The following is a 56,247-nucleotide window of genomic DNA, read 5'->3' as shown; positions in this document are numbered from 1 at the left end:
ACGGGTTGAACCGATCAAAGGCATCAAAGCCGCGATGGCCCGGAGCATGGTGGCATCGGCAACCACCATTCCTCACTTTATTTACAGTGAGGAAATTGATATGACCGATCTGCTGAGCCTCCGGGAACAGCTTAAGCCCGAGGCCGAAGCCCGTGGCACGCGGCTGACCCTGATGCCGTTCTTCATGAAGGCCATGGCGCTGGCCGTTCAGGAGTTCCCGGTTCTCAACAGTCGTTTGAACGACGACGTCTCCGAGATCCATTACCTGCCTCACTGCAACATCGGTATGGCTGTGGATGGCAAGGCGGGATTGATGGTGCCGAATGTCAAAGAGGCAGAGAGCCTGACCTTACTTGGCATTGCGGATGAAGTCGCGCGCCTGACCGAGGCGGCCCGCTCTGGCCGTGTCAGCCAGGAGGACCTCAAAGGCGGGACGATCACCATCTCCAACATCGGGGCCCTGGGCGGCACCTACGCCTCGCCTATCATCAATGCCCCGGAGGTCGCCATCGTTGCCCTCGGCAGGACACAGAAACTGCCCCGCTTCGACGCCAATGGTCAGGTGGTTGAACGTGCGATCATGACCGTAAGCTGGGCGGGCGATCACCGGATCATTGATGGTGGCACCATCGCGCGTTTCTGCAATCGCTGGAAAGGTTACCTCGAATCGCCCCAATCCATGCTTTTGCATATGGGCTAACGAGGCATCATGGCGCAGAAGACACAACTGCAGCAGTTCTACATTCCCGAAGAGCAGTCGATCTACCTGCTCAGCCATGACGACGCCAAGAAGCTCAAGGACTGGGTGGCGCTCTGCACCACCCAGCTCCGCCAACTCGGTTACCGGGACATCGAACTGATCGGCAAAGGGGCCTATGGCTTTGTGTTTGCTGGTCGACTTCCGGGCCAATGCAGCAGCGGCCCGGAACACGTTTTCAAGTTCACCCGCATCAACCTGCCCCAACATCTCCAGGATCGTCTGGAAGACGAAGCCTACATACTCGAACAGGTCCGGCACCCCAGGGTGCCCCGCCTGATCTCCTATCAGCGTGCCAACAATCAGCCCATCCTGGTCATGGAGCGCGCCGCGGGCCTGAACCTGGAGGAAGTGTCCCTGCGCGAGGGGCGCCTGAAACCGCGATTGATCATGCGGATTGCCGACCAGATTGCGGACATACTGCGCAACCTCCGGCGCGAGAACGGTCCCGCCGGGCGGCCCATTGTCCACGGCGACATCAAACCATCAAACCTGGTCTTTGACGCCCGCACCGAGAACATCGCCCTGATTGACTGGGGCTCGTCCGTCTTTGCCCAGTTGGACGCGAACCAGCAGTTCATTACCGCCAATGTGATGGAACTGATGTCCGACAACCTGCAGCAGACCAACGCCCGGCTGGGGGATGTCTACTTCATTGGTGAGGAACAGCTGAACGGTGGACTGTCGTCGCCCCGTTTTGATGAGCAAGGGGCCGCTGGAACGCTCTATGCTCTCGCATCCGCCCAGTCGTGCCGGTTTGGCCATCGTGCGATTCCGGCGACGTCATTGGGATTACCGATGGAGTTTGCCCGCATGCTGGACGGTATGCTCGCACCGGACCCCGCCACCCGCAGGAAAGCCGGGGACTACTATCTGCGGGAAATGCCACGCATGGCGCGCACCGTCATGATTGATCTTCCGGAACAACCCGTCGTGGCCCAGGTACCGGTCTGGGTGCGGGAATCCGAGCAGGAAATCGATACGGTGGTTTACAGTTCCCGGAAATCCTTTCTCCGGGAGGAAGGCGCGCCGGAAACCCTCAGTGACGTCAATGACGTGCAACTGGACCGCTACTACAAAAACTTCATGCAAGGCATGGGCGAGACCGAAAAAGCCTTTCTCGCCGCCGTCAGCCGGCTTGGTCGCTACCCGGTCGAGGGTGGCCTTGCCGTACGCTGGGAGACCGATGGCATCTACATCGACACGTCCCTGAACCTTCACGACCCGGCCCTGAAGTCCGCGTTCGTGCAGGCCGTGAACAACATGGTGTATCTGGCCCAGGCGATTTACCGCAAGGGTATCTTCAAGAGCTGCCTTTTTAATGCCCGAAACACCCTGCATATTGATCGCGATGATCCGGATCAGCCTTTCCTGGTGTCACCCGGGATGAAGCTTCATTACGAGGTCAGCGCGGCGCCGGAGGTGGAGGATGAGACTCGGGTTCACTCGTACTTTGAGGACGGCCCGGATCCGGAAGAGTTCCTGGTGCTGCCCCAAACAATCATTCGGGCCCTTGAGACGCTGAATACCATCCATCACACGGGCATGATCATCTTCGAAGCCCTGCCCCGCCACCTCAAGATTCACAGTCATTACCGACTGCTTGACCCGGACCAGGAACAGGCGTTCAGCCGACTCCTGAACGAGATCCTGTCTGCGGTCGAAGAGATCACCGGTCTTGGTGTATCCGGTTTCATGAAAATGCCGTACAAGGACACCCGTTTTTTCCCGCACATCGAGCGCCTGCCCGAGCGTTTTTACCCGCGAAATCCCCGCGCCTGAAAATAGACTACTCTTATATTTTTGCCGACCATCAGTCTGAAACGGGAGGTTTCTCCATGGACCTGAAGCTACAAACCATCATTTGCAGTACCCGCCCTGGCCGGGTCGGACCTCCGGTCGCGGAATGGTTTCATGGATTTGCGAATGAAGACGGGAGCTTCGTGTCTACGCTGATTGATATCGCTGACTTCAACCTGCCAGTGTACGACGAGCCTAACCATCCCCGAATGCAGAAGTACGAGCACGAGCACACCAAAGCCTGGTCGAAAAGCGTCAGTGAGGCCGATGCCTATGTGTTCGTTCTCCCGGAGTATAACTACTGTCCACCCGCATCTTTTACCAACGCTCTCGATTACGTGTACAACGAATGGAATTACAAACCTTGCGGTTTCGTCAGCTATGGCGGCGTTTCCGGGGGCTTGCGATCCGCGCAGCTTGCCAAACAATTGGTGACGTCCCTCAAAATGATGCCAATGATGGAAGGCGTCATGGTCCAGATGCCGTGGAATTCCCTGGACGACAACAGGAATTTCCAGGCCAGTGAACACCATGAGAACTCGGCCACAGCCATGCTTGCGGAATTGGTCAAATGGGCCCGGGCGCTACAGTCGATTCGTGCGCCGTCTTGAGCGAACCCGGGATTCTATCCGGGCGCGGATCTGCATCTGACTGGCAGCCCAGCAGAATTTCGATGTAGTGCTGTGCGGCAAACAGACTTGCCGACTTATACAGGACGCTTTGACCGGGTATGTGTACCTCATAGGCGGTTGGCGTCAGATAGCCACAGGCTTGGCGAACGCCCAGTTCCAGAAGTTCAACGCAATCTCCGGACCAGAGTACCCGCACACACATTGCCTGGACCGCTTTCATTTCAATGGACATGCCTGTTCCCTGTTCAATGACAGCACCGGGCTAGAACCGGATTGAAAGGGCTCTTCCTGAGCGGCGCAGCTCGAAGTAGCTGCAAAAGAGAGGTCGATCTCTAGACCGCCGCCATTGAAACAGTGAAATGTTGCGAGGGTATGACTGTTACGTCGCTATTGGCTGGAAAAAACGAAGAAATTGCGTGGCTTCGAAGCACTGCCTCAACACCCGAGGATTTTCTGAATTAACGGCGGATCACCAAAACTTCCATACCCATTCCCTCAGGATTCAGACGCTTCTTTCTCACATTGGGCGATTGCATCGTTCAACGAATGCCACAACTCCATCCTGTTGTTTGAGACATAAAATGCGGCTTCGACACCCGCAACCACTTCATGGGCCAAACCCATACGCTGCTCCGCACTCAAGGCAAGGTAAGCCTTTTCAGTAGCAAGTAAAAAATCAACTCTTTCCAGCCTTAGCATATTTATCCCTTGATCCCACTCGCTCACAGCAACCCCTGTCCCCTCCAGTTCATGAAGCATTGATTCCCCCGCAAACCCACGAACATAAACAAAGCGACCTCCCTTTTTCTCCGAGTCAAATTCGTTACCCTGCAACGATACAAACAAATAATGGGAATGAAGGACAGTGCTTGTAATCGTCCCATAAGAATCACGGGCACTATTGTGGGCAAGAGGCAGAGCGGCATCTACGCCCCCATTCCTGAGCTCATGAAGCAATCTAGCAAGGGGGAAAACCTTGAAACTGAACTCGTGGCCGCTTTTAGAGAGCGCGCAGGCATACCCTGAAGCGATGTCTCCTTTTAGCCGGCCGTCCTCAACGGCAATGAGGTGTGTGTATTCCTCAGCGATCCCGATCCGAAAATCACCAGCCAAGCTGTGGGAACTTGAAGCCCATAAAAGAGAAAAGACGAAGCAAAAAGCTGCCACTCTAGGCTGCATTGTAAAGGAACCATTTATGTGCAAATAGAAACTAAACTATACGGCATGTTCTTTGGATGTGTATCAGGAAATTTTCTTTTCTCGAGCTTTTCAGGGGGAGGTCCAATATGTTGCCCCGGACAGAAGCATCCTCGCCATTGAGATAGCGATAATGAATATCGGCACCCAATCCCTGCTGGTAGTAATCCCGCCCTACATTCTCGCCCGTTTCTATAACCTCACTGTACAGCTGTGGCTCAAGCCACCAATCGTTGTCTAAACGAGAACCACAAATAACTCTGATTGCTGACCCGCATTCATCAGTCCGTTCACGGTCAGCTTTGATGTAACTGCCCATGACCGTCAATTCGCCGTCATGCTTTACCGTTTCGGCGGGCGCGGTCGACGCTACCGTCACCAGGCAGCCTTGTGTTTCGCAAAGTTTCAGATGGCCTGGACGACCGCCGACAGCATCTCACGGACCTTACCCGCAACTTGCTTCAGCTCGTCGTTATCGATCGCCGTCATGGACGCGACCGGATCAATCGCACTGACCTCCACGCCGTCAGACACCTCCCGGAGGATGACGTTGCACGGCAGCATGGCGCCAACGCGGGGTTCGAGGCCGATGGCTTCCCAGGCCATGGTCGGATTACAGGCCCCGAGAATCCGGTAGGCTGACATGTCCTTGTCGAGTTTTTTCTTCATCGTTGCCTTGACGTCGATTTCCGTCAGCACTCCGAAGCCGTGTTCCGTCAGGACCTCACGAACCTTCTTGTCGGCGTCCTCAAAATCCACGTTCTTGATGACTCGGTTGATGGTGTATGACATAAGGTTCTCCTTTTATCGGAAGTTCAGGTGCGTTCGCCCAGTGTGATTACGCGCAGGCGGAGCGCGTTGACGATGACGCTCACCGACGACAGGGACATGGCCGCTGCGGCGAAAATCGGTGACAGGAGGATGCCGGCAAACGGGTACAGGATACCCGCCGCGATGGGTACGCCGGCCGAGTTATAGACGAAGGCAAAGAACAGGTTCTGGCGTATATTGCGCATGGTCGCCAGCGACAGGCGTCTTGCTTCCACAATGCCCATCAGGTCTCCCCGGAGCAACGTGATACCGGCGCTTTCAATGGCCACATCGGTGCCCGTTCCCATGGCGATGCCCACATCCGCCGTCGCCAGCGCCGGCGCATCGTTCACACCATCGCCTGCCATCACAACGACCCTCCCCTCGTCCTTGAGACGCTGGACAATCTTGCCTTTGTCTTCCGGCAGGACTTCCGCTTCCACTTCGTCGATGTGGAGCTTCCGGGCCACGGCTTCAGCGGAGGTGCGGTTATCGCCGGTCAGCATCACCACCCGGATACCGTCTTTCTGTAAGGCCGAAATCGCCGCCTCCGTGGTTTCTTTCACCGGATCGGCAATCGCGAGCAATCCGCACACCTTCCCGTCCACAGCCGTAATAATCACGGTGGCACCGGCTTTGCGAAGGTCATCTGCTTCCTCTTCGAAGGCAGAGGTGTCCACGCCCTCCGATTCCATCAGCAAGCGGTTGCCAAGGAGCACCCTTCGGCCATCAATGGTGCCTGTGACCCCTTTACCGTTCGGAGAATCAAAATCTTTGGCGTCTGGCAGGCTGAGGTCCATGGCCTTGGCCTTCTCCAGAATGGCATGGGCGAGAGGGTGCTCACTGCCCTTCTCGAGTCCGCCGGCGTAGCGCAGCAGATCCTCGTCACTGATGCCTTCGGCTGAAACCAGCGTCGTGACCTGGGGTTTGCCCTCGGTCAGCGTCCCGGTTTTATCGACCACCACGGTGTCGACCTTCTCCATCCGTTCCAAGGCTTCGGCATCCCGGATTAATACGCCACTTTGGGCGCCCCGGCCAACACCGACCATTATAGACATAGGCGTCGCCAACCCGAGCGCACAGGGGCAGGCGATAATGAGCACGCTGACCGCAGCGATCAGGCCGAACGCCATAGGCGGCGTTGGTCCAACGACGGACCAGACCACAAAGGCGATGACCGCAATCAGGATAACCGCAGGCACAAACCAGCCGGCAACCTTGTCCGCCAACCCCTGGATCGGCGCCCTGCTACGCTGGGCCTTGGACACCATCTGGACAATCTGGGCCAACATGGTATCCCGGCCCACCTTATCGGCCCGCATGATGAAGCTGCCCTGCTGGTTGATACTACCGCCAATCACTGTGTCACCGGCTTGCTTGGAAACAGCGAGGGGCTCGCCGGTCACCATGGACTCATCGATATTGGAACTGCCTTCCAGTACCTCACCATCCAGCGGCACCTTGTCGCCCGGGCGAACCCTCAGGCGGTCTCCAACCTTGACCTGATCAAGCGAAACGTCCGACTCGCCGCCTTCGTCGTCCAGCTTTCTGGCGGTCGCGGGGGCGAGGTCCAGCAACGCTTTGATGGCCCCCGAAGTCCGCTCCCGCGCTCGTAACTCGAGCACCTGTCCAAGCAGCACCAACACCACAATGACAGCAGCGGCTTCGAAGTACACGGCGACTGAGCCATCCGCCTGCCGGAAAGCCCCCGGGAATATCTGCGGCATCAGCGTTGCTACCAGGCTGTAGACAAGCGCGACCCCGGTACCGATGGCAATCAGCGTGAACATGTTGAGGCTGCGGTTAATGACCGATTTCCAGCCCCGGACAAAGAATGGCCAGCCGCACCAGGCGACAACAGGCGTAGCCAGGACCAATTGGACCCAGTTCGACACCTGCGGGGCGATAATATGGTCGATTCCCAGCAGATGCCCCCCCATCTCCAGCATCAGGACCGGCAGAGTCAGCACCAGGCCGATCCAGAATCGGCGGGTCATGTCCCTGAGTTCTTCGGACGGACCTTCCTCGAGACTCACCTGCTCCGGCTCAAGCGCCATACCGCAGATGGGGCACTGGCCGGGTCCCTGCTGACGGATTTCCGGGTGCATCGGGCAGGTGTAGATGGTTCCCGGCTCAACGACCTCTGGGTGTTTCCATTCACTGTGATCGTGGCAGGCCTGATGTTGATGATCATGCACGTGTTGATGCTCACCCATTGCTGTCCCCTGCCCGATTCGCCGGCCATTCCGCAAATGCGATGAAATAAAGCAGAACAAGATTGAGGAATGGGACCAGGATCAAAATTCCCATCCAGCCCGGATACCCTGTGCGTTGGCAGATTCGCCAGGCCGGAATCACAACCACAATGGCTATAACCAGCATCCACAGCCAGTGCCCCGCCCACATGGTGTAACCAAACATGTCATCCTGCATCATGGTGTGACTCTCCTGAACAATTTCCCATTTCCTCACGACTCGTGGCCGGCATTAACCCGGACGTTGTCATCGGTAAACTGATACCAGGCAAGCCTTCGGCGTGCCCACCAACCGGCCCGGATTCGGCCTCCCCGGGCTTCGATCAATGCCTGCAACGGTTCCATGGACCAATGAGTTCCGTCGTAGGTGACACACAAGATGTCATTCGGCCGCCGCTCGGCAAAATCAACACAGGGATGATGATCGAGTTCATAGATCAGGTCGTCCCACTGAGCTTCGCCGAGGCCATCGACCCCCAACTTTCTGCGCAGTAAAAACGGCTTCTGGCTTGTATCTTTGTGGGCTTTGATCATGAGATTTTACCCCGCAGTTCGTTCGCCCTTCATTGCTATGACAGCATTCGAATCTGAACTGGGACTGAAAATCTGTAAGCGGGATAAACGCGATTTGATTCACATCAATTAGTGAATCAGAAAACGGGCCAAGGTGGAGCACCAAGGCCCGTAAAAGGTAGGATCAGAAGGCGAGCCTGGTTCCGATTACGGCAAACCAGTCTTCGGTGCTGCCTCCTTCCGCTCTGGCGAAATCGGCGGTATCACCGTACTTGCGCTCGTGGACCACACCAATGTAAGGCGAGAAGGACCGATCGATCAGGTCGTAGCTCAGCCGAAGCCCGGTTTCCGTCGAACTCAAGCCCTTACCCAGTCCTATTTCCCGATCCTCGCTGAACGCGACCGTCGCGTCCACGCCGGCCGAGAGAATCAGGTGGTTGGTCAGGAGCAGTTCGTATTCGGCGTCAAACTCGGCCGAGGTGTCGCCCTCGTCACTGACATACAAACTCGCATCGACCTCGAACCAGTACGGTGCCAAGCCGGCAATGCCAATAACCGCGTAGGTCCGATCCGGCCCTTCCGGGGTATCGAACCTCACCCCGGCCTTGGCGTCGAAGAAGTCAGAAATCGGGGTCTGGACGAGTAGCTGGTTCTCAAGCTGCTCATACGCCTGCTCTTCAATGGCGTACTCACCCTTGCCCAACCACCGGAATTTGAGTGCATCAGTTCCGTAGAAGGCATCGCCATTCCAGACACCCAGTTCCTCATCGTCGTCGCTATAGCGGTACTCCAGTTCTTCAAACTGCACACCCCAAACGGTCAGCGGATCTTTCCGACCCGACGTATCCTCTCGCATGTCACTGGCCAACGCCGGAACCGATGGCACAGCAATCGCCAGAGCCAGCGCAGAAAGGGTCAGAGACCTCATGCATCACCTCCGTCCTGCTTGACAGCAATGTCGGCGGTGTTGCCCTGGTCAGGACCGCCTTCCACAACAACTTTCCGGAACATGCCCGAGGCCGCATGATAGGACAGGTGGCAATGGAAGGCCCATTGGCCGGGTGCATCCACTTCCGTTTCCATGTAAACCGTTGTGCCTGGCTGAACACTGACCGTGTGCTTCACCGGGTTCCACTCACCCGCCCCCACGTCGAGGATCGACCACATGCCGTGCAGGTGCATCGGGTGGGTCATCATCGTTTCGTTCACGAATTTGAAGCGGACGCGCTCGCCATACTGCAGTCTCAGTGGCTCAGCATCTTCGTACTTAACCCCATTGATGCTCCAGGTGTACCGTTCCATGTTTCCAGTCAAGCGAAGCTCGATTTCCCGGGTCGGTTCACGCTCCTCGTACAACGGCTTCTGGGCTTTAAGATCGGAATAGGAAAGGAACTTGCCGCCATTGGCCGCAACCGGAACAAGACCGCTTCCAGCGGCATAGAACGGGTCACTCGCGCCGCCTTCGGACATCATCATGGCGCTGTGATCCATCCCGGCCATTGCCGAGTGATCCATGCCTTCCATATCGCCCATCGCTGAATGGTCCATGCCCTCCATCGACGAATGATCCATTCCGGACATGTCTCCGGAACCGCTCATATCCATGTTTCCGTGGTCCATTCCGTGCATGCCGCCCATATCGGCCATGGTCAGGAGCGGAGCATCCCGCAGTTCGGGAACCTCTGCTTCCATGCCCTCTTCCGGTGCCAGGGTGGCCCGAGCATAACCGGACCGGCCCATGGACTCGGCAAAGATGGTGTAGGCCTCAGCAGTCTTCGGACGGACGATCACGTCGTAGGTTTCCGCGACGCCAATCCGGAATTCATCCACGGTTACCGGCTGCACGTTATTGCCATCCGCCTGCACCACAGTCATTTCCAGACCGGGGATTCGAATATCAAAGTAAGCCATGGCTGATGAATTGATAAACCGCAGACGAATTCGCTCGCCCGGCTCGAACAACCCGGTCCAGTTCTGGTCCGGGCCTTTACCATTGATCAACCCCGTAAAGCCCTGAACGTCTTCCACGTCCGCCTTCATCATCCGCATATCGCCCCAGGCGAGACGATCCTGAACGGTGGCCATGAATCCATGGTTGGAAATATCGGAAAAGAAATCGCCAACCGTCTGCTGCTGACGGTTGTAATAGTCCGGCATCATTTTGAGATTGCGCATGATCCGGTCCCCATCATGGGGGTGCTTATCCGTCAGTTGGATAACGTACTCACGGTTATAGCGGAACGGCTCGCGACCTTTCGGCTCAATCACAATCGCCCCGTAGGCGCCGTTCGGCTCCTGGAAGCCCGAATGGCTGTGAAACCAGTAGGTGCCACTCTGAACCACGGGAAACTCATAGGTAAAGGTTTCCCCGGCGGGGATGCCCGCAAAGCTGATGCCCGGCACACCGTCCTGGGTAAACGGCAGAATCAGTCCATGCCAGTGAATGGACGTAGCCTCATCCAGATTATTGGTGACATTGATTGTCGCGGTCTCCCCCTCCTTGAACCGGAGGACCGGCCCCGGAGAGGCACCGTTGTAACCAATACCTTCTTTGACAAAATCACCGGTATCGATCATCACGCGGTCTACAGTGATGTTGTACTCACCGGCAGCCGCGATTACAGGCATAAGGAGGCCGAGAGCCCCTGCCCAAAGGACTTTTTTCATCGCTTGGTTGCTCCTGAAATACTGGAAACCGGAGCACCGTATGGGTGCTCCGTTCATACTCTTCCCGTCTGGCTCAGTTTGCGCTGGCCTGGGTGTCTGCAGCGGATTCAAAGTTCACATCACCGTACATTCCGGACTGGTAGTGACCGGGAATGTTGCAAGCGAATTCGAGGACGGTCTTGGTGCTGAAGGTCCAGACGATTTCCTTTTTGTCGCCCGGCTCAACCAGCACGCTGTTGGGGTCGTCGTGCTTCATGGAATGGCCGTTGCCCATATCCATGTTCATCATGTCGTGATCGAGCTTGCCACCCTGAATCACGCCGTGATCAACCATCATCTTCATTTCGTCACGATGGGCCTCGTGCATGTCCGGAGTGCCGATGTTGAATTCATGGACAAGGTTACCCTTGTTCTCGACGACGAAACGAACCGTTTCACCTGGGGTAACGTCGATGGCCTCGGGCTCATAGTAGTTATCGTGCATTTCCACCTGGATGGTCCGTGACACATCGCCTGCCTTGCCGGGCTCACCGATGTCCCCACCATGACCACCGCCGTGGCTGCCAGCCGCAAAGACCGTGGCGGTCATGGACATGGCTGCTGCTGCAGCAATAAACTTTGATACTTTCATTCCATCTTCTCCTGTGACTTGATCCGGTACGAAACATCAGTTGCCTTGCCCTGAAGACGAGGCAATAGTACAGAACGGTAGACACGATCTCGCATCAACCTGAATCCTTACTGAAAATGACAAACAATTTATCATTCAGGCACAGTTCAGGTTGATTACCGACACTGGCAACGCTTTGTTGATCCACGAAGGAACGGACGAATGCGCTTACTGCTCATTGAAGACGACCGCCTCTTGGCTGACGGGCTGGCGAGACAACTGGAAAAGGCGGGTTTCAGCGTCGACACCGCCCACACTGCCAGAGAGGCTCATCTGCTGGGCCAACAGGAAGACTACCGCGTCGGTGTCCTGGATCTGGGCTTACCCGATGGCAACGGGCTCGAGGTACTCCGCAAGTGGCGTTTAAACCGGGTGACGTTTCCGGTCCTGATCCTGACCGCCCGGGGAGACTGGCAGGATAAGGTGAATGGGTTGAAGGCCGGTGCCGACGACTATCTGGCAAAACCCTTCCAGACCGAGGAGTTGATTGCCCGCCTGAACGCCATTGTACGCAGAAGCGAAGGCAGGGTTTTCTCAGTGGTTCGAACCGGTCGGTTCGAACTGGATGAAAACCGCCAAAGCCTGAAGGTCGGTGATGGCAGTGAACACAGCCTGACGGGCACCGAGTTCCGGCTGCTTCGGTGCCTCATGAGTCGGCCGGGGCAGGTATTTTCAAAAGAGCAACTGATGGAACAGCTCTACAACCTGAACGACAACCCCAGCGAGAACGTCATCGAGGCTTATATCAGGCGGCTTCGTAAACTCGTCGGCACCGACACCATCTCAACCCGGCGTGGCCAGGGATACCTGTTTAATGACCTGGATTAAAAAGCCCGCGTCGGTCAAAAATGCCCTGCTCGTGCTGTTGTTACCGGCCGGTATCGGTTTGATGGGGTTGGCCTGGCTGGTACACGGCCTGCTACTTGATCGCATGTCGAGGGAATTTGTCGAGAGCCGGCTCAAGGACGAAGTGGCTTTCCTCGAACACCAGATACGCGAATCGAGCGGGCGCCTGGACGCACTCCAGACCGGAGACTACTTTCAGGATGTCTTTCACCATGCGTTCGCCATTCAATCGCCCACCCAGACCCTGGTATCGCCGGAATCCTGGACGCCCCTGTTGATGCCCCTGATCGCGTCCGGGCAAGCCGGAACCATCCGGGTAAAAGACGCGGTCGTCGACGATGCACCGTCGGAGATCCTTGCCTACCGGGCGTCCTTTTTCGTGGACGGAACGCCCATTGTGGTGATTGTCTCGGAGGATCTGGAGGCCCTGAAAAGCAGTCAGGCCGAACTTCACCTCTGGACCGCCATCCTCTCTGTACTTCTGATTCTCTTGCTGGTTGGCGTCATCTGGCTGGGCATCAGCTACTCCATGCGTCCTGTGTTATCGCTCCAGGCGGCCCTGAAACGGCTCCAGGGCGGCGAAATCTCTAGAATCCATGTCCAGAGCCCTGAAGAATTCCGTCCCCTCGTTCAGCAGTTAAATCAACTGTTGGATTCCCTCGATCAACGGCTGGAACGCTCACGGGACGCGCTGGCGAACCTGTCCCACAGTGTGAAAACGCCCATCGCGGCGGTCCGGCAGATCCTCGAGGACACCAGTCGCCCGCTCGACGATGACCTGAGGCATCAGATGGCCGCCCGGCTCGACGATATCGATAAGCAACTCGAAGCGGAAATGCGGCGCAGCCGGTTCGCAGGACCGCAGGTGGGCAAGAGCGCCAGTCCGGTCAAGCAGGCACGGGATCTGTTGTGGATGTTGGGACGCTTGTACCCGGAAAAATCATTCGAGCTCTCCACCTCGCTCACCGACGAGGCCCGCTGGCCGATCGAAGAGCACGATCTCAACGAGATCCTTGGCAACTTGCTTGATAATGCCGGTAAGTGGTCAACCCAGTGCGTAGAGCTGACCCTGGAGCAAGAACACAACCTGGCCCGGATTGTCGTAACCGACGACGGCCCGGGTGTTGATGAAGACGAATTGGATAAACTGGGCCAACGTGGGTTGCGGCTTGACGAGCAGACCCCCGGGCACGGCCTCGGTCTGTCCATCGTCCAGGACATTGTTGACCGATACGGCGGCCGAAAACGGTACTCAGCGGCGCCCAATAACGGTTTGAAGGTGGTGATCGATATCGGGATCTAGCCCCTTATTCGGCCTTACCGGCACTGTTGCAGTGGGCGCGGAACTCCAACCGGCTGATCCGGTTATCGCCGTCGGCATCGGTGACCTGCAGCATTCGCAAGCCAAGGTCAAAATCCTCCGCCGGTGGCCGTTCCCCAAAACCCTCCGGGACCTCACCGCATTTGAGATCCTCTCCGATTCCGCATTGACGCAGGTAGATCAGCTCGCTTTGATCGATGTAGTCGTTAAGGTTTCTATCCGCGCACTGGAACTGCCCCTTGGCGCCGGGAGACAACTCTTTGCCGACCACCAGGTCCGCGTTATCAGGCGATGCGCAACCATTTAACGCCAGCAAACCGGCGAGCATGAGTGTTGAAGTCGACCAACGGAGCATAGAGACCCTCCTAGATGTGATACCGGCGCTAACCGGCTTGGTATCTGCTGCCAGGGCACTCCCTCATTTCAGGTGCTGCGGCAACGGCATCGGTTTTGAGAACAGGAAGCCCTGGCTCCTGAGACTTTCCACGGCAGCTTTGGCCTGGCGGAATCCTGGGGCAGCACGCCCTCGGTAATTTTGATTTCCAGGGCGCGGGGCGCCGCCGGAACTCGACTGCAGTTCTCTGACAGGAGCGGATACCAGATGACCACTCTCACTGCTCGCTATTAAGAAAATAGTTCAATCCGCCCGGCATCTCACAACAAATTGTAATTTGGCCCAAAAACACAAACTCCTGTTCCCTTGGCACTATTCCGACCGCCCCTCCTGTTCGACCTTCAGCAGGGCTCGTTTGCGATCAAGCCCCCAGCGATAGCCGCCGAGTTGACCATCCGCCCTCAGCACCCGATGACACGGGATTAACAGAGCGATGCGGTTACGCGCGCAAGCAGAGGCTACGGCACGGATGGCCTTGGGCTTGCCAATCCGCTGTGCGACATCGCCGTAGCTGAGTACCTGCCCTTCCTGAATACTCTTGAGAAACCGCCATACCTGAATCTGGAAGGCGGTCCCACGCATATCCAACGGGATATCCGGGCTCGGTTCTCCCTGGCTGACGTGCTGGTCGAGGGCATCTATCCAGTCATCAAGTTCGGGCGTTTCAGCCGCGGGCGACGGAACCACGCTGGCGCCCGGGAACTCCTGCCGTAATGCGGCGACCAGTGAATCGGCATCCTCGCCGAACTCAACGAAACACACCCCTTTCCGGGTTGCGCCCATCGCAATGAGGCCCAGGGAGGTTTGCCGACAGGCATAGGCGATAGTCTCCCCGTTCGCACCGGTCTGGTACTCTTTCAGCGTCATCCCAAGATTCCTGCCCTGCTCGCCATAGACCCGACTGACGGAACCATACCCGGACGCAAAAATGGCGTCGGTCACTCGTGTCCCCTCCCTCAGCGATGCTTTGAGCCGCCTCAGACGGACGGCCTCCTGGTAGTCTTTTGGCGAGACACCGATGACGTCCTTGAAAACCCTCTGCAACCGGCTCGGGGACAGTCCAACGATGCCGGCGAGAGTATCCAGTGTCAGTGGTTCCTCTGCCCGTTCCTCGATCGTTCGGGCAAGTCGGATCATCTGGTCGGATCGATCGATGTCAGTTGGCATTGGCATGGCCTGCGCTCATGTTGAACCGGATAGTGCAATGAAACGGGAATTGGTGCCCGGATGCCATCCGTTTCTTGCACGTGAACGACGAACTTTCACTGTCTGAACCGTTCCACGGGATCAGAACTCTGTGTGGTCGTGCACGGAACAACGGACAAATATGTTCAATACTCAACCAATCCTACAAAAAGCCGCGACCACGGAGGGTTTCATCATGAACGTCGTCAGATCCCGCAATACCCAGCGTGCTCTGGTCATCTCGCTTGCATTGACCGCCAGCACCGTCTCCCATGCAAACACGGTAAACGTTATCTTCTCCGCAGAGAATGCCCTATACGGCGCCGGTTACGACATCGGTCGCGCTGACGGGTGGATGGACACCACCTTGAAGAACGCCATTCGCCAGTATCAGGACCGGGCCAGCCACTTACGAACCAGCGGAAACCTGGATTCAGACACGCTGACGTCTCTCGGAATCGCCAACAAAGCGGGTACCAGCATTTCCGGCAACTCGGTCGCCAGCAAAGCCGACGCCCTCGCAGCCCTTGGGATCTCCGAAGTCCGGCCCGCACCGGCCGCCAAGCCAGCGCCCAAGCGTGAAGAAATTGTGGCCAAGGCATTCACGGTGCCCCCGGCTCCCGAACCGAAAGAGCAGCCCAAACCGGAAGACCAGCCAGAGCCGAAAAAAGTAGCCGAAAAGCCTGAACCGGCTCCCGAACCTGTCTCCGTCAAGAAACCGGAAACCGCTAAATCAAGCACTGGCGTGACGGTAAAGGCAACCGCTGAGGTTGAGCAGACGTCCGTTGCTACCGTGCGCGTAGAGCCGGAAGCGCCGATCTCGAAATCAGATGAGATTAAAGCTGTAACCAGCGAAAATAATGAAGAATCTACCACGACAGACGATGTGCAGGTATTGACTGCGGAGGTGACAGAGCAATCCGATCCAAGCACACAGCTGCCCAGTGAACCGACGGCCACCGGCATGACCGCACATACCCCGGCCGAAGAAAACGCTGGCCCTGTTTTGGAGAGTCCGGAGCACCGACCTGCGGCGACGGGTGACGATCGGTCCATCTTTGGCTCCCTGTTCGATTTCCTTTTTGGCTGGATGGCTTGACCGAGAAGAGCCCGGGGCAGGAACGTCTCACACGCAAGAGAATATTGAAGGAAATATTGCGTTCTTGGCGCACACTGACTATTCCTTAAGCAGTCCCGAGATCACAGAGGATGTGCTCAAATGATGCCTGTCAGACGATTTGTTCCTGCCGTGGCGGCTGCGCTGATCAGCTCCCTCGCCTCGGCCCAAGACTCTTCCACCCTAGCCAAACAGCTGGCGAACCCCATTGCAAGCCTGGTGTCGGTTCCCTTCCAGTCGAATTTCGATTCCAACATTGGCCCCGGAGAGGACGGCGACCGCTACACACTCAACATACAACCGGTTATCCCTTTCTCACTCAATGAGGACTGGAATCTTATAAGCCGGACCATTCTGCCGGTTATTGATCAAAGTGATATTTTCCCGGGTGCCGGCAGTCAGAGCGGGCTGGGCGATACGGTGCAAAGTCTCTTCTTTTCCCCAGTCAAACCCACGGCCAATGGCTGGATTTGGGGCGCCGGGCCCGTCTTCTTGCTGCCGACTGCGACCGACGATCTGTTGGGAACGGAAAAATGGGGCGCAGGCCCAACCGCTGTTGCACTGAGACAGACAGGGCCCTGGACAGCTGGAGGCCTCGCCAATCACATCTGGTCCGTGGCAGGCGATAACAACCGCGAGGATGTCAGTCAGTCATTCGTTCAACCATTCTTCACGTACACAACACCCAAGGCGTTCAGCCTTACGCTCACGGCAGACTCTGTCTACAACTGGAAAACCAGTGACTGGACCATCCCGGTCGGGGTGTTCGCCGGACAGGTATTTACCGTGGGCAAACAGATCATGCAGATCGGGGCGGGGCCGCGCTATTACGCCCAGAGTCCGGAAAGTGGACCGGATGGATGGGGCGCTCGGATTAACGTCGTTTTTCTGTTTCCCAAATAGGCAGTCTTGGGAGCGTCAGGGGGGAGAGGTTTTGATCAGAAGGGGGATTGCCCGGAGCGAACTGAGGCTTGAGCCTCCAGAACACTTCAACTCCGGGCACGCCTGAATACCATCAGAACTTCCAGAAAGGCGTATTCAGCTTCTGGTGAACAACGTCCGGGGAAAAACCGACGTCATTGAGAAGACGACGATCCATAGTCATCACCAGGTGAACAAAGTTTCGCTTCATTCTCCAGCCCTGATAGATAGCAGCAGCTCGTTTCATATCCTATCTCCATATTCAGCAGTTAAAGGTCCGGGAATCGATTCCTGGAACCGTGTTTGATTAGGCTGCTATTCTAGTGCCGTCACACCGTTTGCTGAATACTTGGAAACCCCTATCAGCGGGGCATTTCAGACGATTTCCGTTTTTTTCAGAGCTGCTGCCGGGCTCCTGAATATGCCCGGCAAGTTGCGGGGGTATTGAACTCAGGCACCACCACCATTCTGAACCAGTGCCTGGTAAAGCTGGTCCTTTAGATGTGCCCTTTTCTGCTTCATTCGGTGAAGTTTGTCGTCACCAATGGGGGAATCCCTTTTTTCCAATCCTTCTATTTCCTGATCCAACTCTGCGTACTGCTTGAACTGATCCCCGAATCGCGGGTCATTACTTTTCAGTTCATCAATCAAATCGCTGTACTGCGGAAACTCCCTATGGAGCTCATGATTCGAAATTCCCATCGCGGCTTTCTCCTCTTGGTTGCAGAGTGTCGGATCACTGACTTCTACATAATAGACGACACTGCCATTTTCAGGGCACCTTTGACAAATCGCTAATAACGCTCAATCGAATGTGGGTATAGCATGGGAAAACGATACACAGTTTAGCTACGCCCCGGGGCTCTCACGAATGACGTTTGCACGAATTGCTGGCACGGGTTCTTACCTGCCTGAGAACATTGTTACCAACCAAGACCTCGAAAAGATGGTCGACACGACTGACCAGTGGATTCGTGAGCGAACCGGTATCGAACGACGACACATCGCGCTCGAAGGCCAAACCACCGTCGATCTGGCCGAGCCCGCCGCACGTCAGGCGATTGAAGCCGCCGGCATGGTCCCCGAAGACATCGACCTTATCGTCTTTGCCACCTCGACACCGGACAAGATCTTTCCCAGTTGTGCCTGCATCCTGCAGGCCCGCCTTGGCATCCATGGCTGTCCCGCCTTCGATATCCAGGCTGTATGCAGTGGATTTGTCTACGCCCTTGCGACTGCCGAAAAGTTCATCAAAACCGGAAGCAGTAAGAAAGCCCTCGTCATTGGCGCGGAGGTCTTCTCCCGCATCATCAACTGGGAGGACCGCGGAACCTGTGTGTTGTTCGGTGACGGCGCGGGCGCGGTGGTGCTTGAGGCCAATGAAGAGACCGGCGTTCTGTCCACCCACATCCATGCCGATGGTCAGTACGAAAAACTCCTGCATGTTCCGTGCGGTATTGCGGACGGCTACGATCAAGTCAAAGCCGGGCTTGCCTTCGTAGAGATGAAGGGCAACGAAGTCTTCAAGGTCGCGGTCAATACCCTTGGCAAAATCGTGGATGAAACCCTCGACGCCAATCAGATGCAGAAATCCGACATCGACTGGCTGGTTCCGCACCAGGCGAATCTGCGTATCATCGCGGCGACGGCCAAAAAGCTGAATATGTCGATGGATCGGGTTGTGGTCACCGTCAATGAGCACGGAAACACTTCCGCGGCCTCCATTCCCCTTGCTCTGGATGTGGCGGTACGGGATGGCCGAATCCAGCGCAACGATGTCTTGCTGCTCGAAGCCTTCGGCGGCGGGTTTACCTGGGGATCGGCGCTGATTCGTTACTGAGTCAGGCCTCGCAAACCCAATTGCGGCCTGTCTCCTTGGCCTGGTAGAGCGCCTCATCCGCCCGGTGCAGCAAATCGGTCAGGTTCTGTTGCCAGGTCTCTGGGGTCAGGGTGGAAATTCCGACGCTGATCGTCACCACATTGGCGGCGCTTGAGGCCTTGTGAGGAATGCCAAGCGCTTCGACGGCGCGCCGGCAGAACTCACCAAACTCTTTCGGGGTCTCGGTATTCGGAAGCACGATACTGAACTCCTCCCCCCCATACCTTGCCACCAGGTCAGCCGGACGGTGCACCACCTGACGAAGACAGTCGGCCACCTTCTTCAGGCAGGCATCGCCTGCCGGGTGACCGTACTCGTCGTTGTATTCCTTGAAATGGTCAATATCAATCATCACCAGTGACAGCGCACTTCCCTGCCGAATTGCACGCCGGTACTCACGCTCCAGATAAATGTCAAAATGCCGCCGGTTGGCAAGTCCGGTGAGCGCATCCGTAAAAGAAATCCGCTCCAACTCGGTCTTCGCCTCAGTCAGTTCGGCATTTTTTCGAACGCTGATGACGAAATAGCTCACGATCAGACAAGCCAGAGTGATACCAGCCATCGCAACGAACAGCGGGAATTGGCTTCGCCTGTCCCCTATAAATGTCGCTGAGGGCAAAGCCTCCACCACCCATTCACGCCCGCCAATATCAAAGACAGCGGACGTATACCGACCTTCTGCTTCCCAGCCCTCGTCCATCGGATTGCCGGAGCTGAACAGCAACGTATTCTCCTGCCCTGACCGGTCGTACACCTGAAACAGAATGTCGCCGCTGAACTCATCGCCAATGGCGAGGTCCACCAATTCTCCAATCCTGAACACGCCATTGATGAAGCCATAGTGCTGAAGGGCCGAACCGGGATGGAGACTGTCGGGTGCCGACCGGTATAGCGGCGCAAACACGAGAAAACCTCTCTGGTTCTCCGGTTCCTGAACCAACCGGATTCCAGCCGTGGCCGCCATGTTGCCGGTGTCTCGCGCTTTCAGGAGCGCAGCTAACCGGGATTGTTCGCTGGCAAGATCAAACCCCAGAGCAGCGCGGTTTTCAGAAAGCGGCTCGATAAACTGCACCGGCACATACCAATCCCTGGCGCCCGCTTCCCGAAGGCCGGCGGTAGAGGTTTCGCGGATCATGAAATTCACGAATTCCTTACGCTGTTCCCCAACAAACGCCGGCACATCTTCTCGCCGGACCACCGGTACCCAGGCAAACGCCTGGATCGCCGGAGAGCGTTCCAGAATTCGCCTGGTCATGGTGCCAAACCGCTCGGAGTTCATTTCCGGCAATACGCTGACCGCCTCTTTCAAGGCGTAGAGAATCTCGAGGTTCAGCAAGACCTCTCGCTCAAACACAGCGGACATCTGATCAATGTCGGACCTGAACTCCAACTCGATCGCTCGTGACTCCTCGACGTAGAGGGTTCGTCCAAGAGCAATGCTGACACCGATGCCGACGACGAGCGCAATGATGGCGCCGAACATCGTACTGTGCTTCATGGCCAGAGGCCCGGATCGACGAACATCGGTTTTTCGATAGACATGGCACCCACAGCCTCACAATTCGGAACCCGTTATATGCGTTCGTCCCTACGTTAATACTCTAGGCCGAGATAACGGTTTTTGTAACGCAATAACGCCCTCGGAATCATGATTTTTGTTGTGGGAAGGTAGGGCCTTCCGATACACTGTTTTTTTATACAGCATTACGCACATTCACTGCGAGGAGTGACCATGGCGGTACAAGCAGTTTATTTTTCCGATAGGGACGGCCTGGATATGGCGTTGAAACATCCTGAAACCATGCTCTTTACTTCGAAGGCAGAAGCCGACGCCCGCGACAAGGTTCTGGAACTGGCTGAAGAAATCCAGGTGTTTCTGAGCCGTAAGGTAGAGGGTTTGAGCGATGACCAGGCGGAACTCTGCGCCATGGCGATTGCAGAAGAGCGAGACCTGTTTCAGAAGGCTTTGAAAAAACCCGAGCTATTGAACGCCCCACAGGATTGAACCGACCATCGCCGGGGCAGGCAACCTGCCCCAACCTGCCATCCGCTCAACCATCCCGCCCTAAAGGAAGTCAAATTCAAGGTGCTGGTAGACACGACCCGCATTCTTACTGGCCAACTCGTCAAAGGTATCCAGGTAGGACCACTGTGACTGATCCAGGTTATACGCCTCGTCCAGCCCTCCGCCACGCTCAAGGATGTCGATCACCGAGTTTCTCAGAAAGACCAGATACCCTTTTGTTTCCTTTGTAATTATATCCAGAGAGGCTGGTTCGCCATGCCCGGGAATCACTCGCTCGGGATTGAGCTGGCTCATCCTGTCGAAAGACTCAATCCAGGCGCCGGTGTCCGTATCGTCAAACACCGCCAGAAGCCGCTGATGAAATCCGAGATCGCCCGTAATCAGGAGCTTCTCGTCAGGTATCCAGAGCGCAATGTCGCCAGGCGAATGCCCGGGGCCAAAGTAGCGCAGCTCGATCGTTACATCACCCATGTCCAGGACATACTGATCCGAGAAGCCGATATCAGGGACCGCAACATAGGTGCCCTCAGCCTTCTCACGGTTGCGGTTTTGCATGGCCGCGAGCTTGATGTCGCCATGGTCTCGAAACTCCTCGATGGCCGATTCGTGGGCAATGATAGGGACGCCTTTGTCGCGCCAATAACTGTTTCCCAACATGGCATGCCCCTGCCCATTCTCATTGACGACGTACGCAACCTCCTTGTCTGTCACACGTCGAATGGAATGATGGAGCGCCCTGGCCAGGAGATAATTATCTCCGCCATTCATCACCACCACGCCTTTCTCGGTGATGACGAAGCTGAGGTTGTTGTTATGGCCATGATTTTCGTAGGTACCCGGTGCGGTTGCGCCAATGGCCGAATACACACGATCAGACACTTTGGTTAACTCGAGATGCTCTGGAACACCGGTTTCACCGGCCAGCACATTCCCTGTCACCAGTATCAAAAATCCCAGCAAGACCGCGTTTAATCGCATCGTCCGTCCCTCGCTCATAACTCTCCCGTCTGGTCCACAGTGCGGAACACGGCCTCGGCCAAGGCCGAGTCATCCGGCAGGCCTACAATACGCTGTACGTCTCCCTCGGCGTTCTTATAGAAAACCGCGGGCGTGGCGGAAACCGAGAGCGTCTCCATCAATCGGTTATTCCGCTCTACTCTTGTTTTCAGCTCTTCCGGCACTGAGGCCGGCGTTACAAGCCAATCCCGAGGAAACTGGCCATCGTGAAAATCCAGCATCTCGACGGGTTCCGGGGAGGCGATCACGCTCGCCGATTTCGCCAGGCTTGAGGGCTGAATCACCCCGACCAGGATGTGCCGGAGCTCAATACCCCGCTCGAGAAACGGTTGCGCCTTTTCACGGAAGACAACGCAATACCCGCAATTCGGGTCGGTGAAAACATAGACGATCCGTTCGGCCTCAGCGGGCCCCTCTGCAACCCACGTCGCTTTCTCAAGCCGTGACCAGACGCCATTCAAGTCGATCCTGGGCGCCCAGGCGCGGATCTGCGCCTGGCTGAGATCCTGACCGAAGCCGTCCATCATTGTCCCGACCACCACATGCTCACCGTCTGGCATCAGATACAACGTCACCGCCCGACCATTGCTGCGACCGACGAAACCGGCGAGCCCCCCCGGCGCTTCAAATTGCGCGTCGATGGTCAGGCCCTCATCCACCAGAACCTGGACCGCATCGGGGTACTGGCCGAATGCCAGCCCCGGCAGAAAGAACAAAATGACTTTAAGAGTATTCCCTATCATATTGTTTTTACTGATCAGTTTCTTAAGAAATCAGAAGGAGGCCATTTCCAGATCCATCTCGACAGCGGCCACACCCGCTACGGCACAACTCTCATCAATGTCGCCGGAGGGAGCACCACTGACGCCTACCCCACCAACCGTCTCACCACTGGCCTGGATCGGCACCCCGCCCGCCGACAACAGGACATTATCAAGCTTGCCGACCGAAAACGGACCGGTGAAACGATCCTCGAGGGACGAGGTCTTGCTCGTGAACGTCATGGCTGTATAGGCCTTGCGGTAACTCACCTCCAGCGCCAGATCCATGGCCAGAACATCCCGAAGCACAACCTGTGGGTGACCGCCGCGGTCAACGACCGTAACGGCCACCTGGACGCCCTGTTCCCGACAGGCCTCAATGGCGGTTTTGGCAACGGTCAGCGCGGTGTCCATGGACAATCGCTTGACCTCGATCATGACCGGCTGATCGCCCTCTGCCGCGACGGCTGTACCTGAGACGGCAAGCACAGACATGAAGGCCAGAGATCTTGCTAACGTGGGTCGCATTGTCATCTCCCTTTTCCGGGACCAGTGACTCAAGGACGGACCAGCACGAAGCCCTGGTCAATCCGTTCAAGAATGTGGGCGACTCCCACCGGCACCGGCAGAATGTCCCCAAGCAGCTCTGGTCTGGCGCCGCTGCTCCGCTCAATCGTATCTAGGGTATTCATGCACACCGAGAACCGGACGCCCTGGGCCATCAAACTCGCGACCCTCTCGCGCCGATCATTGTCAGCGAAGAGAAGCGTGACCCCCGGCCCGAAGGTTGTGATTTCAATGTCGACGAGATCCGGCTGATAGTGCTCCAGGAGGTTGCCCGCGACACTCAGCACCAGGTCCTGCTTCTCCGGGTCGCCATCGCTCAGTTGCAAAAGGAGAAAGGTCTCCGCGAATGGTTTGTCCGGATTGATCGGCTCTTCGGCCCGGAGTCCCGGAGCGGAAAGAACGATTGCCAGGCTCATCAGAGCGCCTGCAACCTTCCTGAAACCGAGGGACGCGTTCATACCGAGTAGTTTTCCAGGCCCGGGTTACCCGCCACGTTTTTCAACTTCGGGGTATTGAACTTGTCGATCTTCACCGTCTTTTCCGATCTCAGGTAATCGGCAACCACATCCCAGATTGGGCGACCAGGGGCCCTGGAGTTGACCGTGGCCCATCCGGCCACCTTGTACAGTTTGTCTGCCTGGATCAGCTCGCCGTTATCGAGTCGCATATCCGAAATCCGAGCATTCATGGTCGCGGTGGGGTCGCAGGTGTAATCCATTCCGCCAACCCGAACCATGTCACCGCCCTGCTGGTAGTAGGGATCCTTGTTGAACAGGTTGTCGGCCACGTCTTCCATGATGAGCTTGAGGTCGGCGCCGGACATTTCACGCACGTACGTTTCCGGGTACGTGATGGCGGTGGCATTCATGACATCATCCATGGTGATGGCATCGCCCGGAAGTACGGTGGTTCCCCAGCGGAACCCCGGTGATAGGGAGATCTGGGCATCCAATACCATTCGTTGCGCGTCACAGATCACCTGGTCCATGGTGCCGTTAAAGTTACCGCGGCGGTAAAGGAGTTCGTCCGCTATTGCGAGTTTTTCTCCGAGCTTATCCAGGTACGGGGCTCGTACCTCATGAATGAAGCGCTCCATACCGCTATCTGGCTTGATCAGATCCGAGAAGACCGGCAGCAACTTGTAGTCGTACCCGCGAACGCCGTTATCGCCAATGTCCAGATCAAGCACGGCGACGTATTTGCCATTCGTCCCGGCGTTGCTGACGAGTGTCTTACCACCCGGATTCTTGACGATTGACGGCTGAGGCACCGCATCATGAGTATGGCCGCCCAGGATGGCATCGATTCCGGAAACCCGGCTGGCCATCTTGAGATCCACATCCATGCCGTTGTGGGACAGGACCACAACCGCGTTGACCTTTTCCGTCTCGCGGATCTGGTTCACCAATTCCTGCATCTCGGATTCGCGGATACCAAAACGCCAGTCCGGTATGAAATAGGACGGATTTGCAATGGGCGTGTAGGGGAAGGCCTGACCGATGATGGCCACCCGCTTGCCGCCAAGCTCCCGGATGGAATACGGCTTGAACACCCGCCCGCTCGCCTCGTCAAACGATTCGGCGCCCATGAACATGGCCTCATCCGAGAGGAAGACATTCTGAGCAAGAAACTCACCGTCAAACCGGTCGATGTTCTTGCGAATCTGCGCTTCCGGATAGGTGAATTCCCAGTGACCGGTCATGACGTCGATGCCCAGGCGGTTACTCGCATCCACCATGTCCTCGCCGTTGGTCCAGAATGCGGTTCCTGAGCCCTGCCACAGGTCGCCACCGTCCAGCAGCAGGGAATTTCCGGGCCCGGCCTGCTCCCTCAGTTGGTCAATCAGGGTTTTCAGGTGAGCAAAACCGCCGAGCCGGCCATATTCCTGCGCGGCTTCCGTGTAGTTCAGGTAGGTAAATGCGTGGGAACGTCGGGACGCCTGGTTAATGCCAAAGTGATCAAGGAACGCCGAACCCACGAGGTGAGGCACTTTGCCCCGGCTGGGACCGATCCCCAGATTCACGTTGGGCTCCCGGAAGTGAACCGGTAACAACTGGGCGTGAATATCCGTCAGGTGCAGGAGTCGAACGTTCCCGAATTTGGGTAAGTCGTACAGTCCCTCTCCCCCTTTCGCCAACGCTAGTTTCGGAGCAAGACCGGCAAGAGCAGCCGCCTGCATGGCAATCAGGAAATCTCGGCGGGATATGGACACTGTACTCTCCTCTGTTTCTGGTTATTGGAGTGATGGCCTCCTTTTCAGGGCCTTACCGTGAGCCCGAAAGGGAGGCTGATGGACGCACCATCGGTTCAGTGACCGATGGCTGTCATTCGCCAGGCCTCCTTCTGGCCCTGCTGCTGGGCGACGGACTGGTTCGCCAGCTCCAGAGCTTCCTCCGCCAGCCTCAGGGCAGCCTCGTAATCGTTCGCACCGGCGGCTTCCTTGGCCGCCTTGAGTCGGTCTGAGGTGGTGGTCCACTGAAAGGTGCCGGCTTCCTGGTGCGTTCGCTCTGCTTGCGAATAGGTCTTATCAAAATCGTCCTGTGGTCCTGCCTGGGCACACAGTGGGACCGACAGCGCAAGTGCCATTCCAAACGTCACGAGTGATCTGTTCATAGCAATTCTCCGGTCAGCGTTGCCGTCACGGCCTGGTGGATGGGCCCACAACTGGGAGGCCGTTGCTCATGTAGGTGAGGAAGTACTCCAGATTTCGGTACTCCGTACTCTGGGCCGGCAGTGGTTCGGCTCGAACGTTGCGGTTGCAGCCGGCAAAACGCCGATGCAAGGTCCCCAGCTCGCCCCACTTGGACCGGTGAACCGGGAAATTGGAGGGCTGACCAAGTGCTGGCGACAGCAGGTCTGCCCGGATCCAGTTGCCCGGATTCTGGACATGACAGCTGGCGCACGAGAAATTCAACTGGCCCCGGCGACTGTAGTAGAACTCTTTTCCGGACTGATAAGCCGCGAGCGCTTCCGGGCTATCCTGCACCTTGATATTGAAGTTCTTGCCCTGGGAGGTAGACGCCATGTACGCGGAGATCGACGCGATATCCCCCTTCTTGTATTTCAGGGGCTCCTCGCCATTGGCTTCTCGACACCGGTTTATGGCCAGTTCCAGCGTGATGACCTCATCGTTCTTGTCGTCGAAGTACGGAAAGTTCTGGCGAATGCCGATACCGCCATTCTCAAAACAGCTGGCATAGGTCTTTCCATTGGCGAATGGCGTTTCAAACATCTCCTTGCCCTCCGCGACCGCAAACTCATAGGGTGGAAAATCCTGGAGGGACTCCCACTGCGAGCGGCGATCATCGTCAAGCGCGTATTGGCCGTTCACGTATTCTTCGTACGGCACATCCGGGAACATCTGCTTGAAGTATTCAACCGCTTCCTTCCGATCCTCTTCCGGTGTGCTGCCCGCCATTGCCGCGGGAACTATCAGTGCCGCTCCGAGCGCAGCCAGAATGACCTTTGTTTTCAGCATGTCCAATCCTCCTCCGCAGCGGTTCAGAACCTTCCGGCCCTGCCGCCCTCTAACTTCAGGCGATCGTGGCGGTTGTCGAATCGCTCTCACCTTTGTTGTCGGTCCAACTGATGGTCAGCTTGTCGCCCTTCTTGGCGCCTTTAAAACGACACTCCAGGAACGGATCCTTCGACACCGCAGGCCCCCAATTGGCAACAAACACGTCTTTGCCGTTATGAGTGATCGTCAATAACTGGATGAAATGGGCTGGAATGACGTTGCCTGCGGAGTCCTTGACGAAGCCCGAATCCATCGGGTGCCGAACCAACGCCTTGAGGGAGGTTACTCCCCCGTTTTCCACTGCTCGAACTCTGATACTTGATGCCATTGTTATTCTCCTGTCCGTCCGGGCGTTAACCGCCGCAACCGCCCACGGTCACTTTCACGTTTTTAGTTGCCTTGTAGGCCTTGCCGTCAGAAATCACCACGGCCACGACGTCCGTCGTCTCGGCCATTTTCAGGCGATTGGATACGAACGGCAGGGTGCCCTCGGGAATGTCAAAGGAGGCCGCCAGGGCATTGGGGTTTTTGGCAACCAGTAAGGCGATACTGGTGACATTTGGTAACGTGGTTTCAACCGTGGCCGGCACCACGGCCCCGTTCTGCGCGATGGTGGGCAGGTCCATCGAGATCTTGTCGGACTCTGTCGCTTCCATTCCGTACAGCTCAGAAATGGTGGCATCCACACCCGGCGTGCTGAACGCCTTCTTTGGCCAGTCAGAGGTATCCAGTGAGGCCGCAGCCTCCACCCTCAGCGGCACGATTCCGGATCCCAGGGCAAAGCTGGCAACGCCCGCCCCCAAGACCCCTTTCAAAAACCCTCTTCGCCTTTGGTCAATCACGGCAACTCCTCCTCGCTCTACAGCGTGTACAAATAATCGATTACCCGGTTGATCTCGTCTTTGCTCATGATCATGTGCTTGCCGAATGGCGGCATGACCGTCACCGGATTGAACTGGGTTTCGTCCCAGATTCGCTTGAACAGCATGTCCCGGCCCGGATAACGGGCCTTCATGTCCGCCAGCTCCGGCCCGATGGTTCCGGTCAGCTTGCCGTCGTCCATCTGGTGGCACGCCAGACAGTTGCCGTCCTTGCGACTGAAAGCGAGCTCCTTACCACGGTCTATGTCGGCCTGGGTAGGTTCCGCCACCACCACCGGCGCACCACCCAGCGCGAGTGTGGTCAGGCCGATCGCCAATAATGCGTTTCGCATCTCGTGTTCCTCCTCCGCACGTTTGATGGGGCGCCCGGCCCCGCCGCCTGTTACTCCGTGAGCCCCTCATCAAGTGGGCCAGTCGTGCTTGGTGTCAGGTTTTTGTCCGCCGCCGAATCGCTGACGGTCACCTCTTCCTTACAGTCCTCCATGCACCGGACGTTGACGACTTCCGGTCGCGGGTCCTCCCAGACAAAGCCGTCCTCGTTGGGCATCTTCACTTGCGGGAGGGTGTCCTTGTTGGCAACGAAGTCACCATCCACGATGTAGTTGAGGTTCAGCACGTAGGCCGTGAGCGCATAGACCTGGTCGTCGGTCAAAGACTGTGGCGCAAAAAACGGCATAGCCCGATGGATGTAGTCCCAGAGTGTGCTGGCGTATGGCCAGTAGCTGCCGACCGTTTTTTCCGGTCGGTCCTCCGTGAGACTGCCTTCGCCTCCGGACAGTTTTGGATAACGACCCATGCCTTCGCCGAACGCGCCGTGGCAGGATGAGCAATAGGTTTCGTAGATGCCCATACCCTCTTCGACGCTGCCGCTGCCTTCCGGAAGCCCCTTGCCGTCAGGCCGAATATCAATATCCCACGCCTGAATCTGCGCTTCGGTGGCCGGTTCGCCATACCCGTAATGACCTGCCGACTGGGCCAGCCCCATGATCGGCAACGTGGCCAACAGCACGCCGGAACAAAAACGGGTCAAGGAACGTGACGATTTTTCATAGCTGAACATTGTTCACACTCCCGTCTCCCGAGATCTGCCAGGTCTGGATGGCATTCTTGTGGTAGATCGAATTGGTTCCGCGCACGCCCTTGAGCTGCGCCAGTGTGGGCTGCACGTATCCGGTTTCATCGACCACACGGGATTGCAGCAGCGCCGGACTGCCGTTCCAGTTCCATTCCAATGAGAATCGAGTAAGTGATTTGGACATCACGGGCTCGTGAAGCTGGGCTTGCTGCCAGTTACGACCGCCATCCACAGAGACGTCGACGGCTTTCACCTTGCCCCGCCCGCTCCAGGCCAGACCCTCGATCTGACAGATGCCCGTTCCTCGCACCGGGTTTTCCGGACATGGCGAGGTAATCACAGATTTGGCTTCCATCACCCAGGTAAAACCATGGGCCGTGCCATCGGACATGAGGTCGGTGTACTTGGAGGTTTCTTCCCGCTGCATCCAGGGCTTATCGCCCACTTCGAGACGACGTAGCCACTTGACATGGGTATTGCCCTCCCAGCCCGGGACCACGAGCCGAATCGGATACCCCTGCTCACGGCGCAGGGCCTCACCATTTTGCGCGAAGGCCACAATGACGTCGTCCAGCGCCTTTTCCATAGGAATGCTGCGCGTCATGGCCGCACCGTCTGCGCCCTCTGCCAACAGCCACTTGCCCTCCGGCTTCATTCCAACTTCCTGCAGCAGGGTCGAGAGACGCACTCCGGTCCATTCAGCGCAACTCACCATTCCGTGCAGGAATTGCAGCGAATTCAACTGAGCGCCGCGCCACTCCATGCCTCCGTTGGCGGGGCATTCGATAAAGTTGATCTGGGAAACGCTGGGAAAGCGTTGAAGATCTTCCATTGAGAGGATGATCGGCCGGTCCACCAGGCCATGAATCATCAAACGGTGTTGCTGCGGATCGATCTCCGGGCGGCCGGCGTGGTGACGCTCAAAGAACAGCCCGTTGGGCGTAATGATGCCCTTGAGATTCTGCAACGGCGAAAAACTGATGGACGATATCTTATCCGCGGTCAGCCAGGGGACGTTCCGGCGAATAACGTCTTTCTCGAAAGGCGACGGAACCCCGTAGGGCTCACTGACCACACCCGGCCCGAGGGAGCGGGTCCATGGTGGAATCTCGGGCGGGTATTGAGTCTCCGAAGCCCAGAGCTTCGGGGAGAGCCCGCCAAGTGCGCCTCCCACCATCGCACCACCCGCCGTGAACAGACCACTGCGGAGAAAACGCCTGCGCTCATTTGACGGTAAACGTTCAGATTCTTTCAGGGCAACTTCGGATACTGCCTGATTAAGTCGGCGGAGTTTGCCGAGCATACTTTTCTCCTCCTTCGATGCCTCTTCGGGCCAGTCGGCCAGCAATCATGTTGTCACTGAATGCCGGTCTTGTTGTTTTCGTTATAAGGATATAACTTATTTATAGAACGGAAAGCGACAAGTTACAAGACTTTTTTTGAAGTGGTTTTGACTCGGCGGTTCAAGCTGAAGGAAAGCAAAGCCGTCAGATTTACCCAGTGTTTTCGGGCTTCGGCCGACGCCGTGAGATTGTCGGGGAGGTCATTAGAAGCTTGTAAAACCCGCTCATTAAGGCGGTCTGGAGGGATTACGGCTTTCGATAAACCGATCAGGGCACGACTTTACACGGCCAGATTTTATATCAAGTTGTTTGCATAGATAGGAATTTCACGTGGCTCGAAAATGGTGAAGGCGGATGACATTTAAACCTTTAATCGGCAGTCGTCATGACCGAAATCTGGCCGGGCAATTTCGGTGCCTCAGTCCAAAAACTGGCACTCTTGGGGAAAAACGAACCTGCTTGTCCCAAAAAGGCATCCAATGACCCGCTTAGGCCCCGTATACTTTCCATAGAACGATCAAAACAATAACGAACGGATCAACGCCATGTCTGACAACGCTTCGTCGCGATTTCCTTCCATTCTGATCGTCGGTGCCGGTTTTGGCGGCCTGGGTATGGCCATCACCCTCAAAAACGCCGGGTTCCGGGAATTCACGATCCTGGAGAAAGGCGCTTCCGTTGGTGGCACCTGGCGCGACAATACCTATCCGGGCGCCGCCTGCGATGTCCAGTCCCACTTTTATTCCTATTCGTTTGAGCCCAAACACGACTGGTCGCGCAAGTTCGGACTTCAGCACGAAATCCTCGGCTACATGGAGCATTGCGTCGACAAATACGGGCTGAAGGATCACCTTCGCTTAAACAGCGAAATTCGTGACGCCACGTTCGATGAGGCCTGCAACGAATGGGCGGTCACGCTGACCAATGGCGAGGTGCTGTCAGCCAACGTCCTGATCACTGCGACCGGACAACTGAACCAGCCTACCTGGCCGACGATTCCCGGAATGGATTGCTTTGCTGGCAAGATGTTTCACTCTGCCCGATGGGATCACGATTACGACTTCAAAAATAAACGGGTTGCCGTGATTGGAACGGGAGCCAGTGCCATTCAGTTCGTTCCGGAGATCGCCCGGCAGGTCGAATCCCTGAGTCTGTTCCAGCGCTCCGCGGCGTGGGTTCTGCCGAAACCTGACCGCCCGTTCAAACGTTGGGAGCAGGCGCTTTTCCGCGCACTCCCGATCTGGGACAGGATCTATCGCTACCTCATTTACTGGAAAAACGAGAGTCGGGCCCTCGCGTTTACCAAATTCAACGGGTTGCTGGAGCTCTTCGCCCGTGAGGCGCGAAAAGAGGCCCGGAGGCACGTGACCGATCCGGACAAGCTCAAACACATCATCCCGGATTACCAGATCGGGTGTAAACGCATCCTGATTTCCAACGACTGGTATCCGGCCATCAACCGGCCCAACGTGAACCTGATAACCGACAGCATCGAGCGGGTGGACCAGGGCGGTGTGGTTACCGCGGACGGTACCCATTATCCGGTCGACGCGATCATTTTCGGCACGGGCTTCAGGGCGTCTGAATTCCTGGCGCCCATGACAATCACCGGCCGATCAGGTCGTACCCTGAATGAAGCGTGGCAGTCGGGCGCCTCCGCGTTCAAAGGCATTACCGTCAGCGGCTTCCCCAACCTGTTCATGCTCTATGGTCCGAATACCAACCTGGCTCATAACTCCATTATCTTCATGCTGGAATCCCAGTTCCGGTACGTACTCGACGCGCTTCGGGCACTGGCGAAGTACCCGGGTTCCGCCATGGATGTTCGTCAGGATCGCCAGGAACGCTTCTCCAACCTGATCCAGAGCGGCCTGAAGGGCAGTGTCTGGGACGCTGGATGCACCTCCTGGTACCTCGACGCAAATGGCAAGAACACGGTGAACTGGCCGGGATTTACCTTCACCTACCGGTTCGCCACTCGTCACATCGATACCGCGGATTACCAGTTCTTTTACCCCTCAAAACCCGCCTAGACTCGTTTCCCGGGCAGTTTGCAGAGCCAGTTCCAGTTGCAGTTGTTGGATATTCATAGGATGATTGGGTGACCGGTTTGCAGGATGTTCCCCAATGCTTGAAAGAATCCGTAAAGGGTCTCTGGTTGAGACCGCCATCGAAAGCCTCCGCCAGGCTATCCAGTCCGGCCAGTGGGCGGTGGGCAGCAAACTGCCCATTGAGTCTGAACTCTCAGAGGCCCTGGGGGTCAGCCGAAATACCGTACGAGAAGCGGTTCGGGTGCTGGTGCACGTCGGTATGCTGGAGACCCGGCAGGGAGACGGCACCTACGTTCGCGCAACCCGGGACGCCGGCGAGACACTCCGACGAATTGGCAGGACGCAGCTGGCCGAGCAGTTAGAGGTTCGAATCATGCTGGAAACGGAAGCGGCCACGCTCGCGGCGACACGGCGGACGAACGAGGATCTCAGAGTCATGACCGATGCCCTGGACAACCGGGCAAAGGCCGGTGATGACCTCGCCGAGCGGATCCGGCACGACGAACGTTTTCATCACGGCCTGGTCGCGGCCTCACACAACTCTGCGCTTTGCGAGCTGTATGACTATTTTTCCCATGCCATCAGCCAGACCATCGAGCGGACAGAAACCGACGCTGATCTGCCGGAACCCTCGCAAGAGGACCACGAGTTGTTGCTCGCGGCGATTCGACGGGGTGATCCTGGCAAGGCCGAACAACTTGCTCGTGCCCTGCTCCGCCCCAGCCTGCAGGCTCTCAAGAAACAGGTGCCCTGAGCCATGAAGTTCCGGATCGATACCTTCACATTGCTGTTACTCGGCGCCATTGTTCTGGCGTCGGTTCTGCCCGTGACAGGGAACACCGCCGAGGTCTTTGCCACGGCCGGTACGGTTGCCGTCGCCCTTCTCTTTTTCTTTCACGGCGCCGCGTTATCCCGGGAACAGATCATTTCGGGCGCGACACACTGGCGCCTGCATATCCTGATCACTGCCCTGACGTTCGTCTTTTTCCCTCTTGCGGTACTGCCCATCAATGGCTTGAGCAACATCGCCCCTTCATGGATGCCCGCGGACCTGGGCCTGGGCTTTCTCTACCTGGGCGTCTTGCCGTCGGCGGTATCCTCGTCCATTGCCTACACGGCCATGGCCAGGGGAAATGTACCGGCGGCCATTTGTAGTGCCGCCGCGTCTAACGTATTTGGCATGATGCTGACGCCGTTTTTGCTGCTGTTGCTGGTCAGCACCTCCGGCGGGGGGAACTTCTCGATCGCAGAGGCACTGCAGGACATTATTGTGCAGCTGTTGCTGCCATTTGGGGCCGGACATGCACTCCGCCCCTGGCTGGGCGGATTTCTCGGACGCAACGAGAATCTGATGGCCAGATACGACAAATGCGTTATCTGGCTGATCGTTTACTCGGCGTTCTCGCATTCGGTTGAAAGTGGGCTGTGGCAGAACCTTCCGCCCAAGGCCATCGTGTTTGCCATTGCGCTGTGTTTTGGCCTGTTGGCCCTGTTCATGGTGATGGCCAGGGTACTGGTACGGCGATTCGGGTTCAGCCTTGAAGACGAGGCTGCCGTCGTCTTCTGCGGCTCCAAGAAAAGCCTCGCATCTGGCCTTCCCATGGCCAAGGTTCTGTTCTCGGGCCACCCCGGCTTCGGCATGATCGTTCTGCCCATCATGTGCTACAACCAGATTCAGGTGATTGTGGGCGCTATTCTGGCGCAGCGGTACCGGGCCAGAATAGACGCCGCGGCCGCCGCAAACGAGACGACCTAGCCCCCACCGCCCATTCCGCTGAACAGGCTGGCCAGAATGGCCAGGCCGACGATCCAACCGATCACCGCGGGCCAGAAATTGACCAGCTGAGGGGGCTGGTCCGACTCGCCCTCGGCGGACTCTGTTTCAACGTAGGTGCGCTCCTCTGATTGGTCGGCCACCTCCTGCAGGCTGAACCATTCGAACCAACCTCCGAGAAAATGGGCCACGGAAGCCGGCAGGCTGCCATTCTCAGCCAGTGGGCGAATCTGCGGCTCCAACTGACGGCCAATCTCCCGACGAACCGGAAGCTGGTCTGCAGGTGGCTCGCAGAGTATCGCTTTCCAGATCCCGACATCCCGACTGCGGGATGAATCATTCATAAGCGCCTTGATCTGGATGACGACTTCACGGACCACCTGCCCCTCGGTTCCGTCGAGGGGACGATCAGTCTGTCCTGTCTCCTCGGTGTCCTGCCGCTGATGGGTGTCCTGACCATCTGCCACGACCGATTCAGCCGCTTCGTTGACTGTCTGCGGGCTATCACCGGTTGCCTCCCGAAAGGCCTGGCTCAGCCTCATGGCCTCGTCATCCGACGCAAACTTCAGCTGTTGTTCATACGCCTGCTTGATCCGCTGACGGTCACCGGTCGGCTCGATTCCAAGGATTTCCCAACAATTCATGTAGCTGCAACTCCCGGCATTTAGATTCATTACATTTTTGAGAGACAAACAGTGTGTAGTTCCCTACGATAGACACTACACAAAAATAGCTTTCAACTTTCCAGATCGGCAGATTATAGAATGTCACCCAGCAGCATTTCGACACATATGGCATTCCGGACAACCCCCGCTCCACGCCTCACCACGTTAGGCTGTGCACTGACCATAGCTTTGGCAACGTCCGCCCAGGCATGGGGTCAATCCTCCGAGCCAGCTCTCTATCCGGAATTTATTGGTGTTCCCGGAGCGCACTCTGAGTTGCCTGAGGTTCTCAGCACCACCAGACTTCGACAATCGAAACTGAAAGTGCCCGGCACAACGACCATCATCACCGGCGATATGATCCGCGATCTCGGCATCATGAATCTGGTTGAAGTTTTCCGACTTGTGCCGGGTATGGTTGTTGGCGAACGAGGCAGCAACAACCAGGTTACCTCGTACCATGGTACATCACAGTACGAGCAACGCAGACTCCAGGTTCAGATTGATGGCCGTACTGCCTACCGCGTCAGCCTTTCCGATGTCGAATGGATAGCCATGCCGGTCGCTCTGGACAATATAGAGCGTATTGAGGTCAGCCGCGGGCCCAATGCCGCCGCTTACGGGATCAATGCCTTCCTTGGCAGCATCAATATCATTACCCGCTCACCACAGGATACGGCCGGAATCGAGGCGTACAGCTCGGTCGGCTCACGTGGCCACCTCCGGGCCTTTACCTCCGTCGGGGACGCCGGTCAGGATGGCAGCTGGCGCCTTTCGTACGAAAAACGAAAGACCAATGGTTTTGATGCCCAGGTCGAGGGCGGCGAACGACGCCCCTTCCACGATGGTTACGACGTCAACAACTTCAACTTCGACGGCATCGTGACCATCGACACCCGGCATTCCGTGGATATCCGGGCCGGCGTATTGGACGGTATCAACGAAGAAGACCAGTTCAAATCCGGGAAGCTCGGAGCAACCACCGACCCCGATATCGTCATGGACGATTACTACCTTCAGGCCAGGTTCAATGGCGCCACGTCGGACAGCCACTTCTACCATTTCCAGACCAACTACCAGAACCAGGAACGGCGGCAACGCTGGACCGTGGCGATTCCGGCGGAGGAATTCGTAACCCTGCTGCCACCTGGCGTGACCTTCCCAACGGATCAGGGGCCCTTCATTGCCGACCTGAACGAGGATGCCGAAGAATCGAGACTGGAATTCGAGCTGCAGGACACGGTGATACTGAGCCCGGAATTCAAGCTGGTTTCAGGCCTGGGTTATCGCCAGGACACCTATCGGTCCGAAACCTTTTTCAATGGTGAAGGGCATAATTATCAAACCCGGGTTTTTGCCAATGCGGAGTATTCGCCACGGACGTGGGTGACCTTCAACGCGGGCGGAAACTGGGAAAAGACCACCACCACGGGCGAAGGGTATTTCTCACCACGGATCGCCTCCAACTTCATCATTAACAACAACCATGCTATCCGGTTTGTATTCTCCCGGGCGGTAAGGACTCCGGATGCGTTTGAGCAGAGCCCGGACTGGTCCTACCGCCCGAGGAATGTTCAACCCCCCTTCTCAGCCCTTGAGGGAGCGCGCTTCCTCGTGGCCGACCTGGTCGACCAGGAAACGTCGACCTTTGGCGAGACACTGGAAGAGGAATGGATCACCTCCAGGGAGATCAGCTATTTCGGCCAGTTCCATCTCGATAAAGCCTTGATGAGCGTTGAAGTTCGATATTTCGACGACTATCTTCGAGATATGATCAGCGGTGTAATCAACGAGGAGGACTGGTACATCGACAACAACGTCGCGCTGGACCAGGAAGGTGTCGAGCTGGAGGCATCACTGGAGTTTTCTGGCACCCTGTTGAGAGCAACCTACGCCTATCTTGACCAGGAGGGTCGATACACTGGTGATCCCGACAAGCTTCCCCCCAACACGCAGCAACGCGCGGTGGACCTGCTGGGCCGGCTGTCCGCCCGCCATTCAGGAAGTGCTGCATGGATCCAGGATCTACCACTGGGCCTGACCTCCTCTGCCGCGTTCTATATCGCGCAGGAAGTCCGTGACACGCGGTTCAAGCGCGCCGATTTCAGACTTGCACGGCGGGTGGATCACACGAACTTCAGCTACGAGCTGGCGTTGACCATCCAGCACTACATCGACATGGAGCCATGGATCAGCCCTGACAACATCATTGAGGACGCTAACCAGTATTTTGTTGAGGCCGGCATTCGATTCTGAACATTGATCAAGGATAGTAAGTGACCCGGGACGGTATGACACGAGACCTCAGTTTCAGATGGCGAACCCTGATGCTGTCAGTCGCACGCCGTTATTTGAGGCAGGCCATCTGGGCCATTGCCGGGTTAGTGATATTCACGTCCGTCAACGCCCAGGAGCCCTCCAATCGCATCGTCTACATCGCCGGATCCGGTAATACGGCTCTGGACCAACACGTTCAGGTGTTGCTTGAAGAAAGGCTCGGTAACAACGTCACCTTGATGGCGATTGCCGATGAACAGATTCCGATGGTAGAGGGCACCCCGGTGGTCTCCATCGGGCCCTCCGCCTTTTCCCGAGTCCGCCAGGCCAACCGATCTGTTCCGATTCTCGCGATGCTGGTGGAGAAATCGTTTATCGACGGTTTTGCCGAGATCGCACCGGGACAGATCTCCGGAATCTTCTACGATGTTCCACTGCTGCGGCAGGCCCTGACGGGGAAGGCCATCCTGCCCCACGCCAACACCATTGCCATTCTCGCCACCACCAATTCGGTTGAACTGTACGAACCACTGATCGACCAGCTTCCCGACCATGGCATGAGCGCCCGGGTGTTCGTGGTGGATAATGACGAGGACCTGATACCCTCCCTCGTTCGGGCTCTGGGCTATGGCGACTTCCTGCTCGCAGCCCCCGACAACGCCGTCTACAACCCGAGGACGATCAAGCACATTCTGCTGACCGCGTACCGGCGCAATAAAATTGTCATCGGCCCCAGCCAGGCTTATGTAAAAGCCGGAGCTCTTGCCTCCAGCTATGCGCCCTTCCCGGCGATGGCCGATCAGGGCGCCGAATTCATCGAGCAGTTCCTTGCTACCGGAAAATTTCCCGATCCTGCCTATTCGCCAGTATTCCGGGTTGAGGTCAATAACCAGGTTGCCCGCTCATTGAACATTCCGGTGCCAGACCGTGACCACATCAACCAGTTTGTTCAGGATCAGTTAATGGGCAAAGGAGGACCAACGGGTGAATAAGCCAGAAAAGACCCAAGCGTCCCTATCGCGGAAGCTTCTGCTTCTTGGCGCTATCCCTGCCATTGTCATGTTCATTGTCCTGATGAGCTTTTTCACGTCCGCCCGGCTGGAGGATGCCCGGCAGGACCTATCAGAAAGCAGCCAGATGCTGGCCGACAGCCTTGCGCCCGTGTTGGAGTATGCGGTGGTTTCCGGAAATACCGTGGCGCTGGAGCAGGTTCTGTCCCAGTCTCTGCGCCGCAGCAAAGCAGACTGGATTCGCGTTACCGATGTGATGGGAGAGCAGATCGGCTTTGTCGCCAATGGCGCAACCAGCAACCCGTTGCAGTCCGGCCAATACGACGTCTACGAAACCGAGATCCTTCAACAGCCGCTTCAACTCAGCGCTGGGCGCGAGAGCGATTGGTTTACGCCCGAATACGGATTCGGCTCGGGCGCACTCAGAGTGGGCACGGTGCAGGTCGGCGTCAGCACCGAACTGCTTGATAACCGACAGCAGGATATCCTCTGGACATCACTGGCTGTGGGTATTGCTCTGCTCCTGTTCACTATCCTGCTGATCCACCATTACCTGAACACAATCCTGTCCCCCATTCGAGAGCTGTCTGGACGGGTGGGCAGATTGATCAAACGCGATTACGAGGAGGAACCACTCAGTGGCCACCGGAGCTCACGGGAAGTCGTGGAGATAGAGAAACAGCTGAACGAACTTGCCGCGCATCTTTCGGGATTGGAAACGGCCCGTGAACAGACCCTGTTGGCGTCGGAAAGCGCGCGTCAGAAGGCCGAATCGGCGAATCAGGCGAAATCGGAGTTTCTGGCAACCATGAGTCATGAGTTGCGAACGCCCCTGAATGGGGTGCTGGGCATGATTGACCTGGTGCAGGAAGAAGCCCTCAGTCATCGCCAGCGGGATTTCCTGAACACCGCGCGTCAGTCCACGGAGGATCTTCTGACGGTCATCAGCGACATCCTCGATTACTCCCGAATCGACAACGGGTCCCTGAAACTGGATAACCAGGAATTCGACCTTCGAAGGCTGATCTCCAACTGCACCGCCACCTACCGCCATGTCGCCGAGGAACGAGGACTTGCCCTCAACCTCAGTTTCTTTGGCGATTGGCCGGACAACCCGACGGTTATTGGTGATGCCCCGAGGCTCCGGCAGATTCTGGCGGGTCTGATCGACAACGCCATCAAGTTCACCGGAGACGGATTCATCAATATTCAGGCCGGGTGTTTTGGCATTGAAGACAACTGCATCATTCTGAATTGCACGGTCAACGACTCGGGGTCCGGCATCCCCATTGAGCGACTGCCGGACATTTTCAATTCCTTTGAACAGCTCGACACGGGAGATGGACGGCACTATGGCGGGACCGGCCTTGGGCTATCACTGGTTCAGCGACTGGTGGAACTGATGGGGGGGCACATTCAGGTAGAGACTGACCTTGGCAAGGGCTCCTCCTTCCGGTTTGAGCTCCCGTTTGAGCTGGCAACCGAGACCGGGTTCGGAACCTCTTTTGAACCAATCACCCGACGCCTCAGTGCGGGAAACGCCCGTGCCCTGGTTGTTGAAGACAATCCCGTAAACCAGCGCGTGGCCACCGCTCTGCTAACCCGACTGGGATTCCAGACCGATTCAGCCAACAACGGTAAGGAAGCCCTCGAGATGGTTCAAACGAACCATTCGGGCTACGACGTCATCCTGATGGACTGCCAGATGCCGGTGATGGACGGGTATGAAACCACCCGGCACATTCGTGAATGGGAACAGGGGAATGGGCAAACCGGAACGCCAATTATTGCGTTGACGGCGGATGTTCTGCCGGGAACCGAACACAGCTGCCTGGACTGTGGTATGAACGACTATCTGGCGAAGCCGGTACGAAAAGAAAACCTCCAGGAAGTCCTGAAGCGCTGGGTTCAACTGTAAGTCATGTGGTCCGGCCCTTCCCTGGGCCAATGGACCTCAGGCCACCGGCTCTCTCATGGTGACAAATTCCTCGGCCGAGGTCGGATGGATGCCGAGCGTGGCATCGAACTGTGCCTTTGTGGCGCCTGCCTTGATGGCGACCGCAAGACCCTGGGTAATCTCACCCGCGTCCGGCCCCACCATGTGGGCGCCGAGCACTTTATCACTGTCCTCATCGACCACGAGTTTCATCAGGCATCGCTCATCCCGACCGCTCAGGGTGTGCTTCATGGGCCGGAATTCTGACCGGTAGATTCTCAGTCGGTGCCCGGCTTCCCTGGCCTCTTCCTCGGTCAAGCCAACGGTCCCGATGTTGGGTTGGCAGAACACGGCTGTCGGAATAGCCGAATAGTCCATTTGGCCCTCCCCGTCACCAAACAGACGTCGGGAGAGAACCATGCCCTGGGCCAGGGCAACCGGGGTTAGTTGAGGCGTGCCGATCACATCGCCAAGCGCGGTAATGGAAGGCACCGTCGTCTGAAAATGCTTGTCCACTCGTACGTGGCCGGAATCACTCAGTTCAACGCCCAGAGCTTCTAACCCGAGGCCCTCCACCAGCGCCCGCCGGCCAGTGGCAGCCATCACCAACCCAGTTTCCAGGGTTTCGCCATTATTCAGGTCCACCCGGTAATGCGCGCCTTCGGATTTAACCGATTCAATTGTGACGCCAAACCTGAGATTGACGCCTTTTTTGCGCATTTCCTGTTCGGTGAAACGACGAATGTCGGTATCAAACCCCCGAAGGAACAGGTCTCCGCGGTACAGCAGGGTTGTTTCAACACCGAGACCCGCGAGTATGCCCGCAAACTCAACGGCAATGTAACCGCCGCCCCAGACAACCGCCTGTTTCGGAAGTTGGGGGAGATAAAACATTTCGTTGGAGGTCAGGATGCATTCTTTCCCCGGAATATCGGGCACGACCGGCCAGCTCCCGGTGGCTACCGTGATGTGTCTGGCGCTGTAGGACGTTTCACCCACCAGCACTGTGTGGGCATCGTGGAACGTCGCCGTACCCTCGATAATGGTGACACCGGCGTTCTCCAGCAATCGGCCGTAAATACCGTTCAGCCGCTCAATCTCCGCATTCTTGTTCGCCACCAATGTGGGCCAGTCGAACATCACATCCTGCACGGGCACGTTCCAGCCATAACCTGCCGCATCTTCCAGTTCTTCATGAACATGGGCGCCGTAGACAAACAGCTTCTTCGGGACACAGCCCACATTGACACAGGTACCACCCAGATAACGGGATTCAATCACGGCGACCCGAGCGCCTCGCTGGGCCGACATCCGGGCCAGACGAACCCCACCCGAGCCGGCACCAATTACAATGAGATCAAAATCGTGGCTGTCAGACACTGTGGCTCCTGTTGCTTGAAAAATTCTAACGTTGGCCGGTAGCGGCCGCTTTGCTTTCCGGGTGAACTTCCCGGAACAGAACGTGATCCTCGAAGTCTCCCAGCTTGATCTTGCCGAGGCTGCGGAACCCTTCGGATTCGTAGAACGGCAGGTATCGGCTGTTTCCGGTATCCAGAACCAGTCCGCTCCCCCTTGGATTCTCGGAGCAAAGTTTCTCCACCGTCTTCAGGAGGAGGCGGCCGTAGCCACGGTTCTGATACTTGGGATTAACCCCCATCAACGGAAGCTGATGAGCGAGGGGCTGAGGCAACATGTTCCGGATCTTTTCGTGGTAATCGAGGTACCGGCGTGTCGAGGCAAACCCCGTCGTCAGCACCATTCGAATACGCCAACTGAACTGGTCGGCCAGATTCATCCGTAACTCCGGATCGCCAATAAACGCTACCGCAACCAGTGTGTCGTCGACCATTACGCCAATCGCTTCCTGCTCGAACCCGAAATACAGGTCGATCAACTCGCGGATCGTCGCTCGGATTCGCTGATCATAGCCTGCGCGGCGATGATCGAACAGGTATTGAAAGGTCGGCTCATTCCGGTAGGCATGGTACAGAATCGATCGCGCCTCATTGGTCGCGGATTCATCCAGGCGAACAATGACCGGCTCGGATTTGTTGTTGTTTTCGCTGCCGTTACTCATCCTTACCCTCTCCTGCGGTGATCCGGAGAGACAGCCCCGGAAACTGTGGTACGGAATCAGATTGTCAGTGTTAAACGCACGGAAACGCGGCCCGGTTCATCGGCCCGATCCATCGCGGCCTGATCCACGATCACACCATGGCCGGAGTTGAGTCTCTCCAACCAGGCAGCAACCTCGGCAAATGGCGCATCCTCGAGCCATACGCGGATCGCGTTTTCGCCACTGGGTTCGAACCGCTGCAACGCCAGCCCGGCCTCGCGCGCGGACCCGGTCACCAACGCCATCAGCGCCCGGCCATCGGCGACGTCGGCAGCCCCTTGCCCGGTCTGGCCACCCGCGGTACCAAGCCGCTTGATGGTGGTTTCGTTGGCTTCCATCCAGGCGAGCAGTTCGGCCGCGCTTTGCCGTTCGGCAATCGCATTGTCGTGAAAATCCGAGGCCGGTTTCCAGATCCCGAAATACAGTATTCCCACCAACACCGCGATGGCCAGGACGGTCAGCGCCTGCTGGTCGCGCCGCGGGAGTTGGTCGTACTGGGCGATCAACTTGCCAACGGCGGGCTGATCCTTGATCTTCTCGAACATCCGTTAACCTCCGGAAACCGTCAGGCGGCCACGGGCGCCACTGGATTCATTAACAACCGATCCGATCTGGGCTTCGAGACCCTGATTCGTCAGCCCATTGCGCAGCGTACTGAGCCGGTCGTAACTGTCGGCCCTCACATCAACCACCAGTTCGCCACGTGAGCGGCTGAAATTGACCGAATTGAAACTCACGGACTGGGAACCAGGCAGCTCCGAGTATTCCTGCCCTGTGTACTTCATCAGGGTGATGAAATCGAGGTCAGGCCCATCCGCCCCAGCGACCCGCAACTGCCCTTCTATTACACGACGGACGTTGCCCGCGTGGGTACGCCGGTCCCCGGGAAACGCTTCGCGATAGATGACCATGGCCTGTTCCTGCAGGTTCTTCGCCTTGCTTTCGTAATAGAACCCCGTTCCGATTTGCAGGGCGACCTGAATGCCAAACCAGACCGCCGCAACAGCAATCAACGGTTTCCAGGGTTTCATCGGGCTTGCTTTGTTGACCCTGGCGGAAAAATTTCCCTGGCAGAGGTTGATCGGATAGGCCAGATGGTGGTGATGGGCGTGCGCCAATAATTCCAGGGGCATTAACTCCAGAGTTTCCCGGTGTATGGCCAACCGGCCCGGGGATTTCAATTCCCCCACGACCGACTGCTGAAACTCGAACTCCTCTTCCGTGGCAAAGAGCGTCACCGGCACTTCCGCAACCACTTCTTCAGAGGGTGGTACCGCCAGGGTATGCGCGAACATCCCGAGATTGGCGGACTGCATGCTCAGCCACTCGCCCCGATCGCTGACCATCAGGGCAATTTCACCGTCCAGGCACACGGACCAGCCACCTTCGGTCAACGGCAGCAATGCAGCGTCCGGATAGATGGCATCAAGGCGGGCATGTTCCCAGCCGGAGAACAGCGCAACCCACTGTGCCATCCGGTGGTCGTCTATCGCAGCAACCCGGTATCCTGCTTCGGTGTGGCGGCCGAGGGCAAGGTGAACGGTTTCGATATCCTGGGCAATCTGCTCTTCCACCGCATAGGGAAGCGCCTGATTGATAAAGCGGCTCTGTTTGGCCGGTATATCGGCGATGCAGAACAACGCCTCATCACCCGGGATCAGACCGATCAGCAGGACATTGTCGAGCGCATTCTGGCCAAGCGTCTGCTCGATCTCGACCTGGGTATCGCCAGTCCCACGTGCCTGAGTATCCCCACTGGCATCGTGCAATACCCAGTTAAACAACTGTGCCTCGGGATTGACTTCCGGATCCGCTAACGGAGGCACTGGCCGCACATAAAGGCGAAAAGACATGGTTATCCTTCTGAAATAGTGAAAGGCTCTTTGGTGATTCTGTTCTTCTGTCCGGTATCCCTTCGAACCGTCCGGACCTCACCTTCCGGATTGCGGAAAACCGTAGCCACCATGTTCACAACCCGGTTATCGTAGGTAATCCGTGAGACAACTTCAAAAAAACGGGTTTGCAGGCTCAGCCCGGTCGATTTGAGTCCCAGGCCGGCAAACTCGGGCAACGCCAGGAAGTCCTGCAGGTCTTCGAAACGCTCCTCTTCCCGTTTTTCAAGAATAGCCGCCGCCTCGGCATCCGTCAGCTCTTCATGAAGGGACCTCAATACCGCTGCCGTGGCGGTGTTCACGTTGATCCCCAACCCGGATACGGGCAGTGCTGCGACGTGCGGTTGCAAGGCTTGATAGATCTCTTCCGTCATACCCTCAATCAGACGCAATTCGGTGACACTGACAAATGGCTGGTTTCCCGCCCGGTAGGCCTGCTCAGCAGAGAGATACTGACCGTCTTCTGCGCCGTAGGCGCTGATGGTCTGGTCGTTCTCGTCGATCCAGTCAATGAGTGTATCCACGCTCAGAGCAGAAATTTCCAGCGCCGCGAAGAGACGGGAGAACCGCTCCTTCGCAAGCGTATTCACCTGACCATTGGAAGCCACCAGGTCATTGAGATTGAGTCGCCCTCCCAGGTCATCAATCTGGACCTCCGCGACACCATTTTCATCAAGTGGCAGGATCGCCGCATTCATGGCCCAGAATTCATCAAGACTGTCGACCATTTCGTTGGCCTCCTTGTCCTCCTCGTAATCCCGGACCAGGATCTGACTGGCAAAGGCCTCGGCGCCCAGGGCGATGCTGGTTCCCTGCTGTTGGGCCAGGTAATGCCCAGCTTTGAACACCCGGATGCTTTGTTGCTGTGTCATGCCTGCCGCAAGCATCACCACCAGCGCCATCGCCAGCAACACCATGATCAGGGCGACACCGCGCTGCCCACGGCTGGCACCTTTGAACCGGACTCTGGCCACCATCAGCCTCCCTGCCCCTGAGCCGCGGGATCCGTGGTATCCGTCGGTTCTTCCTCGGCCTCGGCCTCGGTATCGGTATCGGTATCCGTTTCGGTAACGGCCTGGTTCGCCTGGTTAACGACGCCTTGCGCTTCCTCGCGGTCAAAGTCCGGCAGAACAAAGGTCCGCACCAGCTCCCCAAACCGCTCATGCTCGAGCGTTATCTCAATGCCCATAGGTAGCGGGGTCTCTGGTCGGCTGCCCGGATTGATTCCCGCCATCATCTCGTCCGTCGGCCACTCCGGTTGCCAGCTCCGCTCATCGTTCAGAAAACGTACCTCAAAGGCCAAAACCTCTTCGAGCAGCAGCACATCCCGGCTGTCATCTTCCTGACCCTGATCCACCATTGGCCAGTAGCGACGGCGAAGTTCGTCGCCGGTAAACTCCCAGGCCACGCGCTGCAATCCACTTCGGCGAGTGCCCAGGGGATTGCGCCAGCCCTGGCGGGTCAGCACCAACGCAAAGTCTTCTTCGCGATTCGTTAACGCGGCCTTGTAGTCGCCGTAGATGTCCCGGGCGGATCGATTGACGATCTGGGTGATATCCCGCTCGAGCAGCAGCATGGCTCGTTGCAGACCATCAAAATCCTCCGCCAGCTCGTTGACCCGATCCCGTGATGTGACAACGCCACTGATGACCTGCCAGACACCGAGGCCAATCACCGCGGTGATGGTGACGGCGATAAGGACCTCAAGCAGTGTGAAACCCTGCTGATACCTCGGTTGAACAGTCGCTGGCATCATCAGTTCTGCCCCAGGAAAGCCGACAACGTATGTATTGGTGCCGGTTCGGTTCCTTCGTCACGATACCGGGCTACCGTCACCTCTACCCGTCTCATCGTGGGCTCTTCTGTTGCAAGGACCTTTGTTGTCACCTGCCAGCGGTAGGGTCCGTAATCCATGTCACGGGAATTTTCAGAAATGCCCGGCAGGTTTTCCTCGAGACGGAGTTCATTGATGCGGTTATCCGCGAGCCAACCCGCCAGGGTTTTATCCCGGATTCGCTCGTAACTGGAGATGTATTGACTGCCCACTTCCGCCGCGGCAGTGGCAATAAGCCCGAAAACCAGCAAGGCCACCAGAACCTCGATCAGCGTAAAGCCCTTCTGATACCTCACGGCTCGGCCTCTTCGTCACCCGGCTGTCGCCATTCAAGAGGAGACACACCGTCAGAGGCCAGCACGTGCATGTAATCGCTGCTTTTTCCGATCGTGAATTCGAGTTCAAACGGGGTGGTCTCACCACTGGAAAAGAAGACCACATCCGGTCTCAGTTCGTCCTCTGCCGAGGCCAGCCTGGGGGCGTCATTCTCAATGAACTCTGTAACCACGAGCCATTCGGGCAGGGTTCTCTCTCGAAACAGGCGCTCACCGGAGGCTTTCCAGTCACCGGTCTGGTCTTGATAGGCAACAAACTGGTAGCTGTCGGGTTCCACCAACAACCCCAATTCGAGGTTATTGACGACCGCTTGCTCGGACGCCGTCTGCATCAAAAGATAAAGATCTCGAACCTCGTTCGTAAGTTGGCGCTGCTGGGAGCTGCCTCCCATGGTAAACACGGCCAGGGAGGCCAGCAGCCCGACGATGATCAGGACAACCAGTATTTCGAGTAGTGTGAAACCGGTCTGCTGGGTCCTGGAGCGCACAATGATTTAGTCCTTGGTATTCCAGGCACTGATGTCAGCCGCATCACCCTCTCCGCCTTCCTGGCCATCTGCGCCATAGGAGTAGAGGTCGTAGGGCCCTTCGGTGCCCGGGCTCACGTACTGGTACTCAGTGCCCCAGGGATCTTCAGGAACGCTCTTGAGATAGCCGTCGGGATTCCAGTTCTTGGGCTCGGGGCTGCCGCTGGGCTTGCTCACCAGGGCTTCCAGGCCTTGCTGGGTGGAGGGATACTGGCTGTTATCGAGGCGATACAGGTCAAGCGCGTTGGCAATGTTGCTAAGCTGGGTTTCCGCGACGGTCACCTTTGCCTGGTCACTTCGGCCCATGATATTCGGGGCAACGATGGCCACCAGCAGGCCAAGGATTACCATGACCACCATGATTTCGATCAGGGTGAAGCCGCGGTTGTGTGCGCGAATTTTCAGGTTTGGAATCGTCATAGTCTCACTCGTCATTGGCATGAAATCCCTTTTTGCATTATCAGGTTCCTGGTCGCCGGCAGGCTTAACCCACCAGGTTACTCATGTTCAGAATAGGCAGCATGATGGCCAGCACAATAATCAGCACCACCACCCCCATGATGAGCAACATCATCGGTTCAAACAGGCCGACGATGGCGGCAATCTTGGACTGAAGCGTGTTTTCCTGCATGCGGGCGGTCCGTTCCAGCATGCTGTCCAATTCTCCGCTGGCCTCGCCACTGGCAATCATGTGCAGCATCATGGGCGGGAAATATCCGGTCTGATCAAGGGACCGGTGCAAGGATCCCCCCTCACTGACCTTCCGGGCAGCAACCCGCAATTCACTGCGCAGGAAATCGTTCGATAATACCTCCCCGGCAATCCGCATGGCTTCCACCAGGGGGACGCCACTGGTTGTCAGGATGCTGAGCGTACTGGCGTAACGGGCTGTACTCACGCCCCGGACCATTCCGGCCACCAGGGGCAGATGCAAAAGCCGCTTGTGAAAACGCATCCGGAAACCCGGCTTGCTCAGGGCGATTCGAAACGCGACCACCGCGCCAATCAGGAGAATCAGAAGGTAGACACCGTAATCCGCGAGAAATTCCGAGACCGTCAACATGGCTGTCGTGAGTGCGGGAAGCTGCTGCCCCTGCTTAACGAACACTTCGATGATGTCCGGGACGACGTACGTAAGCAGAAACACAACGATGGAAATGGCGACCACACTGAGAATGATCGGGTAGATGGCGGCCAACTGAATTTTCTGGCGCGCTTCCTGCCGGCTTTCGGTGTAATCCGCCAACCTGTTAAGCACCAGATCAAGGTGACCCGCGTGCTCGCCGGCCGACACAGTGGACCGGTACAGACGGGGAAACGCTCTCGGGAATTCCCCGAGACTGTCCGCCAGGGTGTACCCTTCCATGACCTTTGCCCGAATTGCGATCAGCATGCTGCGGATCCTGGGCTTTGAGGATTGCTGGGCCGCCGCAGACAGCGCCTGTTCCACGGGAATGCCTGACTGAATCAGCGTCGAGAGTTGCCGGGTGACCAGCGCCAGATCGGCTGCAGCCAGAGAGCCACGACTGCTGAGCGGGTTGGAACGCGCCTGTTTCTCCGTTGAAGGCTCAACGGCAAGCGGCGTCATGCCCTTTTCCCGAAGCTGTTGACGCACAGCGCGAGGCGCGTCTGCCTCCATTACCCCGTGTTTCTGTTTGCCCCGGGCATCAAGCGCTTTGTAATCGTATGCCGGCATGGATCAGGGACTCCGATGGGTGACGCGCAGAACCTCTTCCACGCTGGTCACGCCATCCAGTATCTTCTGCACACCATCCGCGTGGATGCTCGGACCACGCCGGCGGGCTTCGCGCTCCAGATCGAGTTCGCCCGCCCGCTTATGGATCAGTGCGCTGATCTCGTCGTTGATTTCCACCACCTCATAGATACCGATTCGGCCGCGGTAGCCCAGGTCGTTGCAGTGCTCGCAACCTTTGGCACGGTAGATGGTGGGGGGCATGGCCGGATCAAGCTGAAGGAACTCGCAATGTTCCTCCGTCGGGGTATAAGGCTCCCGGCATTCCTTGCACAATACCCGGACCAGGCGCTGGGCGACGATGCCCACCAGGCTCGACGAAATCAGGAATGGCTCAATGCCCATATCCATCAAGCGCGTTATCGCACCGACAGCGGTATTGGTGTGCAAAGTGGACAACACGAGGTGACCGGTCAGACTCGCCTGGACAGCAATTTCTGCGGTTTCAAGGTCCCGGATCTCACCGATCATAACCACATCGGGATCCTGGCGAAGAATGGCCCGCAATCCCCGGGCGAAGGTCATATCGACCTTGGGATTGACCTGGGTCTGACCAATCCCCGGAAGGTTGTACTCGATCGGGTCCTCAACGGTCAGGATATTACGGCTGCGGTCGTTGATTTCCTGCAGCGAGGCATAGAGTGTGGTTGATTTACCGGAACCGGTCGGCCCCGTCACCAGAAGGATGCCATAAGGACGGTAAATCAGCTTCCGAAGTACCTTCAGGTCATCGTCCGACATGCCCAGCGATTCCAGACGAATCGCACCCGCCTGCTTGTCCAGCAGACGCAATACGACGCGCTCGCCACTAGAGGACGGCATTGTTGAGACCCGGATATCCACTTCCCGACCGGCCACGCGCAACGCAATACGACCGTCCTGGGGCACCCGCTTTTCGGCGATGTCGAGCTTGGCCATCACTTTGATCCGCGACACCAGCAGCGGCGCGAGCGCGCGCTTGGGCTGAACCACCTCTCTCAGAACCCCGTCGACCCGGAACCGGACGACCAATCGCTTCTCATAGGTTTCGATATGGACATCCGAGGCGCTGGTTTTGACCGCTTCCGTCAGAATCGCATTAATCAGGCGGATGATTGGCGCGTCGTCTTCTTGCTCAAGCAGATCCTCGGTTTCCGGTACGGAATCCGCCAGCGACGCCAAATCCATATCATCACCGATGCCTTCTACCATCTGCATGGCTTCCGCAGAATCGTTCTGGTAGGCGGCATTCAACGCGTGATCAAACCGGTCTGGATCGATGGTGGAAAATTTCGCACGGCCACCGCTCACCCGGTTGGCTTCAGCGAGCGCCGAATGAGAGGCTCCGGGCCGAATCAGTATGATTGGATCGCCATCGTCAGAGCGTGTCAGTATCACGCCGTTGCGTTTGGCGAACGTGAAAGGAAGACGGCCCAGCGGAGCATCCTGCTGCTGAAATTCGGATTCTGTAGTCAAGGTCTTCCCCGTCCTGAAATTCTTTTTGATTCAATCAATTCAGAAAGGCTACCACAGGATATGGACCCGCTGAATAACTCTATACACTATACTGCCAATAAAACATTGCCGTCTGATAACCTGTGGGCTTTTTCGCCGCCCACCCATAGCATCCAGGATGATCAATGCCCTTATACAATGAACGGCTTCCCCTACTTCTCGCCCTCGTCGCGGGCGCGGCCATGGTGGGTGTGACAGCCTGGCAGATCTATAGTTTCGTGTTGACCAAAAACCAGCCCGCCGTCCTGAGCGACACCCAACCGATCACCCGGGATGCGTCGGCAACGGGTGAGCCACCGGAGATTGATCTGGCCTCGTTAACCCTGTTCGGCATTGCCGGCGAGGATGGCGCTGCGCAACCGGAGGAAACCGAGAACCTGCCGGAAACCAACCTGCGCCTTTACCTGAGGGGGGTTCTTGCCGCAGACGGTGAATTTCCCGGCAGCGCACTTATTGAGGACCAGAAAGGCAACACCGAAGCCTACCCCGTGGGTGACGAATTACCGGGCAATGCCACCCTTCGTTCCGTGCACCCCAACCGAGTCGTCATAGAGAGGGGTGGCAAGCTCGAAAACCTCTTCTTCCCGGAAAATGAGGATCGGTCGGGCATGTCGTTCGCAGCAAGCGATCAAGAGGAGGACCCGCAGTCGACCCCGGTTTCACGGTCGTCCTCTCCCGCCCAACAGTCCTCACCGGTCGCAAACGATGAACAGCGCAGAGAGGAAATTCGCCGGCGCCTTGAGCAGCTCAGGGAACGCCTCCGGAACAACAGTAACTGAGGCCCGACATGGTTACGGCGGCTTCAGCGTTCCGGCGTCGAACCACTATAATGCCTGCACTCCTTCTGGCTACTGCGGTTTTCGGCGCCCTGGAACTCAGCAGCCGGCTGATGACCTACGTTCAGGAAGAGTTCGGCTCGGAAGCTCACGAGCGCCTGGAGAACTGGCAACGGCTCCATACCCTCGCGGCCAACGCACCCGTTGACCGCCAGCTCCAGCTCGTGAACCGGTTTTTCAATCGGGTACGGTTTGTCAGTGACATAGAGCACTGGGGCGAAGAGGACTACTGGGCCACGCCTGTTGAGTTTCTCACCACAAATGCCGGCGATTGTGAGGATTTCTCCATCGCCAAATACCTTACCCTGAAATCCATGGGGGTCCCTGACGATCAGATGCGAGTGGTTTACGTAAAGGCCCTGGACTTGAACCAGGCTCACATGGTGCTTGCCTGGTACCCGGAGCCGGATGCCGACCCTCTCATTCTGGACAACCTTATAAACGAGATTAAACCTGCATCCCAACGCACTGATCTTGAACCGGTTTACAGTTTCAACGGTGAAGGCCTCTGGCTGAACAATACAGGTGGCGAGCGGAAACGGATCGGGGAAGCTCAGAAGCTTTCCAGATGGCAGGAACTCAACGACCGATTGATCGATTCACTCAGACCCTGACCTTTCCCGCTGGCGGCAAATGACATCCGGAATGTCGCCAAGCGACAGCGCATTCGCTCCCCGACCCTCTAGAATGGCGACATTAACCACTAACAAGGGAACAAACGGATGCGACGCTGGAACGGCTGGGGTGACGAAACGTTCAATATGGCGCTGCCGCAGGAGGGCAACGAATTTCTGTCCAAGCGCATCGGTGCCGGGAAGCCGCTTCCGGATGCCACTCTCCAAGACGTGTGCGACCGCGTGCCCGAATCCAGACTCCCCTCGCTGCCAGACCAGCGGCTCGACAACCTGATTGACTCCGGGCCCGAAGCGCGGGTGCGGCATGCCCGCGGGCAAAGCCTTGCGGACTGGCTGGCCATGCGCAGCGGAGAGTTCGGCGTCTTCCCCGATGGTGTCGCGTTCCCCCGCTCCAGCCGCGACATACAGGCCCTGCTCCAGTTCGCAAGCGAGAATGATGTCCACCTCATTCCCTACGGTGGAGGCACCAGCGTTGCAGGCCATATCAATCCAATTGCGGCAGACAACCCGGTTCTGACCGTCGATATGGGCGAAATGAATCGACTCACCGATCTGGACCGGGAAAGTCAGATTGCAACCTTCGGCGCCGGGACACCCGGCCCGCTGGTGGAATCTCAGCTCCGTGCCCACGGTTATACGCTCGGTCATTTTCCCCAATCGTTTGAGCTGTCCACGATCGGCGGTTGGGTGGCATCCCGATCCAGTGGGCAACAGTCTCTCCGGTATGGGCGGATCGAACAACTGTTTGCAGGCGGGCGGGTTGAAACCCTTCAGGGAACCCTGGACCTGCCAACCATCCCAGCCTCCAGTGCGGGCCCAGACATCCGGGAGATGATACTGGGCTCGGAAGGCCGGCTCGGGCTGATAACCGAGGTCAAGGTTCGAGTCAGCCGGCTACCCGAGCACGAGAGCTTTCACGTCGTGTTCTTCCCCAGCTGGGAAAGCGCCCGGGCCGCCTGCCAGCAATTGGTCCAGAATCGGACACAGCTGTCGATGCTGCGCCTCAGCAACGCCGTTGAAACGGAAACCCAACTGGCCCTTGCGGGCCACCCCCGATTGATTGGCCTGCTGGAGCAATACCTGTCCCTTCGTGGTTCCGGCGAGGGCAAATGCATGATGACCTTTGGCCTGACCGGCAGCCGCCGGCAATGCAAAAGTGCCCGGTCAGAGGCCCGCCGAATCTGCTCGGAATACGGGGGCGTTTATACCGGTACACACCTGGGCGCTAAATGGGCTGAGAAACGGTTTACTATGCCCTACCTCCGGGAGGCGCTGTGGGAGCTTGGCTATGCCGTCGACACCCTGGAAACCGCAACCGACTGGGATAATGTCGATAACCTGCTTGGGCTAATGGAAAATAACCTGAGGCATGGCCTCGACGACAGGAACGAATCCGTCCATGTTTTCACCCATCTCTCCCATTTTTATGGCCAGGGATGCAGCATCTACACCACTTACGTGTTCCGGGTCGCGGAGTCCTATGAAGAGACATTGGCGCGCTGGAAGTCTCTCAAGCACAGCACGTCCGAACTGATCGTCGCCAATCGGGGCACCATCAGTCACCAACATGGTGTGGGCAAGGATCATGCGCCCTTTCTGCCGGTTGAGAAGGGAGAACTGGGCATGCTGGCCATCCGGTCACTGTGCAACACCTTCGACCCGGACGCCCTGCTGAATCCCGGAACCCTGGTGGAAGGACCATGACCATCCCAAGAGACCAGCTTCTCGGTGAACTGAGGGCCGCCAGGCGCTGCTTTGATGTGATTGTCATCGGTGGAGGGATTACCGGCGCAGGGGTCGCACGGGAAGCGGCCGGCAGTGGATTGCGAACGCTCCTGGTGGAGCAAAAGGATTTTGCCTGGGGAACGTCCAGCCGCTCGTCCAAGATGGTTCATGGCGGTCTTCGCTACCTTGGTAGTGGGCAATACCGGCTGACACGGGATGCCGTCCGGGAACGTCAACGCCTGTTGGCAGAGGCCCCGGGCCTTATACGGCCCCTGCGTTTTTTGATGCCGCACTTCCACCGGCAGTTCCCCAGTCCAGGACTGTTCCAGATTCTGCTCGCCGTTTACGATCGGATTTCGGGCGTCCATTCACGTCGGTTACTCAACCGTGCCGAAGCCACACACTGGGCCCCCGGGCTGACCACCAACGATCTCATCGGGGCGAGCGTTTTTTCCGATGCCGTAACCGATGACGCCCGCCTGGTTCAGCGCATCATCGCCGAAGCCCGAAAAGACGGCGCCGTTTGCCTGAATTACGTCAAAGCCCTGGAGGTAAAGCGGACCGACGGCAAGGTGTCGGGCGTTCGTCTGCAGGCTGAAGGAAGTGACGAGCCCTTTGACGTGTCCAGTCCGCTCGTCATTAACGCCACAGGTGCCTGGGCCGACCGGTTGCAGACAGCATCGCCCGATCAACCGGTCATGAACATCCGTCCTCTCAGGGGCAGCCATCTTGTGGTTCCCTGGACCAGACTTCCTGTTTCCTGCTCCATATCCCTACTGCACCCCGAGGACAAGCGCCCGGTATTTGCCTTTCCCTGGGAAGGCGCAACGGTTCTGGGAACCACCGACCTCGACCATTCCGGCAATCTCGACGACGAGCCCCGGATCTCTGGCAAGGAAGTCGACTACCTGTTGAAAATCTCCGAACGCCTGTTCCCGTCCAGTAACCTGTCCCGGCAAGATATTCTTTCGACCTGGGCCGGTGTTCGCCCCATCGTCACCGACGGTTCCGGCAAAGCGCCGTCCAAAGAGAATCGTGAGCACGAGTTTCAGGAACACGAGGGACTGATCAGCATTTCCGGGGGCAAACTCACCACCTTCCGCCTGATCGCTCGCGAAGCCCTTGCCAGGGGCCTGGGTGACCAGGGCGCACGGTGCCTCCGGGATCCGCAGTGTCCCGTCTTTACAGCGGGCGCAGAGCGGCAGCGCCCACCCTCCATCGGTCATCTGACCTGGAACCGACTAACGGGGTATTACGGCCCCGACCTGGAGTCAATGCTGGCGGACGGGTGTCTCGACGACGTACCGGTCGACGGGAAGCCCTCTGGCCTGCTCTGGTCAGAGCTACGCTGGGCGTGCAGCCATGAAGACGTTCACCATCTGGACGACCTTCTCTTACGGCGGACCCGACTGGGCCTGATCGCCCAAAACGGCGCTCAAGATCTGCTTCCCACTATCAGACGCTATTGCCAGCCGGTACTGGGCTGGACTGATGAGCGCTGGGAACAGGAGGAAATCCGTTACCGCGAGATCCGCATGCGAGCTTACGCATTGCCTGACAAGGAGTCTGGCGATGACCAGTGACCCCTTAATTCTCGCCATCGATAACGGTACACAGAGCGTTCGCGCCCTGCTGTTCGACACCCGCGGCAATCTTGTCGGCAAAGGCAAACAGGATCTCGATCCCTATTTCTCCGAACAGCCGGGATGGGCCGAACAACACCCGGACTATTTCTGGGACAATCTCGGGAACGCCTGCACGCTGCTGTGGGAAACGACCGAGGCCACCCCGGATCAGGTAGCCGGTGTCACCGTGACCACCCAGCGTGGCACGGTGATTAACCTGGGTGAGGACGGTAAGCCCTTGCGCCCAGCGATCATCTGGCTTGATCAGCGGCACGCCCGGGTGGATGGCCCCGTCAAAGGCCCTTGGGGCTGGCTGTTCAAGCTGGCCCGCCTGGAAGACACCATCAACCGTTTCCGGGAAAAAGCCCAAGCCAACTGGATTGCTCAGAATCAGCCGGAAATCTGGCAAAAAACCCGGCATTTTCTTTTGCTGTCCGGCTACCTCAATTATCGACTGACCGGTCAGCTCCGGGATTCCACCGGAAGCCAGGTGGGCTACCTGCCCTTCAATTACCGAAAACACCAATGGGCAGGTCCCCGGGATTTCAAATGGCAAACCATGCCAATCACCCGGGACATGCTGCCCGAACTCGTCGAACCCGGCGAACCCCTGGGCTCCCTCACCTCCGAAGCTTCTGAACACCTGGGGCTTCCAGCAGGCCTTCCGGTCATTGCGGCCGCCTCGGACAAAGCCTGCGAGATTCTGGGCTCAGGCGGCCTCGCACCGGATGTCGGCTGCATGAGCTATGGCACGACCGCGACCATCAATACCACCAGCAAACGGTACGTGGAGCCCATCAGATTGATGCCGCCCTACCCATCCGCGCTACCCGGGCACTACTCTACAGAGGTGATGATCTACCGGGGCTTCTGGATGGTAAGTTGGTTCAAGCGGGAATTCGGCTTGAGGGAACGCAAGCTTGCCGAACAACGGGGCATTGAACCGGAGGAGCTGTTCGATGAGCTGGTGCGCGCCGTACCCCCCGGATCCATGGGCCTGATGCTGCAACCCTATTGGTCCCCCGGCGTGAGGCAACCGGGGCCCGAAGCCAAGGGCTCGATCATCGGATTTGGCGACGTTCACACCCGCTCGCACATCTATCGGGCCATACTCGAGGGGCTCGCCTACGCCCTGCGGGAAGGCAAGGAAAAGATCGAAAAGCGAACCGGAGTGCGCATCCGAACCCTCCGGGTAGCCGGAGGCGGCTCTCAAAGTGATGCCGCCATGCAACTGACAGCCGACGTGTTCGGTCTGCCGGCCGAACGACCGCACACCTACGAAACCTCTGGTCTGGGCGCCGCGATTGATGCCGCCGTGGGCTTGGGCCTGCACCCTGATTTTCCGACCGCCGTCGCCGCCATGACCCGGGTCGGCGAGGTGTTCCAGCCGCGACCGGAAACCCAGGCGCTGTACGAGCGGCTCTATTCAGAGGTCTACCTAAAAATGTACCCCCAGCTCCAGCCCTTGTACCGCAAGATTCGGGAGATCACAGGGTACCCCGAGTGAGTCAGGCACAGCAACCCAACTGTCATTTTTTCACATAATTAGGCTATACTGTGAAAAATCAACACGGGGTCCCGAGTCATGAGTACCGCAAAACTTCAGGATGA

Annotated in this window: 59 protein-coding genes (2 of these 59 cut by a window edge); 21 read left to right on the top strand and 38 right to left on the bottom strand. The window is 57.5% G+C overall.

Annotation, left to right across the window (positions count from 1 at the left end; genetic code table 11):
- The 3 genes in view from KXD86_RS01635 to KXD86_RS01625 are tightly spaced (at most 56 nt apart) and all read left to right on the top strand, a layout consistent with a single transcriptional unit that may run on beyond the window.
- A protein-coding gene (locus tag KXD86_RS01635; RefSeq protein WP_218634349.1) for a dihydrolipoyllysine-residue acetyltransferase crosses the window boundary here: on the top strand, nucleotides 1-700 show its end. 884 nt of this gene lie to the left of the window's left edge; the window shows 700 of its 1,584 coding nt (coding positions 885-1,584); its start codon lies off the left edge, out of view; its stop codon occupies nucleotides 698-700.
- A gap of 9 nt (nucleotides 701-709) precedes the next feature.
- Nucleotides 710-2,539, top strand: a complete 1,830-nt coding sequence (locus KXD86_RS01630; RefSeq protein ID WP_218634348.1) for a protein kinase domain-containing protein — start codon at nucleotides 710-712, stop codon at nucleotides 2,537-2,539.
- A gap of 56 nt (nucleotides 2,540-2,595) precedes the next feature.
- Complete coding sequence (locus KXD86_RS01625) at nucleotides 2,596-3,168, top strand: NADPH-dependent FMN reductase (RefSeq protein WP_218634347.1); 573 nt, start codon at nucleotides 2,596-2,598, stop codon at nucleotides 3,166-3,168.
- On the opposite strand, the gene KXD86_RS01620 is transcribed toward KXD86_RS01625, so the two are convergent.
- From KXD86_RS01620 to KXD86_RS01580, 9 genes are all read right to left on the bottom strand, one after another.
- A complete protein-coding gene (locus KXD86_RS01620; protein WP_218634346.1) occupies nucleotides 3,125-3,421 on the bottom strand; it encodes a hypothetical protein in 297 nt (98 codons plus the stop codon). The two genes, KXD86_RS01625 and KXD86_RS01620, sit on opposite strands and share 44 nt — an antisense overlap.
- 263 nt (nucleotides 3,422-3,684) lie before the next feature.
- Nucleotides 3,685-4,368: a transporter substrate-binding domain-containing protein gene (locus KXD86_RS01615; RefSeq protein WP_218634345.1), complete on the bottom strand. Its 684-nt coding sequence runs from the start codon at nucleotides 4,366-4,368 to the stop codon at nucleotides 3,685-3,687.
- Between the two features lie 423 nt (nucleotides 4,369-4,791).
- A complete protein-coding gene (locus KXD86_RS01610; RefSeq protein ID WP_218634344.1) occupies nucleotides 4,792-5,178 on the bottom strand; it encodes a DUF302 domain-containing protein in 387 nt (128 codons plus the stop codon).
- Nucleotides 5,179-5,201: 23 nt separating this feature from the next.
- Nucleotides 5,202-7,412: a copper-transporting P-type ATPase gene (locus KXD86_RS01605; protein WP_218634343.1), complete on the bottom strand. Its 2,211-nt coding sequence runs from the start codon at nucleotides 7,410-7,412 to the stop codon at nucleotides 5,202-5,204.
- Complete coding sequence (locus KXD86_RS01600; RefSeq protein ID WP_218634342.1) at nucleotides 7,405-7,632, bottom strand: hypothetical protein; 228 nt, start codon at nucleotides 7,630-7,632, stop codon at nucleotides 7,405-7,407. Before KXD86_RS01600 ends, KXD86_RS01605 begins: the two co-directional genes overlap by 8 nt.
- A 32-nt stretch (nucleotides 7,633-7,664) precedes the next feature.
- Entirely contained in the window at nucleotides 7,665-7,985 is a 321-nt protein-coding gene (locus KXD86_RS01595) for a hypothetical protein (protein WP_218634341.1), read from the bottom strand.
- Between the two features lie 163 nt (nucleotides 7,986-8,148).
- A complete protein-coding gene (locus KXD86_RS01590; protein ID WP_376770961.1) occupies nucleotides 8,149-8,820 on the bottom strand; it encodes a copper resistance protein B in 672 nt (223 codons plus the stop codon).
- Nucleotides 8,821-8,888: 68 nt separating this feature from the next.
- A complete protein-coding gene (locus KXD86_RS01585; RefSeq protein ID WP_218634339.1) occupies nucleotides 8,889-10,631 on the bottom strand; it encodes a copper resistance system multicopper oxidase in 1,743 nt (580 codons plus the stop codon).
- Between the two features lie 73 nt (nucleotides 10,632-10,704).
- Nucleotides 10,705-11,262, bottom strand: a complete 558-nt coding sequence (locus KXD86_RS01580; RefSeq protein WP_218634338.1) for a cupredoxin domain-containing protein — start codon at nucleotides 11,260-11,262, stop codon at nucleotides 10,705-10,707.
- A gap of 201 nt (nucleotides 11,263-11,463) precedes the next feature.
- On the opposite strand from KXD86_RS01580, the gene KXD86_RS01575 reads away from it, so the two are divergent.
- Both KXD86_RS01575 and KXD86_RS01570 read left to right on the top strand, forming a co-directional pair.
- Complete coding sequence (locus KXD86_RS01575) at nucleotides 11,464-12,129, top strand: response regulator (protein ID WP_218634337.1); 666 nt, start codon at nucleotides 11,464-11,466, stop codon at nucleotides 12,127-12,129.
- Entirely contained in the window at nucleotides 12,116-13,450 is a 1,335-nt protein-coding gene (locus tag KXD86_RS01570; protein ID WP_218634336.1) for an ATP-binding protein, read from the top strand. The genes KXD86_RS01575 and KXD86_RS01570 overlap by 14 nt, the downstream gene beginning before the upstream one ends.
- Nucleotides 13,451-13,454: 4 nt before the next feature.
- Here the strand turns inward: KXD86_RS01570 and KXD86_RS01565 are convergent, their stop codons facing one another.
- Nucleotides 13,455-13,823, bottom strand: a complete 369-nt coding sequence (locus tag KXD86_RS01565) for an EF-hand domain-containing protein (protein WP_218634335.1) — start codon at nucleotides 13,821-13,823, stop codon at nucleotides 13,455-13,457.
- Between the two features lie 351 nt (nucleotides 13,824-14,174).
- A complete protein-coding gene (locus tag KXD86_RS01560) occupies nucleotides 14,175-15,035 on the bottom strand; it encodes a bifunctional transcriptional activator/DNA repair enzyme AdaA (RefSeq protein ID WP_218634334.1) in 861 nt (286 codons plus the stop codon).
- A 124-nt stretch (nucleotides 15,036-15,159) separates the two neighbouring features.
- On the opposite strand from KXD86_RS01560, the gene KXD86_RS01555 reads away from it, so the two are divergent.
- Nucleotides 15,160-16,146: a peptidoglycan-binding domain-containing protein gene (locus KXD86_RS01555; protein WP_218634333.1), complete on the top strand. Its 987-nt coding sequence runs from the start codon at nucleotides 15,160-15,162 to the stop codon at nucleotides 16,144-16,146.
- Nucleotides 16,147-16,266: 120 nt separating this feature from the next.
- On the top strand, nucleotides 16,267-17,067 hold the full coding sequence (locus KXD86_RS01550) for a transporter (RefSeq protein WP_228739293.1): 801 nt from the start codon (nucleotides 16,267-16,269) through the stop codon (nucleotides 17,065-17,067).
- Between the two features lie 112 nt (nucleotides 17,068-17,179).
- Here the strand turns inward: KXD86_RS01550 and KXD86_RS01545 are convergent, their stop codons facing one another.
- The gene (locus tag KXD86_RS01545) at nucleotides 17,180-17,332 is read right to left on the bottom strand and encodes a DUF1127 domain-containing protein (protein WP_218634332.1); all 153 of its coding nucleotides are present in this window, start codon (nucleotides 17,330-17,332) and stop codon (nucleotides 17,180-17,182) included.
- A gap of 203 nt (nucleotides 17,333-17,535) precedes the next feature.
- Entirely contained in the window at nucleotides 17,536-17,787 is a 252-nt protein-coding gene (locus tag KXD86_RS01540) for an HP1242/YdcH family protein (protein ID WP_218634331.1), read from the bottom strand.
- A gap of 169 nt (nucleotides 17,788-17,956) precedes the next feature.
- Here KXD86_RS01540 and KXD86_RS01535 point away from each other — a divergent pair, with 169 nt between their 5' ends.
- A complete protein-coding gene (locus tag KXD86_RS01535) occupies nucleotides 17,957-18,925 on the top strand; it encodes a beta-ketoacyl-ACP synthase III (RefSeq protein WP_218634330.1) in 969 nt (322 codons plus the stop codon).
- A gap of 1 nt (nucleotide 18,926) precedes the next feature.
- Here the strand turns inward: KXD86_RS01535 and KXD86_RS01530 are convergent, their stop codons facing one another.
- Nucleotides 18,927-20,462: a CHASE domain-containing protein gene (locus tag KXD86_RS01530; RefSeq protein ID WP_218634329.1), complete on the bottom strand. Its 1,536-nt coding sequence runs from the start codon at nucleotides 20,460-20,462 to the stop codon at nucleotides 18,927-18,929.
- A 234-nt stretch (nucleotides 20,463-20,696) separates the two neighbouring features.
- On the opposite strand from KXD86_RS01530, the gene KXD86_RS01525 reads away from it, so the two are divergent.
- Nucleotides 20,697-20,969 (top strand): YebG family protein, encoded by a 273-nt coding sequence (locus KXD86_RS01525; protein WP_218634328.1) that lies wholly within the window; start codon nucleotides 20,697-20,699, stop codon nucleotides 20,967-20,969.
- A 60-nt stretch (nucleotides 20,970-21,029) separates the two neighbouring features.
- On the opposite strand, the gene KXD86_RS01520 is transcribed toward KXD86_RS01525, so the two are convergent.
- The 12 genes from KXD86_RS01520 to soxC form a co-directional block, all read right to left on the bottom strand.
- The gene (locus KXD86_RS01520; RefSeq protein ID WP_218634327.1) at nucleotides 21,030-21,968 is read right to left on the bottom strand and encodes an MBL fold metallo-hydrolase; all 939 of its coding nucleotides are present in this window, start codon (nucleotides 21,966-21,968) and stop codon (nucleotides 21,030-21,032) included.
- A 14-nt stretch (nucleotides 21,969-21,982) separates the two neighbouring features.
- Entirely contained in the window at nucleotides 21,983-22,750 is a 768-nt protein-coding gene (gene dsbG, locus KXD86_RS01515) for a thiol:disulfide interchange protein DsbG (protein ID WP_218634326.1), read from the bottom strand.
- A 30-nt stretch (nucleotides 22,751-22,780) separates the two neighbouring features.
- Entirely contained in the window at nucleotides 22,781-23,296 is a 516-nt protein-coding gene (locus KXD86_RS01510) for a GlcG/HbpS family heme-binding protein (protein WP_218634325.1), read from the bottom strand.
- 29 nt (nucleotides 23,297-23,325) lie between these two features.
- Nucleotides 23,326-23,793 carry a DsrE family protein gene (locus KXD86_RS01505; protein ID WP_218634324.1) on the bottom strand — a complete coding sequence of 156 codons (468 nt, stop codon included), beginning with the start codon at nucleotides 23,791-23,793 and terminating at the stop codon, nucleotides 23,326-23,328.
- Nucleotides 23,790-25,547: a thiosulfohydrolase SoxB gene (soxB, locus tag KXD86_RS01500; protein ID WP_218634323.1), complete on the bottom strand. Its 1,758-nt coding sequence runs from the start codon at nucleotides 25,545-25,547 to the stop codon at nucleotides 23,790-23,792. The genes KXD86_RS01505 and soxB overlap by 4 nt, the downstream gene beginning before the upstream one ends.
- Nucleotides 25,548-25,642: 95 nt before the next feature.
- Complete coding sequence (locus KXD86_RS01495) at nucleotides 25,643-25,948, bottom strand: HEPN domain-containing protein (protein WP_218634322.1); 306 nt, start codon at nucleotides 25,946-25,948, stop codon at nucleotides 25,643-25,645.
- Between the two features lie 25 nt (nucleotides 25,949-25,973).
- Complete coding sequence (gene soxA, locus KXD86_RS01490) at nucleotides 25,974-26,813, bottom strand: sulfur oxidation c-type cytochrome SoxA (protein WP_218634321.1); 840 nt, start codon at nucleotides 26,811-26,813, stop codon at nucleotides 25,974-25,976.
- 55 nt (nucleotides 26,814-26,868) lie between these two features.
- Entirely contained in the window at nucleotides 26,869-27,180 is a 312-nt protein-coding gene (gene soxZ / locus KXD86_RS01485) for a thiosulfate oxidation carrier complex protein SoxZ (protein ID WP_218634320.1), read from the bottom strand.
- A 25-nt stretch (nucleotides 27,181-27,205) separates the two neighbouring features.
- On the bottom strand, nucleotides 27,206-27,667 hold the full coding sequence (gene soxY, locus KXD86_RS01480; RefSeq protein WP_218634319.1) for a thiosulfate oxidation carrier protein SoxY: 462 nt from the start codon (nucleotides 27,665-27,667) through the stop codon (nucleotides 27,206-27,208).
- Between the two features lie 44 nt (nucleotides 27,668-27,711).
- Nucleotides 27,712-28,065 (bottom strand): sulfur oxidation c-type cytochrome SoxX, encoded by a 354-nt coding sequence (gene soxX, locus KXD86_RS01475; RefSeq protein WP_218634318.1) that lies wholly within the window; start codon nucleotides 28,063-28,065, stop codon nucleotides 27,712-27,714.
- Nucleotides 28,066-28,115: 50 nt separating this feature from the next.
- Nucleotides 28,116-28,793: a c-type cytochrome gene (locus tag KXD86_RS01470; protein WP_218634317.1), complete on the bottom strand. Its 678-nt coding sequence runs from the start codon at nucleotides 28,791-28,793 to the stop codon at nucleotides 28,116-28,118.
- The gene (soxC, locus tag KXD86_RS01465; protein ID WP_218634316.1) at nucleotides 28,780-30,111 is read right to left on the bottom strand and encodes a sulfite dehydrogenase; all 1,332 of its coding nucleotides are present in this window, start codon (nucleotides 30,109-30,111) and stop codon (nucleotides 28,780-28,782) included. Before soxC ends, KXD86_RS01470 begins: the two co-directional genes overlap by 14 nt.
- A 585-nt stretch (nucleotides 30,112-30,696) precedes the next feature.
- On the opposite strand from soxC, the gene KXD86_RS01460 reads away from it, so the two are divergent.
- The 3 genes from KXD86_RS01460 (at nucleotide 30,697) to KXD86_RS01450 (ending at nucleotide 33,958) form a co-directional block, all read left to right on the top strand.
- Complete coding sequence (locus KXD86_RS01460; RefSeq protein ID WP_218634315.1) at nucleotides 30,697-32,184, top strand: flavin-containing monooxygenase; 1,488 nt, start codon at nucleotides 30,697-30,699, stop codon at nucleotides 32,182-32,184.
- A gap of 94 nt (nucleotides 32,185-32,278) precedes the next feature.
- The gene (locus KXD86_RS01455; protein ID WP_218634314.1) at nucleotides 32,279-32,956 is read left to right on the top strand and encodes a FadR/GntR family transcriptional regulator; all 678 of its coding nucleotides are present in this window, start codon (nucleotides 32,279-32,281) and stop codon (nucleotides 32,954-32,956) included.
- A gap of 3 nt (nucleotides 32,957-32,959) precedes the next feature.
- Nucleotides 32,960-33,958: a bile acid:sodium symporter family protein gene (locus KXD86_RS01450; protein WP_218634313.1), complete on the top strand. Its 999-nt coding sequence runs from the start codon at nucleotides 32,960-32,962 to the stop codon at nucleotides 33,956-33,958.
- Here KXD86_RS01450 and KXD86_RS01445 read toward each other — a convergent pair.
- Entirely contained in the window at nucleotides 33,955-34,620 is a 666-nt protein-coding gene (locus KXD86_RS01445) for a J domain-containing protein (RefSeq protein ID WP_218634312.1), read from the bottom strand. The genes KXD86_RS01450 and KXD86_RS01445 overlap by 4 nt on opposite strands.
- A 297-nt stretch (nucleotides 34,621-34,917) precedes the next feature.
- On the opposite strand from KXD86_RS01445, the gene KXD86_RS01440 reads away from it, so the two are divergent.
- The 3 genes from KXD86_RS01440 to KXD86_RS01430 all read left to right on the top strand — a co-directional run bounded on the left by KXD86_RS01440 (nucleotide 34,918) and on the right by KXD86_RS01430 (nucleotide 39,846).
- Nucleotides 34,918-36,897 (top strand): TonB-dependent receptor plug domain-containing protein, encoded by a 1,980-nt coding sequence (locus KXD86_RS01440; protein ID WP_228739292.1) that lies wholly within the window; start codon nucleotides 34,918-34,920, stop codon nucleotides 36,895-36,897.
- Nucleotides 36,898-36,968: 71 nt separating this feature from the next.
- The gene (locus KXD86_RS01435; protein ID WP_228739291.1) at nucleotides 36,969-37,910 is read left to right on the top strand and encodes an ABC transporter substrate-binding protein; all 942 of its coding nucleotides are present in this window, start codon (nucleotides 36,969-36,971) and stop codon (nucleotides 37,908-37,910) included.
- On the top strand, nucleotides 37,903-39,846 hold the full coding sequence (locus KXD86_RS01430) for a response regulator (RefSeq protein WP_312846240.1): 1,944 nt from the start codon (nucleotides 37,903-37,905) through the stop codon (nucleotides 39,844-39,846). Before KXD86_RS01435 ends, KXD86_RS01430 begins: the two co-directional genes overlap by 8 nt.
- A 36-nt stretch (nucleotides 39,847-39,882) precedes the next feature.
- Here KXD86_RS01430 and gorA read toward each other — a convergent pair whose 3' ends face one another.
- The 11 genes from gorA to gspE form a co-directional block, all read right to left on the bottom strand.
- Entirely contained in the window at nucleotides 39,883-41,244 is a 1,362-nt protein-coding gene (gorA, locus tag KXD86_RS01425; protein ID WP_218634310.1) for a glutathione-disulfide reductase, read from the bottom strand.
- Between the two features lie 25 nt (nucleotides 41,245-41,269).
- Nucleotides 41,270-41,941 (bottom strand): GNAT family N-acetyltransferase, encoded by a 672-nt coding sequence (locus tag KXD86_RS01420; RefSeq protein ID WP_218634309.1) that lies wholly within the window; start codon nucleotides 41,939-41,941, stop codon nucleotides 41,270-41,272.
- Between the two features lie 56 nt (nucleotides 41,942-41,997).
- Entirely contained in the window at nucleotides 41,998-42,525 is a 528-nt protein-coding gene (locus KXD86_RS01415; protein WP_218634308.1) for a type II secretion system protein M, read from the bottom strand.
- Nucleotides 42,526-42,528: 3 nt separating this feature from the next.
- Nucleotides 42,529-43,833: a type II secretion system protein GspL gene (gene gspL / locus KXD86_RS01410; RefSeq protein WP_218634307.1), complete on the bottom strand. Its 1,305-nt coding sequence runs from the start codon at nucleotides 43,831-43,833 to the stop codon at nucleotides 42,529-42,531.
- Between the two features lie 2 nt (nucleotides 43,834-43,835).
- The gene (gene gspK, locus KXD86_RS01405) at nucleotides 43,836-44,849 is read right to left on the bottom strand and encodes a type II secretion system minor pseudopilin GspK (protein ID WP_218634306.1); all 1,014 of its coding nucleotides are present in this window, start codon (nucleotides 44,847-44,849) and stop codon (nucleotides 43,836-43,838) included.
- Nucleotides 44,849-45,628 carry a type II secretion system minor pseudopilin GspJ gene (gene gspJ, locus KXD86_RS01400; RefSeq protein WP_218634305.1) on the bottom strand — a complete coding sequence of 260 codons (780 nt, stop codon included), beginning with the start codon at nucleotides 45,626-45,628 and terminating at the stop codon, nucleotides 44,849-44,851. Before gspJ ends, gspK begins: the two co-directional genes overlap by 1 nt.
- Nucleotides 45,628-46,002, bottom strand: a complete 375-nt coding sequence (gspI, locus tag KXD86_RS01395; RefSeq protein ID WP_218634304.1) for a type II secretion system minor pseudopilin GspI — start codon at nucleotides 46,000-46,002, stop codon at nucleotides 45,628-45,630. Before gspI ends, gspJ begins: the two co-directional genes overlap by 1 nt.
- On the bottom strand, nucleotides 45,999-46,529 hold the full coding sequence (gene gspH / locus KXD86_RS01390; RefSeq protein ID WP_218634303.1) for a type II secretion system minor pseudopilin GspH: 531 nt from the start codon (nucleotides 46,527-46,529) through the stop codon (nucleotides 45,999-46,001). Before gspH ends, gspI begins: the two co-directional genes overlap by 4 nt.
- 6 nt (nucleotides 46,530-46,535) lie before the next feature.
- Nucleotides 46,536-46,988 carry a type II secretion system major pseudopilin GspG gene (gene gspG, locus KXD86_RS01385; protein WP_218634302.1) on the bottom strand — a complete coding sequence of 151 codons (453 nt, stop codon included), beginning with the start codon at nucleotides 46,986-46,988 and terminating at the stop codon, nucleotides 46,536-46,538.
- A 64-nt stretch (nucleotides 46,989-47,052) separates the two neighbouring features.
- Nucleotides 47,053-48,264, bottom strand: coding sequence for a type II secretion system inner membrane protein GspF (gspF, locus tag KXD86_RS01380; RefSeq protein ID WP_218634301.1), 1,212 nt, complete (start codon nucleotides 48,262-48,264; stop codon nucleotides 47,053-47,055).
- 3 nt (nucleotides 48,265-48,267) lie between these two features.
- Nucleotides 48,268-49,776, bottom strand: coding sequence for a type II secretion system ATPase GspE (gspE, locus tag KXD86_RS01375; protein WP_218634300.1), 1,509 nt, complete (start codon nucleotides 49,774-49,776; stop codon nucleotides 48,268-48,270).
- Nucleotides 49,777-49,940: 164 nt separating this feature from the next.
- Here gspE and KXD86_RS01370 point away from each other — a divergent pair, with 164 nt between their 5' ends.
- From KXD86_RS01370 to KXD86_RS01345, 6 genes are all read left to right on the top strand, one after another.
- A complete protein-coding gene (locus KXD86_RS01370) occupies nucleotides 49,941-50,594 on the top strand; it encodes a type II secretion system protein N (RefSeq protein ID WP_218634299.1) in 654 nt (217 codons plus the stop codon).
- An 8-nt stretch (nucleotides 50,595-50,602) separates the two neighbouring features.
- Entirely contained in the window at nucleotides 50,603-51,265 is a 663-nt protein-coding gene (locus tag KXD86_RS01365) for a transglutaminase-like cysteine peptidase (protein WP_218634298.1), read from the top strand.
- Nucleotides 51,266-51,373: 108 nt separating this feature from the next.
- Nucleotides 51,374-52,990, top strand: a complete 1,617-nt coding sequence (locus tag KXD86_RS01360) for an FAD-binding oxidoreductase (protein ID WP_218634297.1) — start codon at nucleotides 51,374-51,376, stop codon at nucleotides 52,988-52,990.
- Nucleotides 52,987-54,594 carry a glycerol-3-phosphate dehydrogenase/oxidase gene (locus KXD86_RS01355; RefSeq protein WP_218634296.1) on the top strand — a complete coding sequence of 536 codons (1,608 nt, stop codon included), beginning with the start codon at nucleotides 52,987-52,989 and terminating at the stop codon, nucleotides 54,592-54,594. The genes KXD86_RS01360 and KXD86_RS01355 overlap by 4 nt, the downstream gene beginning before the upstream one ends.
- On the top strand, nucleotides 54,584-56,143 hold the full coding sequence (locus KXD86_RS01350) for an FGGY-family carbohydrate kinase (RefSeq protein WP_218634295.1): 1,560 nt from the start codon (nucleotides 54,584-54,586) through the stop codon (nucleotides 56,141-56,143). Before KXD86_RS01355 ends, KXD86_RS01350 begins: the two co-directional genes overlap by 11 nt.
- A 78-nt stretch (nucleotides 56,144-56,221) precedes the next feature.
- A protein-coding gene (locus KXD86_RS01345; RefSeq protein ID WP_218634294.1) for an MbcA/ParS/Xre antitoxin family protein crosses the window boundary here: on the top strand, nucleotides 56,222-56,247 show its 5' portion. It continues 340 nt past the right edge of the window; only the first 26 of its 366 coding nucleotides appear in the window; it begins with the start codon at nucleotides 56,222-56,224; its stop codon lies beyond the right edge, outside the window.

Source organism: Marinobacter arenosus (assembly GCF_019264345.1).
In the GTDB taxonomy this organism is placed as follows: Bacteria; Pseudomonadota; Gammaproteobacteria; order Pseudomonadales; family Oleiphilaceae; genus Marinobacter; species Marinobacter arenosus.
Note: the sequence above shows the minus strand (reverse complement) of the source record. Positions and strands in the feature narration are given on the sequence as shown.

Bases quoted from the DNA above. Each gene is read 5' to 3' on its own strand.
- KXD86_RS01460 (WP_218634315.1), top strand. From the start codon at position 30,697: ATGTCTGACAACGCTTCGTCGCGATTTCCTTCCATTCTGATCGTCGGT.
- KXD86_RS01580 (WP_218634338.1), bottom strand. From the start codon at position 11,262: ATGAAAGTATCAAAGTTTATTGCTGCAGCAGCAGCCATGTCCATGACC.
- KXD86_RS01590 (WP_376770961.1), bottom strand. From the start codon at position 8,820: ATGCGAGAGGATACGTCGGGTCGGAAAGATCCGCTGACCGTTTGGGGT.
- KXD86_RS01615 (WP_218634345.1), bottom strand. From the start codon at position 4,368: ATGCAGCCTAGAGTGGCAGCTTTTTGCTTCGTCTTTTCTCTTTTATGG.
- KXD86_RS01570 (WP_218634336.1), top strand. From the start codon at position 12,116: ATGACCTGGATTAAAAAGCCCGCGTCGGTCAAAAATGCCCTGCTCGTG.
- KXD86_RS01575 (WP_218634337.1), top strand. From the start codon at position 11,464: ATGCGCTTACTGCTCATTGAAGACGACCGCCTCTTGGCTGACGGGCTG.
- KXD86_RS01585 (WP_218634339.1), bottom strand. From the start codon at position 10,631: ATGAAAAAAGTCCTTTGGGCAGGGGCTCTCGGCCTCCTTATGCCTGTA.
- KXD86_RS01545 (WP_218634332.1), bottom strand. From the start codon at position 17,332: ATGAAACGAGCTGCTGCTATCTATCAGGGCTGGAGAATGAAGCGAAAC.
- KXD86_RS01495 (WP_218634322.1), bottom strand. From the start codon at position 25,948: ATGAACAGATCACTCGTGACGTTTGGAATGGCACTTGCGCTGTCGGTC.
- KXD86_RS01525 (WP_218634328.1), top strand. From the start codon at position 20,697: ATGGCGGTACAAGCAGTTTATTTTTCCGATAGGGACGGCCTGGATATG.
- soxZ (WP_218634320.1), bottom strand. From the start codon at position 27,180: ATGGCATCAAGTATCAGAGTTCGAGCAGTGGAAAACGGGGGAGTAACC.
- KXD86_RS01625 (WP_218634347.1), top strand. From the start codon at position 2,596: ATGGACCTGAAGCTACAAACCATCATTTGCAGTACCCGCCCTGGCCGG.
- gspL (WP_218634307.1), bottom strand. From the start codon at position 43,833: ATGTCTTTTCGCCTTTATGTGCGGCCAGTGCCTCCGTTAGCGGATCCG.
- KXD86_RS01510 (WP_218634325.1), bottom strand. From the start codon at position 23,296: ATGCGACCCACGTTAGCAAGATCTCTGGCCTTCATGTCTGTGCTTGCC.
- KXD86_RS01600 (WP_218634342.1), bottom strand. From the start codon at position 7,632: ATGATGCAGGATGACATGTTTGGTTACACCATGTGGGCGGGGCACTGG.
- soxC (WP_218634316.1), bottom strand. From the start codon at position 30,111: ATGCTCGGCAAACTCCGCCGACTTAATCAGGCAGTATCCGAAGTTGCC.
- KXD86_RS01350 (WP_218634295.1), top strand. From the start codon at position 54,584: ATGACCAGTGACCCCTTAATTCTCGCCATCGATAACGGTACACAGAGC.
- gspJ (WP_218634305.1), bottom strand. From the start codon at position 45,628: ATGATGCCAGCGACTGTTCAACCGAGGTATCAGCAGGGTTTCACACTG.
- soxX (WP_218634318.1), bottom strand. From the start codon at position 28,065: ATGCGAAACGCATTATTGGCGATCGGCCTGACCACACTCGCGCTGGGT.
- KXD86_RS01435 (WP_228739291.1), top strand. From the start codon at position 36,969: ATGCTGTCAGTCGCACGCCGTTATTTGAGGCAGGCCATCTGGGCCATT.
- KXD86_RS01550 (WP_228739293.1), top strand. From the start codon at position 16,267: ATGATGCCTGTCAGACGATTTGTTCCTGCCGTGGCGGCTGCGCTGATC.
- KXD86_RS01355 (WP_218634296.1), top strand. From the start codon at position 52,987: ATGACCATCCCAAGAGACCAGCTTCTCGGTGAACTGAGGGCCGCCAGG.
- gspK (WP_218634306.1), bottom strand. From the start codon at position 44,849: ATGGTGGCCAGAGTCCGGTTCAAAGGTGCCAGCCGTGGGCAGCGCGGT.
- KXD86_RS01455 (WP_218634314.1), top strand. From the start codon at position 32,279: ATGCTTGAAAGAATCCGTAAAGGGTCTCTGGTTGAGACCGCCATCGAA.
- soxA (WP_218634321.1), bottom strand. From the start codon at position 26,813: ATGCTGAAAACAAAGGTCATTCTGGCTGCGCTCGGAGCGGCACTGATA.
- gspG (WP_218634302.1), bottom strand. From the start codon at position 46,988: ATGACGATTCCAAACCTGAAAATTCGCGCACACAACCGCGGCTTCACC.
- KXD86_RS01420 (WP_218634309.1), bottom strand. From the start codon at position 41,941: ATGAGTAACGGCAGCGAAAACAACAACAAATCCGAGCCGGTCATTGTT.
- KXD86_RS01445 (WP_218634312.1), bottom strand. From the start codon at position 34,620: ATGAATTGTTGGGAAATCCTTGGAATCGAGCCGACCGGTGACCGTCAG.
- KXD86_RS01530 (WP_218634329.1), bottom strand. From the start codon at position 20,462: ATGAAGCACAGTACGATGTTCGGCGCCATCATTGCGCTCGTCGTCGGC.
- KXD86_RS01560 (WP_218634334.1), bottom strand. From the start codon at position 15,035: ATGCCAATGCCAACTGACATCGATCGATCCGACCAGATGATCCGACTT.
- KXD86_RS01360 (WP_218634297.1), top strand. From the start codon at position 51,374: ATGCGACGCTGGAACGGCTGGGGTGACGAAACGTTCAATATGGCGCTG.
- KXD86_RS01620 (WP_218634346.1), bottom strand. From the start codon at position 3,421: ATGTCCATTGAAATGAAAGCGGTCCAGGCAATGTGTGTGCGGGTACTC.
- KXD86_RS01565 (WP_218634335.1), bottom strand. From the start codon at position 13,823: ATGCTCCGTTGGTCGACTTCAACACTCATGCTCGCCGGTTTGCTGGCG.
- KXD86_RS01605 (WP_218634343.1), bottom strand. From the start codon at position 7,412: ATGGGTGAGCATCAACACGTGCATGATCATCAACATCAGGCCTGCCAC.
- KXD86_RS01540 (WP_218634331.1), bottom strand. From the start codon at position 17,787: ATGGGAATTTCGAATCATGAGCTCCATAGGGAGTTTCCGCAGTACAGC.
- KXD86_RS01630 (WP_218634348.1), top strand. From the start codon at position 710: ATGGCGCAGAAGACACAACTGCAGCAGTTCTACATTCCCGAAGAGCAG.
- dsbG (WP_218634326.1), bottom strand. From the start codon at position 22,750: ATGATAGGGAATACTCTTAAAGTCATTTTGTTCTTTCTGCCGGGGCTG.
- KXD86_RS01365 (WP_218634298.1), top strand. From the start codon at position 50,603: ATGGTTACGGCGGCTTCAGCGTTCCGGCGTCGAACCACTATAATGCCT.
- KXD86_RS01450 (WP_218634313.1), top strand. From the start codon at position 32,960: ATGAAGTTCCGGATCGATACCTTCACATTGCTGTTACTCGGCGCCATT.
- KXD86_RS01470 (WP_218634317.1), bottom strand. From the start codon at position 28,793: ATGTTCAGCTATGAAAAATCGTCACGTTCCTTGACCCGTTTTTGTTCC.
- KXD86_RS01535 (WP_218634330.1), top strand. From the start codon at position 17,957: ATGACGTTTGCACGAATTGCTGGCACGGGTTCTTACCTGCCTGAGAAC.
- KXD86_RS01520 (WP_218634327.1), bottom strand. From the start codon at position 21,968: ATGCGATTAAACGCGGTCTTGCTGGGATTTTTGATACTGGTGACAGGG.
- KXD86_RS01505 (WP_218634324.1), bottom strand. From the start codon at position 23,793: ATGAACGCGTCCCTCGGTTTCAGGAAGGTTGCAGGCGCTCTGATGAGC.
- KXD86_RS01370 (WP_218634299.1), top strand. From the start codon at position 49,941: ATGCCCTTATACAATGAACGGCTTCCCCTACTTCTCGCCCTCGTCGCG.
- gspF (WP_218634301.1), bottom strand. From the start codon at position 48,264: ATGCCGGCATACGATTACAAAGCGCTTGATGCCCGGGGCAAACAGAAA.
- KXD86_RS01415 (WP_218634308.1), bottom strand. From the start codon at position 42,525: ATGTTCGAGAAGATCAAGGATCAGCCCGCCGTTGGCAAGTTGATCGCC.
- KXD86_RS01610 (WP_218634344.1), bottom strand. From the start codon at position 5,178: ATGTCATACACCATCAACCGAGTCATCAAGAACGTGGATTTTGAGGAC.
- KXD86_RS01595 (WP_218634341.1), bottom strand. From the start codon at position 7,985: ATGATCAAAGCCCACAAAGATACAAGCCAGAAGCCGTTTTTACTGCGC.